This window comes from Kluyvera sp. NPDC087067 (assembly GCF_044745165.1).
Lineage (GTDB): Bacteria > Pseudomonadota > Gammaproteobacteria > Enterobacterales > Enterobacteriaceae > Kluyvera.
On record NZ_JBIUZS010000008.1, the window covers coordinates 1 to 57671 of the forward strand.

At 50.2% G+C, this 57671-nt stretch carries 50 protein-coding genes, 2 tRNA genes and 6 pseudogenes (1 of these 58 running past the window's edge); 26 read left to right on the plus strand and 32 right to left on the minus strand.

The genetic code is table 11. From position 1 onward, the window contains the following. Positions 1-892: DUF6531 domain-containing protein (locus ACIPDS_RS18235; RefSeq protein WP_400738811.1), on the minus strand; the 892-nt coding region annotated here is incomplete at its 3' end. A gap of 443 nt (positions 893-1335) precedes the next feature. Next, positions 1336-2667: a PTS sugar transporter subunit IIC gene (locus ACIPDS_RS18240; protein WP_400738814.1), complete on the minus strand. Its 1332-nt coding sequence runs from the start codon at positions 2665-2667 to the stop codon at positions 1336-1338. Between the two features lie 290 nt (positions 2668-2957). Between ACIPDS_RS18240 and ACIPDS_RS18245 the strand changes: the two genes are divergently transcribed. After that, entirely contained in the window at positions 2958-3659 is a 702-nt protein-coding gene (locus ACIPDS_RS18245; protein WP_400738817.1) for a GntR family transcriptional regulator, read from the plus strand. A 38-nt stretch (positions 3660-3697) separates the two neighbouring features. Here ACIPDS_RS18245 and ACIPDS_RS18250 read toward each other — a convergent pair whose 3' ends face one another. Both ACIPDS_RS18250 and fabB read right to left on the minus strand, forming a co-directional pair. After that, entirely contained in the window at positions 3698-4873 is a 1176-nt protein-coding gene (locus ACIPDS_RS18250) for an MFS transporter (RefSeq protein WP_400738820.1), read from the minus strand. Positions 4874-5080: 207 nt separating this feature from the next. Beyond that, positions 5081-6298, minus strand: coding sequence for a beta-ketoacyl-ACP synthase I (gene fabB / locus ACIPDS_RS18255; RefSeq protein ID WP_166516097.1), 1218 nt, complete (start codon positions 6296-6298; stop codon positions 5081-5083). A 160-nt stretch (positions 6299-6458) separates the two neighbouring features. On the opposite strand from fabB, the gene mnmC reads away from it, so the two are divergent. Next, positions 6459-8459: a bifunctional tRNA (5-methylaminomethyl-2-thiouridine)(34)-methyltransferase MnmD/FAD-dependent 5-carboxymethylaminomethyl-2-thiouridine(34) oxidoreductase MnmC gene (gene mnmC, locus ACIPDS_RS18260; RefSeq protein ID WP_400738824.1), complete on the plus strand. Its 2001-nt coding sequence runs from the start codon at positions 6459-6461 to the stop codon at positions 8457-8459. Between the two features lie 42 nt (positions 8460-8501). On the opposite strand, the gene ACIPDS_RS18265 is transcribed toward mnmC, so the two are convergent. Genes ACIPDS_RS18265 through prmB form a run of 6 tightly spaced genes read right to left on the minus strand, consistent with a single transcriptional unit; the run spans position 8502 to position 13041 of the window. Further along, positions 8502-8771, minus strand: coding sequence for a YfcL family protein (locus ACIPDS_RS18265; RefSeq protein WP_166516095.1), 270 nt, complete (start codon positions 8769-8771; stop codon positions 8502-8504). 27 nt (positions 8772-8798) lie between these two features. Next, positions 8799-9344, minus strand: a complete 546-nt coding sequence (locus ACIPDS_RS18270; protein WP_166516094.1) for an elongation factor P hydroxylase — start codon at positions 9342-9344, stop codon at positions 8799-8801. Then, a complete protein-coding gene (locus ACIPDS_RS18275) occupies positions 9344-10153 on the minus strand; it encodes a sulfite exporter TauE/SafE family protein (protein WP_400738828.1) in 810 nt (269 codons plus the stop codon). Before ACIPDS_RS18275 ends, ACIPDS_RS18270 begins: the two co-directional genes overlap by 1 nt. Further along, positions 10153-10977 (minus strand): penicillin-insensitive murein endopeptidase, encoded by an 825-nt coding sequence (gene mepA / locus ACIPDS_RS18280; protein ID WP_400738831.1) that lies wholly within the window; start codon positions 10975-10977, stop codon positions 10153-10155. The genes ACIPDS_RS18275 and mepA overlap by 1 nt, the downstream gene beginning before the upstream one ends. Positions 10978-10979: 2 nt before the next feature. Further along, complete coding sequence (aroC, locus tag ACIPDS_RS18285) at positions 10980-12065, minus strand: chorismate synthase (RefSeq protein ID WP_400738834.1); 1086 nt, start codon at positions 12063-12065, stop codon at positions 10980-10982. 43 nt (positions 12066-12108) lie between these two features. Beyond that, positions 12109-13041, minus strand: a complete 933-nt coding sequence (gene prmB, locus ACIPDS_RS18290; protein WP_400738837.1) for a 50S ribosomal protein L3 N(5)-glutamine methyltransferase — start codon at positions 13039-13041, stop codon at positions 12109-12111. 163 nt (positions 13042-13204) lie between these two features. Here prmB and smrB point away from each other — a divergent pair, with 163 nt between their 5' ends. Beyond that, positions 13205-13756 (plus strand): endonuclease SmrB, encoded by a 552-nt coding sequence (gene smrB, locus ACIPDS_RS18295; protein ID WP_400738840.1) that lies wholly within the window; start codon positions 13205-13207, stop codon positions 13754-13756. A gap of 199 nt (positions 13757-13955) precedes the next feature. On the opposite strand, the gene sixA is transcribed toward smrB, so the two are convergent. The 4 genes from sixA to ACIPDS_RS18315 form a co-directional block, all read right to left on the minus strand. Continuing rightward, a complete protein-coding gene (gene sixA, locus ACIPDS_RS18300; RefSeq protein ID WP_166516088.1) occupies positions 13956-14441 on the minus strand; it encodes a phosphohistidine phosphatase SixA in 486 nt (161 codons plus the stop codon). A 174-nt stretch (positions 14442-14615) separates the two neighbouring features. Continuing rightward, a complete protein-coding gene (fadJ, locus tag ACIPDS_RS18305; protein ID WP_400738845.1) occupies positions 14616-16778 on the minus strand; it encodes a fatty acid oxidation complex subunit alpha FadJ in 2163 nt (720 codons plus the stop codon). Continuing rightward, complete coding sequence (gene fadI / locus ACIPDS_RS18310; RefSeq protein WP_400738849.1) at positions 16778-18088, minus strand: acetyl-CoA C-acyltransferase FadI; 1311 nt, start codon at positions 18086-18088, stop codon at positions 16778-16780. The genes fadJ and fadI overlap by 1 nt, the downstream gene beginning before the upstream one ends. A 184-nt stretch (positions 18089-18272) precedes the next feature. Then, complete coding sequence (locus tag ACIPDS_RS18315) at positions 18273-18557, minus strand: YfcZ/YiiS family protein (RefSeq protein WP_166516085.1); 285 nt, start codon at positions 18555-18557, stop codon at positions 18273-18275. A 372-nt stretch (positions 18558-18929) separates the two neighbouring features. Between ACIPDS_RS18315 and fadL the strand changes: the two genes are divergently transcribed. Further along, the gene (gene fadL / locus ACIPDS_RS18320; protein WP_400738853.1) at positions 18930-20246 is read left to right on the plus strand and encodes a long-chain fatty acid transporter FadL; all 1317 of its coding nucleotides are present in this window, start codon (positions 18930-18932) and stop codon (positions 20244-20246) included. Between the two features lie 63 nt (positions 20247-20309). Here fadL and mlaA read toward each other — a convergent pair whose 3' ends face one another. Continuing rightward, positions 20310-21065 (minus strand): phospholipid-binding lipoprotein MlaA, encoded by a 756-nt coding sequence (gene mlaA / locus ACIPDS_RS18325; RefSeq protein WP_400738856.1) that lies wholly within the window; start codon positions 21063-21065, stop codon positions 20310-20312. A gap of 289 nt (positions 21066-21354) precedes the next feature. Between mlaA and ACIPDS_RS18330 the strand changes: the two genes are divergently transcribed. From ACIPDS_RS18330 to ACIPDS_RS18360, 7 genes and pseudogenes are all read left to right on the plus strand, one after another. Further along, positions 21355-22287 carry a formate/nitrite transporter family protein gene (locus ACIPDS_RS18330; protein ID WP_400738858.1) on the plus strand — a complete coding sequence of 311 codons (933 nt, stop codon included), beginning with the start codon at positions 21355-21357 and terminating at the stop codon, positions 22285-22287. 276 nt (positions 22288-22563) lie between these two features. After that, on the plus strand, positions 22564-23373 hold the full coding sequence (locus ACIPDS_RS18335; RefSeq protein WP_400738860.1) for a glycosyltransferase family 32 protein: 810 nt from the start codon (positions 22564-22566) through the stop codon (positions 23371-23373). A gap of 303 nt (positions 23374-23676) precedes the next feature. Beyond that, positions 23677-23751, plus strand: a tRNA-Arg gene (locus ACIPDS_RS18340). A 173-nt stretch (positions 23752-23924) separates the two neighbouring features. After that, a pseudogene (locus tag ACIPDS_RS18345) lies at positions 23925-24293 on the plus strand (tyrosine-type recombinase/integrase); the annotation flags it as partial. Between the two features lie 36 nt (positions 24294-24329). Then, positions 24330-24772 (plus strand): annotated as a pseudogene (locus ACIPDS_RS18350) (transposase); the annotation flags it as partial. Between the two features lie 236 nt (positions 24773-25008). Further along, the gene (locus ACIPDS_RS18355) at positions 25009-25347 is read left to right on the plus strand and encodes a hypothetical protein (RefSeq protein WP_400738863.1); all 339 of its coding nucleotides are present in this window, start codon (positions 25009-25011) and stop codon (positions 25345-25347) included. A 357-nt stretch (positions 25348-25704) separates the two neighbouring features. Continuing rightward, on the plus strand, positions 25705-26304 hold the full coding sequence (locus tag ACIPDS_RS18360; protein WP_400738866.1) for a hypothetical protein: 600 nt from the start codon (positions 25705-25707) through the stop codon (positions 26302-26304). 270 nt (positions 26305-26574) lie between these two features. Here ACIPDS_RS18360 and ACIPDS_RS18365 read toward each other — a convergent pair. From ACIPDS_RS18365 to ACIPDS_RS18375, 3 genes and pseudogenes are all read right to left on the minus strand, one after another. After that, a pseudogene (locus ACIPDS_RS18365) lies at positions 26575-26803 on the minus strand (type II toxin-antitoxin system RelE/ParE family toxin). Between the two features lie 40 nt (positions 26804-26843). Further along, the gene (locus ACIPDS_RS18370) at positions 26844-27056 is read right to left on the minus strand and encodes a type II toxin-antitoxin system RelB/DinJ family antitoxin (protein WP_400738869.1); all 213 of its coding nucleotides are present in this window, start codon (positions 27054-27056) and stop codon (positions 26844-26846) included. A gap of 199 nt (positions 27057-27255) precedes the next feature. Continuing rightward, positions 27256-27369, minus strand: a pseudogene (locus ACIPDS_RS18375) (Tn3 family transposase); the annotation flags it as partial. A gap of 95 nt (positions 27370-27464) precedes the next feature. Between ACIPDS_RS18375 and ACIPDS_RS18380 the strand changes: the two are divergent. From ACIPDS_RS18380 to ACIPDS_RS18390, 3 genes and pseudogenes are all read left to right on the plus strand, one after another. Then, positions 27465-27560: pseudogene (locus ACIPDS_RS18380) on the plus strand (ATP-binding protein); the annotation flags it as partial. Positions 27561-27730: 170 nt separating this feature from the next. Then, a complete protein-coding gene (locus ACIPDS_RS18385; RefSeq protein ID WP_400738872.1) occupies positions 27731-29182 on the plus strand; it encodes a sugar porter family MFS transporter in 1452 nt (483 codons plus the stop codon). 170 nt (positions 29183-29352) lie between these two features. Further along, positions 29353-29541 (plus strand): hypothetical protein, encoded by a 189-nt coding sequence (locus ACIPDS_RS18390; RefSeq protein ID WP_400739266.1) that lies wholly within the window; start codon positions 29353-29355, stop codon positions 29539-29541. On the opposite strand, the pseudogene ACIPDS_RS18395 reads toward ACIPDS_RS18390, so the two are convergent. The 4 genes and pseudogenes from ACIPDS_RS18395 to pgtC all read right to left on the minus strand — a co-directional run. Further along, positions 29452-30328, minus strand: a pseudogene (locus tag ACIPDS_RS18395) (IS3 family transposase); the annotation flags it as partial. The gene ACIPDS_RS18390 and the pseudogene ACIPDS_RS18395 sit on opposite strands and share 90 nt — an antisense overlap. 169 nt (positions 30329-30497) lie before the next feature. Beyond that, positions 30498-31745 (minus strand): sigma-54-dependent transcriptional regulator, encoded by a 1248-nt coding sequence (locus ACIPDS_RS18400; RefSeq protein WP_400738876.1) that lies wholly within the window; start codon positions 31743-31745, stop codon positions 30498-30500. Continuing rightward, the gene (gene pgtB / locus ACIPDS_RS18405) at positions 31732-33729 is read right to left on the minus strand and encodes a two-component system sensor histidine kinase PgtB (protein WP_400739269.1); all 1998 of its coding nucleotides are present in this window, start codon (positions 33727-33729) and stop codon (positions 31732-31734) included. The genes ACIPDS_RS18400 and pgtB overlap by 14 nt, the downstream gene beginning before the upstream one ends. Before the next feature lie 11 nt (positions 33730-33740). After that, positions 33741-34895: a phosphoglycerate transport regulator PgtC gene (pgtC, locus tag ACIPDS_RS18410; protein ID WP_400738879.1), complete on the minus strand. Its 1155-nt coding sequence runs from the start codon at positions 34893-34895 to the stop codon at positions 33741-33743. A gap of 456 nt (positions 34896-35351) precedes the next feature. Here pgtC and pgtP point away from each other — a divergent pair, with 456 nt between their 5' ends. Next, entirely contained in the window at positions 35352-36743 is a 1392-nt protein-coding gene (pgtP, locus tag ACIPDS_RS18415; protein ID WP_400738882.1) for a phosphoglycerate transporter PgtP, read from the plus strand. A gap of 208 nt (positions 36744-36951) precedes the next feature. Here the strand turns inward: pgtP and ACIPDS_RS18420 are convergent, their stop codons facing one another. After that, positions 36952-37548: a DUF4238 domain-containing protein gene (locus ACIPDS_RS18420; protein WP_400738885.1), complete on the minus strand. Its 597-nt coding sequence runs from the start codon at positions 37546-37548 to the stop codon at positions 36952-36954. A 150-nt stretch (positions 37549-37698) separates the two neighbouring features. On the opposite strand from ACIPDS_RS18420, the gene ACIPDS_RS18425 reads away from it, so the two are divergent. The 3 genes from ACIPDS_RS18425 to ACIPDS_RS18435 all read left to right on the plus strand — a co-directional run bounded on the left by ACIPDS_RS18425 (position 37699) and on the right by ACIPDS_RS18435 (position 38941). Further along, entirely contained in the window at positions 37699-37944 is a 246-nt protein-coding gene (locus ACIPDS_RS18425) for a type II toxin-antitoxin system Phd/YefM family antitoxin (RefSeq protein WP_400738888.1), read from the plus strand. Beyond that, entirely contained in the window at positions 37944-38204 is a 261-nt protein-coding gene (locus tag ACIPDS_RS18430) for a Txe/YoeB family addiction module toxin (RefSeq protein ID WP_400738891.1), read from the plus strand. Before ACIPDS_RS18425 ends, ACIPDS_RS18430 begins: the two co-directional genes overlap by 1 nt. A 197-nt stretch (positions 38205-38401) precedes the next feature. Further along, positions 38402-38941 (plus strand): DUF2058 domain-containing protein, encoded by a 540-nt coding sequence (locus tag ACIPDS_RS18435; RefSeq protein WP_166516081.1) that lies wholly within the window; start codon positions 38402-38404, stop codon positions 38939-38941. An 89-nt stretch (positions 38942-39030) separates the two neighbouring features. Here the strand turns inward: ACIPDS_RS18435 and ACIPDS_RS18440 are convergent, their stop codons facing one another. Both ACIPDS_RS18440 and ACIPDS_RS18445 read right to left on the minus strand, forming a co-directional pair. After that, complete coding sequence (locus tag ACIPDS_RS18440) at positions 39031-39363, minus strand: hypothetical protein (RefSeq protein ID WP_400738895.1); 333 nt, start codon at positions 39361-39363, stop codon at positions 39031-39033. Between the two features lie 130 nt (positions 39364-39493). Next, positions 39494-40123, minus strand: coding sequence for a helix-turn-helix transcriptional regulator (locus ACIPDS_RS18445; protein WP_400738898.1), 630 nt, complete (start codon positions 40121-40123; stop codon positions 39494-39496). Positions 40124-40931: 808 nt separating this feature from the next. On the opposite strand from ACIPDS_RS18445, the gene ypdK reads away from it, so the two are divergent. Then, a complete protein-coding gene (gene ypdK, locus ACIPDS_RS18450) occupies positions 40932-41003 on the plus strand; it encodes a membrane protein YpdK (RefSeq protein ID WP_100249902.1) in 72 nt (23 codons plus the stop codon). A gap of 64 nt (positions 41004-41067) precedes the next feature. Here the strand turns inward: ypdK and alaC are convergent, their stop codons facing one another. Further along, entirely contained in the window at positions 41068-42291 is a 1224-nt protein-coding gene (gene alaC / locus ACIPDS_RS18455) for an alanine transaminase (RefSeq protein WP_400738901.1), read from the minus strand. 389 nt (positions 42292-42680) lie between these two features. Between alaC and ACIPDS_RS18460 the strand changes: the two genes are divergently transcribed. Continuing rightward, positions 42681-44378: a LytS/YhcK type 5TM receptor domain-containing protein gene (locus ACIPDS_RS18460; RefSeq protein WP_400738904.1), complete on the plus strand. Its 1698-nt coding sequence runs from the start codon at positions 42681-42683 to the stop codon at positions 44376-44378. A 12-nt stretch (positions 44379-44390) separates the two neighbouring features. Next, positions 44391-45128, plus strand: coding sequence for a LytR/AlgR family response regulator transcription factor (locus tag ACIPDS_RS18465; RefSeq protein WP_400738907.1), 738 nt, complete (start codon positions 44391-44393; stop codon positions 45126-45128). A 68-nt stretch (positions 45129-45196) separates the two neighbouring features. Here the strand turns inward: ACIPDS_RS18465 and ACIPDS_RS18470 are convergent, their stop codons facing one another. Then, positions 45197-45679: a cold-shock protein gene (locus ACIPDS_RS18470; RefSeq protein ID WP_400738910.1), complete on the minus strand. Its 483-nt coding sequence runs from the start codon at positions 45677-45679 to the stop codon at positions 45197-45199. A gap of 200 nt (positions 45680-45879) precedes the next feature. On the opposite strand from ACIPDS_RS18470, the gene ACIPDS_RS18475 reads away from it, so the two are divergent. Then, positions 45880-46578, plus strand: a complete 699-nt coding sequence (locus ACIPDS_RS18475) for an RluA family pseudouridine synthase (RefSeq protein WP_400738913.1) — start codon at positions 45880-45882, stop codon at positions 46576-46578. Positions 46579-46625: 47 nt separating this feature from the next. Here ACIPDS_RS18475 and glk read toward each other — a convergent pair whose 3' ends face one another. Further along, positions 46626-47591, minus strand: a complete 966-nt coding sequence (gene glk, locus ACIPDS_RS18480; RefSeq protein WP_166516073.1) for a glucokinase — start codon at positions 47589-47591, stop codon at positions 46626-46628. A gap of 244 nt (positions 47592-47835) precedes the next feature. On the opposite strand from glk, the gene ACIPDS_RS18485 reads away from it, so the two are divergent. Next, complete coding sequence (locus ACIPDS_RS18485) at positions 47836-49074, plus strand: ion channel protein (protein WP_400738917.1); 1239 nt, start codon at positions 47836-47838, stop codon at positions 49072-49074. On the opposite strand, the gene ACIPDS_RS18490 is transcribed toward ACIPDS_RS18485, so the two are convergent. Beyond that, positions 49071-50729: an alpha-keto acid decarboxylase family protein gene (locus ACIPDS_RS18490; RefSeq protein ID WP_400739273.1), complete on the minus strand. Its 1659-nt coding sequence runs from the start codon at positions 50727-50729 to the stop codon at positions 49071-49073. The genes ACIPDS_RS18485 and ACIPDS_RS18490 overlap by 4 nt on opposite strands. A gap of 171 nt (positions 50730-50900) precedes the next feature. Here ACIPDS_RS18490 and mgrA point away from each other — a divergent pair, with 171 nt between their 5' ends. Together mgrA and ACIPDS_RS18500 are read left to right on the plus strand one after the other, a co-directional pair. Further along, complete coding sequence (gene mgrA, locus ACIPDS_RS18495) at positions 50901-51899, plus strand: L-glyceraldehyde 3-phosphate reductase (protein ID WP_400738920.1); 999 nt, start codon at positions 50901-50903, stop codon at positions 51897-51899. Between the two features lie 125 nt (positions 51900-52024). Continuing rightward, positions 52025-52348 carry a DUF2502 domain-containing protein gene (locus ACIPDS_RS18500; protein ID WP_400738923.1) on the plus strand — a complete coding sequence of 108 codons (324 nt, stop codon included), beginning with the start codon at positions 52025-52027 and terminating at the stop codon, positions 52346-52348. 95 nt (positions 52349-52443) lie between these two features. Here ACIPDS_RS18500 and ACIPDS_RS18505 read toward each other — a convergent pair whose 3' ends face one another. Next, positions 52444-53679: an Mn(2+) uptake NRAMP transporter MntH gene (locus tag ACIPDS_RS18505; protein WP_400738926.1), complete on the minus strand. Its 1236-nt coding sequence runs from the start codon at positions 53677-53679 to the stop codon at positions 52444-52446. Positions 53680-54016: 337 nt separating this feature from the next. Between ACIPDS_RS18505 and ACIPDS_RS18510 the strand changes: the two genes are divergently transcribed. Next, the gene (locus ACIPDS_RS18510) at positions 54017-55219 is read left to right on the plus strand and encodes a NupC/NupG family nucleoside CNT transporter (RefSeq protein WP_166516068.1); all 1203 of its coding nucleotides are present in this window, start codon (positions 54017-54019) and stop codon (positions 55217-55219) included. Between the two features lie 58 nt (positions 55220-55277). Here the strand turns inward: ACIPDS_RS18510 and ACIPDS_RS18515 are convergent, their stop codons facing one another. Further along, positions 55278-57464 carry an EAL domain-containing protein gene (locus ACIPDS_RS18515; RefSeq protein ID WP_400738929.1) on the minus strand — a complete coding sequence of 729 codons (2187 nt, stop codon included), beginning with the start codon at positions 57462-57464 and terminating at the stop codon, positions 55278-55280. Between the two features lie 185 nt (positions 57465-57649). After that, positions 57650-57671: transfer RNA gene (locus ACIPDS_RS18520), tRNA-Ala, on the minus strand; it runs 54 nt beyond the window's last position.

The window sequence follows — 57671 nt, forward strand, 5'->3', positions numbered from 1 at the left end:
CGGCGGGAAGGTCGTCAGGAAACAGCGGGTCATGCGTCAGCCACACCTGGGACAGGCGGACCCCGCAGTCCTGACCGTATCCGGCGGCGGGCAGGACTTCCGGGTAAGGCACTTCAGCCGCCTCCGCGCGCTGCGCCTGGGTGGTCAGCACCAGCTGAAACCGCCGCCCGTTGCCATCGGTGACGCCGGTGATGTTTCCGGTCAGCTCGCCCTCAGCGGCGCGATGATAGCGCAGGGTACGACCGAAGCGGTCCGCCAGCCCGGTCAGTACCCGGTACGGCGGCAGCGGCGCGGGAAGCACCTCATCCACGCCCGGCACCCGCTCTGCCCAGCCGAGTATCCACCACGGCCCCTGAAAGCTGTTCGTTGCCAGATAAATATTCGGGCTCAGGCGGATATCTTCCGGCAGCGTCTGCCAGAGTGCATGCAGCGGATGGCTGTCATGCAAAGCAGAAACCCCGCCGCGCGCCAGCCAGAAGGACTCGCTGCGGCTGTACGAACACTCGCCCGGAAAGAGCGGTTCAAAGTGAATACTCCGGCCGCCGTTGTCGTTCAGAACCAGCGCTGTATCGCGCAGCTGTAAGCGCATGTCGGCGGGCATTTTCCAGCCGGGGCCGAATAAACCTACCGGTGCCGGTGTTTTCGTCTGGTAGCTGTTGTACGAGCGGGTGAGGACAAACGGCTGCGGGCCGGGCAGTGCGATATCGGTCTCGCCAGGCTGTACCTTGGCCCCCAGCAGCGGGTTAACCGGGTTACCGGAAGTCACCCCGCCGGGACAGACCGAGCAGGCGACGCCGGAGGGGGCGCCAATCATCACGCCCAGCGAGCCCTGCACTATCGGGCCGCCGTATTTTGTCATGTCTCCCTGACGGGCCGCCGGTTTTCCACTCATCGCTCAAATCCTTTTGCTGTTAATCCGTGCACATCTTTAATAACCGAGCTAACACAGTAGTTAGTTACCCGATTGCAAAAGGAAGAATTAGAAACAATAATAGTTGGATAGATTGTGATGAAGGTTTTATTTCCGTATAAATAGGATAATTTTTTACATTTCCTAATGGAAATAATAACACCAACAAATACATACAAAGATAGAATACACCACAGAAATAAGTAGCCATCAGTTTTATATAATAGCCAATCATTCACCTAAATTATCATATTCAAGAAATCACGTATTTTTTAAGTAGTAAACATCAGGGAAGTCAAAACCAATTAAATATGCATCAGCCTCGTGTTGTAGATGGAGTATACTGTTGTGGCTGGTATTCTAGGGTAGAAAAACGCCCAGGGCCGCGTGTCACGGCCCTGGGACAATTATCAGCAAATAAATAATCAGCTATTTTGTTCAGCGGCAGCCGATAAATTCACTTTATTCGCTGCAATAACAAACGGCAGGTAAATAAGCGTTGAGACTATCAGGCATAATATGCCAACAAATAGTGCTAACCAATTCCCCCCGGTACCAAAGAAGGCGATTAAAGGTCCTGGCGTTGTCCACGGCACCGCATAGGCAATTGGCGGTATAATATCGAGCGTGATAAACGCATAGCCAATCAGGGAATTGACAAACGGCACGATAATAAAGGGAATAACCAAAATCGGGTTCAGTACAATTGGCAGACCAAACATCACCGGTTCGTTAATATTAAACAGGCCGGGAACAAAAGCCATTTTGGCAAGATCACGATAATCCTGGCGACGTGAAGCAATGAAAATCGCCAACAATAACCCAAGCGTCATACCGGAACCGCCATAGTTGGCGAAAGCATCATTAATTCCGGTCCAGGTTATTGGGTACGGCGCGCCCCAGGTTGAACCGTGGGATGCCGCGTAGGAGAGGTTTTCCAGATTCGCTTCAGAGAAAATAGTTTCACGGATTGCGGCAACGGTATTAGGCCCGTGAATTCCCAGGATCCACAGGAAGTTTGCCACCAGCCCCAGAATCAGTACGGTGACAATATTGGTCCCCATATCCTTTAAAGGTGCCTGAATTAACGTATAAATCAGGTCATTCAGCCCGTTGGGTGAGATTTTCGACAGCAGGTAGTTTAGCACCGAGAAGAAAATCATCACGAAGCAAATCGGTAGTAGTACCTTAAACGAACGTGCGACCGCAGGCGGAACCGCATCAGGCATACTGATGGTGACCTTTGGATTGCGTGAAAGTCGACAAAATATTTCGCTGGAAAGCAGCGCTACGATCACCGCCACAAATAGCCCCTGCGGCCCAAGATATTTGGTCGTTAAATAAGCCTGACCATCAATAATGACATACGGGGTGTAGACAACAAAGAATGCGCCGATAGCCGTCAGACCGCATAACAGGTCATCTTGCTGATAGCTTATCGCCATATTACGGGCAACCAGGAAAGTGATGAGCACCGCCATAATATTGACTGAGCCATTCATTACCGGGGTGAAAATTTGCTGTGCATCGGCCAGATTGGGGAATAGTGCGCCAAGGTGCAGGATGCTGGCAATAAAACCGTCAGGAGATAAAATCGCAAAATTGATCAGAACAATTAGCGAACTGGCCATGACAATCGGAAACGATAAAATAAAAGCATCGCGGATTGCCGAAACATGTATTTGAGAGTTTAATTTTATAGCTATTGGAACGAGGATCTTTTCCATCCCACGTTCAAATGAATTCATCAGTCCCATTACATTCCCTTATCTCAGAGTGATAAATTTAAAAACAACAAGGCTTCGGTAAAAATAACTTTATTACCAAAATATTTTTCCCATCTACAATCCACTATTTCTCTTCCCCGTCAACTTATTGTCATTTGACGAATACTTTAATAATTGTTAATTTTCATAACTCCTCTTCCGATCACAGTTAATCGCGCCTAAGTTGTTCAATAATGATGGTGTAATTGAACATGTCAGCCCTGAATTGCATCAACAGGATTAAAATTACTTATTTATAAAGGACTTAAAGGGGTTCAAAAGTGGTTTACCAAAATGTTATCAATCTGCTGAAAAATCGATTAAACAGTACTATCTACGATATTGGCGATCTTTTGCCGCCAGAGAAAGAGCTGGCAGAACTTTATAATGTTTCGCGTAACACATTGCGCAAAGCGCTAAAGGTGCTGGAAGATGAAGGCATGATTGAGCGTCGGCATGGGTCGGGAACCTATCTGCGGAACAAACATTTCCAGGCTTCCGTGACGCATCTTGATAGCTTTACCGAAATCGCTAAAAACGAAGGTAAGACACCGACCAGCCAGATCCTCAAATTTGAACTTCAGTCTGCATCCGATGAAATTGCCAATGGGCTTCAGATTAAACCTGGGGAGCAGGTCTATTATGCCAAGCGACTGCGTTTTATTGATGATATTGCGATGCAGGTCGAAGAAACGTGGATGTCGGCGGGACGCTTTCCCGACCTGACAATTGGTCATATGAAGAAATCGAAATTTGCCTACATTGAGAATGAATGCGGCGTCAAAATTCTCGGCTGTTATGAATCTATCCGGCCGATTCTGCCCTCAAAGGAAGTGGCAAAATTGCTGCACATCAGCGCGCTCGATCCGATTATCCGCATGCAAACCCAGGCCGTTGATGAGCAATCCATACCGATTGATTACTCCATTCTCTACACCAATATGTTTGAATTTCAGGTGAAGTATTTTCTGCCACGAAAATAGGCGCTCAGCCCTGCCCCTGGCAGAGCTGAGCACGACGGCTATTTACGAAATGACCATAGCGTCAATAATATCCCCAGTACGGCAGAAATAGCGCCGCCGAGGAAGACCGACGCATAGCCGAACGACGTCGCCAGCATTCCCGCCAGCGGCCCGGAGACGCCTAGCGCGATATCCTGGAAAGCCGCATAGCCGCCAAGCGCCGTGCCGCGCACCTGCTGCGGGACGCGTTTGACGACCTCAACGCCCAATGCCGGGAAAATCAGCGAGCAGCCCGCGCCGGTTAATGCCGCACCGGATAGCGCTACCCACTCACTCGGTGCCTGCCACAGTAGCAGCAGGCCAATGGTTTCCACTAACAGTGAAACGACCGCAACCTTTACACCGCCATAGCGATCGGGCATCCAGCCAAATAAAATACGCACCAGCACGAACGTTCCGCCGAATGCCGTCAGGGTGAAGCCCGCCATCGACCAGCCTTTGCTCATAAAATAGAGTGAGACAAAAGTGCCAATAACCGCAAAGCCTACCCCCTGGAGCGCCAGCCCCATGCCGGGTTTCCAGATAAGACCAATCACGCTAAACAGCGAAGGACGCTCGCCGGCTATTGCCGCCACTTTGCGTACCGATCCGTTAAAGGCCCACGCGACTAGCGGCAGCATCATAGTCACACCGGCTAGCACAGCGAAGCCATAGCGGTTATTGATAAACAATCCCAGTGGTGCTCCCACCGCCAGCGCGCCGAATATCGCCATCCCGTTCCACGACATCACCTTGCCAGAGCGTTTTGGCCCAACCAGCCCCATTCCCCAGGTCAGGGTTCCGGTAAGCAATTGGCTTTCACCAAAGCCCAGGATCAGACGCCCGACGATTAATAGCCCAAATTTAATCATCGTATCCACCGGCAGCAGCGCCGCGCCAAGCCAGGCGGCACCGGCAAACGCGCAGGCGAACATGCCCTGTAAGGCAGAGCGTTTACCGCCATATTGATCGGCAAGACGCCCTGCGTAACCGCGCGTTAATACGGTAGCAAAGAATTGGATCCCCACGGCAATGCCCACCATGGTGTTGCCATAGCCCAGTTCCTGGTGCACAAATAGCGGGATCACCGGCAGCGGAATACCAACGGTTAAATAGGTGAGAAACACCGCAAAGGCGATGCGAAATAATGAAAAACTTGATGAAGACGAACGTTCTGTTTGGGTTACTGCGGTCATGCTTTACTCCAGAATGCTGAGTAAGGCGAGGATCTGTAGCCACGCCCCCTCGAACCTGTAGGCCAGGATTAAGGTGCGTTGGTTGACGTTAAACGCTTACGCATTACCGAGACGGCAATGTTGTGCTGGATTTTGCCTGTTGTTTCGCGCCAATGTCAACGCATAAAAAAGGAGCCCTCAGGCTCCTTTTCACATTCGTCGTCAGTTTTACGCTTTCAGCTTACGCATTACCAGCGTGGCGTTAGTCCCGCCGAAGCCGAAGCTGTTTGACATCACGGTGGTCAGCTCACGGTCAGTCGCTTTGGTCACGATGTTCAGACCTGCCGCTTTCTCGTCCATTTCATCGATGTTGATGCTTGGCGCCACAAAACCGTGTTCCAGCATCAGCAGGGAATAGATGGCTTCCTGAACGCCGGCGGCACCCAGAGAGTGACCGGTCATTGCTTTGGTCGCAGAGATTGCCGGGCTGTTCTCGCCAAATACTTCCTGAATCGCGCCCAGTTCTTTCACGTCACCGACCGGCGTTGAAGTCCCGTGGGAGTTCAGGTAGTCGATTGGGGTATCCACACCGTGCATTGCCATCTGCATGCAGCGCACAGCGCCTTCGCCAGATGGAGCAACCATGTCAGCGCCGTCGGATGTTGCACCGTAACCAACGATTTCTGCATAGATATGCGCGCCACGTGCCAGAGCGTGTTCCAGCTCTTCAACCACGACCATACCGCCGCCGCCTGCGATAACGAAACCGTCGCGATGTGCGTCATAGGTACGAGAGGCTTTGTCTGGCGTTTCGTTGTACTTAGTAGACAGTGCGCCCATTGCGTCGAACTCACAGGCCATTTCCCAGCCCAGCTCTTCGCCGCCGCCAGCAAATACGATGTCCTGCTTGCCCAGTTGGATCTGCTCTACCGCATTACCGATACAGTGTGCGGAGGTCGCACAGGCAGAACTGATGGAGTAGTTTACGCCATGAATTTTGAACGGCGTTGCCAGGCACGCGGAAACCGCGGAACCCATGGCTTTGGTGACCACATAAGGGCCAACCGCTTTCAGGCCGCGCGGGCTACGCATAGCGTCAGCGCCGAATACCTGTGCTTTAGAAGAACCACCGGAACCGGCAATCAGGCCGACACGCGGGTTATTCTGATAATCTTCAGCTTTCAGGCCGGAGTCTTCAACCGCCTGCTGCATGGAGAGATAAGCATAGATTGAGGCATCGTTCATGAAACGAACCACTTTGCGGTCGATAAGACCGGTAGTGTCCAGTTTTACGTTACCCCATACGTGGCTACGCATTCCAGAATCTTTGAATTCTTGAGAGAAAGTGATCCCCGAGCGTCCTTCACGCAGGGATGCCAGGACTTCCTGCTGGTTGCTACCGATGCTGGAAACAATACCCAGGCCAGTAATCACTGCACGTTTCATTCAATACCTCTGTATGTCATCACTATTTTTAAGTTTCGAGTCGCAAGATAGCGTACACTTGTACGCCGAACAAGTCCGATCAGCAATTTTATGCAGAAATTTGCGCCAGCGGGCACGCATCGTTAAGATCGCCTGACTCCTTGCCGCACGAGTAACTTACGTGAAACAAAACGCCATACAATCAGCCAACCTCGAATTTAACAGTGAGGGTACACCTGTTTCCCGAGATTTTGACGACGTCTACTTCTCCAACGACAACGGTCTGGAAGAGACCCGCTATGTTTTTCTGGGCGGCAACCGGCTAGAAACCCGCTTCCCTCAACATCCGCGCCCTCTGTTTGTGGTCGCGGAGAGCGGTTTTGGTACCGGACTCAACTTTCTCACGCTGTGGCAGGCTTTTGACGCATTTCGCTGCCAGCATCCCGACGCTACGCTGCAAAGATTACATTTTGTCAGTTTTGAAAAATTTCCGCTGAAGGCCGACGATTTACGTCTGGCGCATCAGCACTGGCCGGAACTGGCCCCCTGGGCCGAAAAGCTCCAGGCGCAGTGGCCGCAGCCGGTCGCCGGGTGTCATCGACTGCTGCTGGATGGCGGACGCGTCACGCTGGATCTGTGGTATGGCGATATTAATCAATTAGTCGATAAACTTGATGATTCGTTTAATCAGCAGGTTGATGCCTGGTTCCTCGACGGTTTTGCCCCGTCAAAAAACCCGGACATGTGGACTCCCGGGCTGTTTTCCGCAATGGCACGAACGGTATGTCCCGGCGGCACGCTTGCGACTTTCACCTGCGCGGGATTTGTGCGCCGTGGCTTGCAGGAAGCCGGTTTCACCATGAGCAAGTACAAAGGCTTTGGCCGCAAACGTGAGATGCTGATTGGTGAAATGGCCCAACCGCAGCCCGATGCCACGCGCGCGCCGTGGTTTGCCCGCAGCGGCACCGAGGCGCGCGAGACGGCCATTATCGGCGGCGGTATCGCCAGCGCCCTGCTCTCTTTGGCCCTGCTGCGTCGTGGCTGGAAGGTCACGCTCTATTGCGCGGATGCGGCACCGGCGCAAGGCGCTTCCGGCAACCGCCAGGGGGCGCTCTATCCGCTGTTAACCGCTCACGACGAAGCGCTGGCGCAATTTTTCCCGGCGGCGTTCCTTTTTGCTCGCCGTCTGTATGATGCTCTACCCGTTGAGTTTGATCATGAGTGGTGTGGTGTCACCCAACTGGGCTGGGATGAAAAGAGTGCGCAGAAAATCGCGCAGATGCTGTCACTGGGCCTGCCCGAAGAAATTGCCTGCGCGATTTCTGATAGCCAAATGCGCAGCGCGATTGGTCTGGAGACCGGCTGTGGAGGGATTCAATATCCCCTTGGCGGCTGGCTATGTCCGGCAGAACTCACTGCCGCTGTTTTCGAGCAAGCACAGCAACAGGGGCTACAGGTACAGTGGGGTAAGACCCTCACCGCCCTTGAGCAACAAGAAACGGGCTGGCAGCTGCAATTTGAGGATGGCCTGACGACGCTCGCGCCGACGGTTGTCCTCGCTAATGGGCATAACATCAATCAGTTTACGCAGACGGAACATCTGCCGGTGTACGCCGTCGGCGGCCAGGTCAGCCATATTCCTGTTACAGAAAATCTGGCAAAGCTAAAGCAGGTGTTGTGTTACGACGGCTATCTGACGCCACAAAATCCGCGCCACCAGCAGCATTGTATCGGTGCCAGCTACCATCGTGGTGAGCGTGAAATGACGTTCAACGAAGCGGATCAGCAGGCGAATCGCCAGCGGTTGATTGACTGTTTCCCGGATAAAGCGTGGACGCAGGAAGTCGATATCAGCGCGAATGAGGCGCGCTGCGGCGTACGTTGCGCCACCCGTGACCATCTGCCGATGGTCGGTAATGTGCCGGATTATGCCGCAACGCTGCGTGATTACGCCTCTTTGCATGAAAATCCCCATGAGGCGCATTGCGCACCGATTTACCCTAATCTGTTTATGCTGGGAGGACTGGGTTCCCGTGGACTGTGCAGTGCTCCGTTAACGTCTGAAGTGCTGGCCGCACAGATGAGCAATGAACCGCTGCCGCTGGATGCGGTAACGCTGGCTGGCCTCAATCCGAATCGGCTATGGGTGAGAAAACTGCTGAAGGGAAAAGCGGTGAAGTAAGACGGGCGATATTGCCCGGCAGCGATACCGGGCAATAGGCTCTTAGTGGGAGGCCTTTTGGTACAGGGTATCCCACATCTCTTTCACTAAAGCCTGATCGCGCGGTGAGAGTTCGCCCGCGCTAATGGCCGTTTCCAGACTCTGCGTGACGTTACGATAGAGCGCATCGGCGCTATGGTCTTCGTCCAGATCGGCCACCGCCAGCGTCAGGTGGCCGCGCAGATAACCGCTGGCAAACAGCTCATCATCACTGGCGTGTTCCACCATATCGTCAATTAACGCCAGAATGCGTGCTTCAAACTCCGCGATCATCTTCTTTCCTCTTTGGGTAACACGGCCTTAGAGATCTTCCGGCCATGGAAACATTTCCGCCGTTAAGGTCGGCGTATGGTAATAATTCTGTAATGCCTTGATAAATTTGGCCGGACGCGGTGGGATTCCCTCTTTAAGGTAGGTCATCACCTGCGCGTGGACGCGGCGCTGAAAGATTATCCGGTCTGGCTCAAAGTCACCTTCAAGATTGTCGCAGCTCACGTTAAACGGGAAACCCGCCGCCACGCAGAACAGCCAATCAAAAGCCTGCGGTTTCACCTCAACGTCTTCAAACTGCCCTTGCGTTTTGGCATCACGCCCGTCCGGGCAGTACCAGTAGCCAAAATCGACCTGCTCGCGGCGAGCTTTACCGGCGATGCACCAATGGGATATTTCATGCAACCCGCTGGCATAAAAACCGTGCGCGAAAACGATGCGGTTATACGGCACTTCAGCATCTGCGGGAAGATAGATCGGTTCGTCGTCGCCTTTAATCAGACGAGTATTAAACTCTTCGGCAAAGCAGCTATCGAAAATCGAAATTAGCTGCTGATAATCATGTGTGGTTGTCATTAGTTCATCCCTAACCATTGAAGAATTTCCTGTCCATGGCTGTCGTACAGTAGCTTGGCGCTCATCACCGCTGACACCACTACAATCATCGGACGAATCAGCTGCTGCCCTTTACTCAACACCAGGCGCGAGCCCATTCGGGCACCGAAGAATTGCCCGACCATCATCACAAAGCCGGTCGCCCAAATCACCTTACCGCCGATGATAAACAGCAGCAGCCCCCCAAGATTGGAGGTCGCGTTCAGCACTTTGGCGTGCGCGGTGGATTTAGCGAGGTTAAAGCCCATCAGGCTGACAAAAGCTAGCGCGTAAAAAGAACCGGCGCCCGGCCCGAAGAAACCGTCGTAAAAGCCTACGCAGCCGCCGGCCACCAGCGCAAACGGCAGACCATAGAGGCGCTGCTGGCGGTCAGACTCGCCAAGTTTGGGCATCAGAAGGAAGTAGAGGCCAATCCCAATCACCAGGAGCGGTAAGATCTGACGCAGAATGTCTGATTTGACATACTGCACCAGCAGCGCGCCGCTCATCGAACCGATAAAAGTCATCAGGATATTCAGCTTCTGATCCGCCAGATTCACCACCTTGCGGCGAATGAAGTAGAGCGAAGCCGACAGTGAGCCGCCACAGGCCTGGAGTTTATTGGTCGCCAGCGCTTGTGCGGGCGGCATGCCTGCCGCCATCAGCGCCGGAACGGTCAGTAAACCACCGCCCCCCGCCAGTGAGTCAATAAAGCCCGCGAGGATAGCGATAAAGAAAAGCGCCACGAGCATCAGCGGCTCGACCATAAATAATGTGAAGAAAGTGTCCATCAAAGTACGTGCTCATCCAGTAGCGCCTGGCAGGAAGGCGGCAACGGAGGCGGCGTCTTCTTCACAGGTTTGGTGGTACCCGGTTTTGGCGGTTCGAACCAGCTTTGCAACTCGGCACCGCAGCCGTCTCCGGCAGGAGGTGCGGCCTGATCTTCACACTCAAGACTGTTTGCCGGGCATTTCAATCGCACATGCATATGCGCTCGGTGCTGGAACCATGGACGCACTTTACGCAGCCAGTCACGGTCATTTCCCGCTTCAAGGCACAGCTGTTGTTTAATCGCTGGATTGACGAAAATACGCGTAACGTCCTGGTCCTCGGCGGCAAGTTTAATCAACTGCCCAATTTCCGGTTTCCATAGCACCGTCGACACTCCTTTACCATCCGCACGGACTAAATCCAGCGCCTGCGGTTTAAGCAGCTGCGCAGAGCTCCAGCGGGTTTTCGGTAATTGCAGGAAAATATCGACATCCAGCCCGCTTTGGTGGCTGGCGTGTCCGCCGTTAAAGCGCCCTCCAGCGGGCATGCCCATATCCCCAATCAGCATGGTGCCCATACCATGTTGCTGAACCTGCTGGCCCAGACGTTGGATAAACTGCACCAAATCCGGGTGACCGAAGTAGCGGCGCTGGTCGGTGCGCATTATCTGATAGGTATCGGACTGCAGCGGAAGCGCCTGTGCGCCGACGATACAGCCGTTAGCAAAGGCACCAATCGACTGGGCGCTGCCGCTTATCGGCTGAGCGATCTTTTGCCATGGCGTTGCCGCCAGCGTCGTGCTGCTGGTCACCAGAGCCAGCAGCGCAATAACGGTTTTTTTCATGTTTACCAGCGTGGAATTGACGTCGTCACATCGGCGTTTTGCGCGCGTTGGCGCATAAAGTGATCCATCAGGACAATGGCCATCATCGCTTCGGCGATAGGCACCGCACGGATACCCACGCAAGGGTCGTGACGACCTTTGGTGATCATCTCAACTTCCTCGCCAAAGCGGTCGATGGTGCGTCCCGGTACCGTAATGCTTGAGGTAGGTTTCAGCGCGATATTGGCGACGATCTGCTGACCGCTGCTGATACCGCCCAGAATGCCGCCCGCATGGTTGCTCTGGAAACCGTCTTTGGTGATTTCATCGCGATTCTGGCTGCCGCGCAGTTTTACCACCTCAAAACCGTCGCCAATCTCGACGCCTTTGACGGCGTTAATGCTCATCAGCGCATGGGCAAGGTCGGCATCCAGACGGTCAAAGACCGGTTCACCGAGTCCGGCAGGAACGCCATCAGCCACCACGGTGACTTTAGCACCGATGGAATCGCCCTCTTTTTTGAGGCCGCGCATTAGCTCATCCAGCGCATCGATTTTGTCCGGGTCCGGGCAAAAGAAAGGGTTTTGTTCCACGTGATCCCAATCTTTAATCGCCAGCGGAATGTCGCCCATTTGCGTCAGGCAGCCACGAATCACGGTGCCAAACTTAGCGGCGAGGAATTTTTTAGCAATGGCTCCTGCGGCGACGCGCATCGCCGTTTCACGTGCAGAAGAACGGCCACCGCCGCGGTAGTCGCGCAGGCCGTATTTTTGCTCGTAAGTATAGTCGGCATGCCCTGGACGGAACACATCTTTGATTGTGCCGTAGTCCTGCGAGCGCTGATCGGTGTTTTCAATCAGCAGACCGATACTGGTTCCGGTGGTCACGCCTTCAAAGACGCCGGAGAGGATTTTTACCTGATCCGGCTCGCGGCGTTGAGTCGTGTAGCGCGAAGTCCCCGGACGACGACGGTCAAGGTCGTGCTGCAGGTCTGCCTCGGTTAACGCAATGCCCGGTGGCACGCCGTCAACGATGCAGCCTAGCGCCAGGCCGTGCGACTCGCCAAAGGTGGTTACGCGAAAGAGTTGTCCAATTGTATTTCCTGCCATCACGACTCCGTAATCGTTGTTCTGTTGTTGTGTGCTGGAGTAATTAGTCTTTGTACTGCCCAAAATGGTTCTGCGCCGCGACGAGCTGCGCTTTCGTCAGCATAAAGACGCCGTCACCGCCGTTATCAAACTCAAGCCAGGTGAACGGAACATCCGGGTATTGATCCATCAGATGTACCATGCTGTTCCCCACTTCACAAATCAGAATACCGTCGTCTGTCAGATAATCCGGCGCACAGCCAAGAATGCGGCGTGTCAGGTGTAGACCGTCTGAACCTGACGCCAGACCCAGCTCCGGTTCGTGGCGATATTCTGACGGCAGATCGTCCATGTCTTCTTCATCCACATACGGTGGATTGGTGACGATCAGATCATATTGCAGCTGTGGCGCGTCGCGGAACAGATCGGAACGGATCGGCGTGACGTTATGGATCATGCCGTGTTCTTCGATGTTGTATTCGGTTACGGCCAGCGCGTCAGGCGAAACGTCAATGGCATCGACTTCCGCTTCCGGGAAAGCGTAAGCGCAGGCAATTGCAATGCAGCCGCTGCCGGTGCACATGTCCAGAATATGTTGAGGTTGATGGTTGATTAAGCCCGCAAAACGGTTGTTAATCAGCTCACCAATCGGCGAACGTGGCACCAGAACGCGGTCATCAACGTAAAATTCGTGACCACAGAACCAGGCTTTGTTAGTGAGGTAAGCGACCGGAATGCGTTCGTTAACGCGGCGAATCACGCGCTCAACAATCAGCTGTTTTTCGCTGGTCGTCAGGCGGGCAATGCGCATATCTTCAGGGATATCCAGCGGCAGATACAGCGTCGGCAGAACCAGCTGTACGGCTTCATCCCATGGGTTATCGGTGCCATGGCCGTACCAGATATTGGCCGCGCTAAAGCGGCTCACCGCCCAGCGCAGCATGTCCTGAATGGTATGCAGCTCATTGACTGCTTCTTCAACAAATATCTTATCCACGTTGTTCTCCAGGGCATGCTTTGGGGTAAATTCGGCGGCTAGTTTGCCATGAAGACGGCGATAAATCAGCATTCTTGCGTAGGGCTTGTGGCAAAAAAGCGTTTTCGCTGCATGAAGTAGCGTGAAAAGGTAAACTGGTGGAAAAAATGAATGAGAAGAATCAATGAAAAAGAAAACCTCACTGAGCGAGGAGGATCAGGCGCTGTTTCAACAGTTGATGGCAGGCACGCGCAAAATCAAGCAGGATACGATTGTCCATCGCCCACAGCGTAAAAAAATGAGCGAAGTTCCCCCTAAGCGCCTGTTACAGGAGCAGGTGGACAACAGCCACTATTTTTCCGATGAATTTCAACCGCTGCTGAACACCCTCGGCCCGGTGCGATACGTGCGGGAAGGCGTCGACCATTTTGAACTTAAAAAACTGCGTCGTGGTGATTACTCCCCCGAGCTGTTTCTTGACCTGCACGGTTTAACACAGGCGCAGGCGAAGCAGGAGTTGGGCGCGCTTATCGCTGCCTGCCGTCGGGAACATGTGTTTTGTGCCTGCGTAATGCACGGCCACGGGAAGCATATTTTGAAGCAGCAAACGCCGCTATGGTTGGCGCAGCATCCACACGTGATGGCTTTTCATCAGGCGTCAAAGGAGTACGGCGGAGATGCCGCGCTGCTGGTGCTGATTGAAGTGGAAGAGTGGCTACCGCCAGAACTGCCGTGATGCGCTCCCCGCAGTCGCCGAGCGTTCATTGGTTGATGTAGATACTGTGGGAATTGAGAATATGTAGGCCTGATAAGCTACGCGCCATCAGGCATCATCGTGCAGATCGCCGGATGGCGGCTACGCCTTATCCGGCCTACAACAGTCAGTAGCGATCGAGCTCCCCGGGGTTGGCGTAAACGCCTCACCCGGGCTACCGTTAAATCGCTTTCGCCATTTTCAGGTTGCAAGGGCTCATTTGCCAGTTCAGCACCCCTTTCCCCTCGGTATCCAGCGTCACGCTGGCGATGGCGGAGGTGGTGAACATTGGCGGTACTTCGCCTGGGCAAAGTTCAGCGACCAGATAACCGACCAACGGCAGGTGAGAAATCACCAGCACCGAGGTAGTACCTTCGTTCGCTAACGCTTGCAGGTAAGCGCTCACAAGGCCGATATCGCCGCACGGCGTCAGCTCCTGCAAGACATCAACCTCTTTTGGCAGGTTCATACACTCCCCTACCACTTCCAGCGTTTGTTCCGCACGCAGATACGGACTGACCAGAATGCGGTCAATATCCACTTTTTGGCCTTTCAGCCAGGTTGCCATCTGACGAGATTCATCACAACCACACCCGGTGAGAGGACGAACCGAATCACTCGCTGCATCGAGTGCAGCGTCGCCGTGACGCATTATAAAAACTTGCATATTGCACCGCTTTTGTTAACCAGAAGCACCTGCGCCACCCTGACGGTGACGCGGAGCCGGGCATTGTGCCTTATCCATTCACTGAAAGAAACGCTGTTTTTTACCCTACTGGCGTAAGTATAGTCAACATTTGTTTACAAAATAGCCAGAATCCGTATATTTCATCGGGGTTATCTAGCTTTGACCACCATTCAGTGAATCTGTTTCATTGTCTGGCCAAAAGGTCAGTCCGCGCTCCGCCCGCTGAACAAGAGTTTCACAAGGCGTGAACCGCGAACCGTACTGGGTAGCCAATCGTTGCAACCGGGCAACCACTTCACCCGCGCCTAAGGAATCCATATAGCGCAGCGGGCCACCGAGGAACGGTGGGAAACCAATACCAAAGACCGCACCAATGTCGCCATCGCGTGCGCTGCGAACGATACCTTCGTCCATGCAGCGTGCCGCCTCATTTAGCATCAGCATTACGCAGCGTTCGGCAATTTGCTCGGCCGAATAGTGGCTGCGCCGCGCGGACATTCCCGCCAGGGAATAGACCGTGCTGTCGACCTGTTTCTTGCTTTTACGCCCTTTCGCAGCATAAAGATAGAAACCACGGCCATTTTTTCTGCCTTTGCGATCGTCATTCAAAATCGCTTGAATCAGGTTTGCAGGGGCACTGAATCGCTCGCCATAAGCCGCTTCGAGAATGGGTAGAATTTTGGTGCCTGTATCAATACCGACCTCATCAAGTAATTGAATAGGGCCTACCGGAAAACCAAATTTAACCAGAGCATGATCAATGGCTTCCACGCTTTCTCCCTCAACCAGTATGCGCATGGCTTCGGCAATATAAGGCGCCAGAATACGGTTAACGTAAAACCCGGCTTTGTCAGCGACCACAATGGGTGTTTTACCCTGTTTCTTGGCAAGCTTAACGGTGGTGGCAATAGTTTGTTCCGAGGTGCCAGCATGAGGGATAACTTCCACCAGCGGCATTTTTTCGACCGGACTGAAAAAGTGTAAGCCGATAACCCGCTCAGGGTGCTGGGCCTGGCCCGCAATATCGCTAATCGGTAAAGATGAGGTGTTTGAGGCAAAAATGGTGTGAGGCGCGCAATACTCCTCAACGTCACTGACCATCTTCTGCTTCAGCGCTAAATCTTCAAAAACCGCTTCAATGACCAAATCACGATGCGCAAAACCACGGTAATCGGTACCGCCTGAGATCAGCGCCAGTTGCGCATCACGCTCCGCGGCTTTCAAATGGCGTCGACGCACTTTTTGCTCCAGCTGATCCCAGCTGTATTTCAGCGCATGATTGATTCCATTGGCATTAATATCTTTTATACGGACCGGCAGCTTGCCTTTCACCGCCGTGACGTAAGCAATACCGCCGCCCATCAGACCGCCGCCCAGAATCCCCACCGAACGCAGCGGCCCGGCGTCGACACTCGCCCCCGGATCTTTTTTGATATCCGTACTGGCAAAGAAAATATTGCGCAGCGCCTGCGATTGCGGCGTCATCGCCAGCTCGCCAAAGGCACGCGCTTCAGCTTCATACCCGCTGCTGGCCCCTTGTGCCAGACCGGTTTCAATAACCGTGAGGATTTTATCCGTTGCCGGATAGTTGCCTTGGGTTTTCTGCTGGGTCTTTTTGCTGACCATGCTAAACAGCAAACGACGGCCCAGCGGCCCCGCAAGCACACGCTCACGCATCGGTAAACGGCGATTCTCATGCCGGGGTTTACGCGCCAGTTCCACGGCCGCCTCCAGCAAAATCGACTGCGGAACCACTTCATCGACCAGACCAGCTTTGAGCGCCTGTCGGGCGCGAAGCTGCTTGCCGGTGAGAATCATATCCAACGCCGTGCTGACCCCCACTAATCGAGGTAAGCGCTGCGTTCCCCCCGAGCCCGGGAGTAAACCGAGCTGCACTTCAGGCAAGCCCAGTACCGTCCGACCATCATCGGAGCAAATGCGCGCATGGCATGCCAAAGCCAGTTCAAGCCCCCCACCAAGACAGGCGCCGTGAATGGCGGCAATGACCGGGATCGACAAACTGTGAAGCTCCGCCATGACCTGCTGGCCCTGACGGGCCAGACCTTCCGCTTCCTGCGCCGTTTTGCAACGGCCAATCATGTTGATATCCGCCCCGGCGATAAAGTTATCGGGCTTGGCAGAAATGATTACCACACCTTGTAACGTTTTATTTTCGCGAATTTGTTTGAGAATTGTGCGCACCTGTCCGCCAAATTCGGCCTTCAGGGTATTCATCTTCTCGTCGGGTACATCAATGCTAACCACCGCGACATTATCCGGTCGCACGGTGAGGGTAAACGCAGATCGCATGTCCATTATTCAGCCTCCAGAACCATCGCCGCACCCAGCCCACCTGCCGCACAGGCCGTCACTAAGCCAAAGCCGCCACCACGACGGCGGAGCTCATTAAGCGTTTGCGTGATCATACGCGCACCGGTCGCCGCGAATGGATGACCATAGGCAATGGATCCGCCCAGCACGTTGAATTTGCTTTCATCCACGACGCCGGTGGCATGGCTACGTCCGAGCACCTCGCGGGCAAATTTCTCACTCGCCAGACATTGAATATTGGCGAGCGTTTGCGCGGCAAAGGCTTCATGCATATCGATTAGCGTCAGATCGGCAAAGCTCAATCCCGCGCGTTCCAGCGCCAGCGGCGTGGACCAGGCCGGGCCCAGCAGCATGTCCTGCCAGACGTCAATGGCGGTAAATGCGTAGCTGCGCAGATAGCCAAGCGGTATCAGCCCAAGCTCCTTAGCACGCGATTCGGTCATCAGGATAACCGCCGCGGCGCCATCGGTTAATGGCGTGCTGTTGGCCGCCGTCACCGTACCGTGCTGGCGGTCAAAAGCGGGACGCAGCTTAGCGTAATCAGCAAGCGTTGAGTTGCCGCGAATATTGTTATCTTGTTCAAGCGGGGTTTTATACGGCGGGGAATAGGCCGTCATCACTTCTTCATGTAATTTCCCCGCCGCCCATGCCTGCGCCGCTAATTGGTGTGAGCGATTGGCCAGTGCATCTTGTTGTTCGCGGGTAATTCCGTACGTTTTCGCCATCTGCTCCGCAGTGTCTCCCATCCGCAACCCAGTGGAGTATTCGGCAACCGCAGGAGGAACGGGCATCAGATCGCGTAAACGCAGGCGGGAAAATAGCTTGAGCTTTTGCCCTAAGGTTCGGGCTTTGTTGGCATCCACCAGCGTTCTTGCCAGTTTTTTACTGACGCCGATAGGTAAAACGGAAGAGGAGTCAGCGCCCCCGGCAATACCTGCGCGGATCGTCCCGGCCATCAAACTTTCAGCGACGTTCGCCACCGCCTGAAAGCTGGTTGCACAGGCGCGACTGACGCTATAGGCATCGGTATGCACGTTCATGCCGGTACCGAGAACAATTTCTCGGGCAATGTTAGGGGCAGCAGGCATTTGTACCACCTGGCCAAAAACCAGCTGCTCAATGACTTCCGGGGGAATTTCGCTGCGTGCCAGCATTTCGCCTACGACCATCTTGCCGAGATCCACAGCGGGTACACCATGGAAAGCGGTCGCCTGACGGGCAAACGGGGTGCGTAACCCACTCACAATTGCAATGCGATCGCCCTGGCGGGTGATTAGCGGTAGCGCCTGACTCATAACTCTCCCCTGTTATCAAAAATCGACCAAGTGGTCTGACCTGATAACATTCTTAACTAATTTTTTACACTTAGCCAATCGAAGAGAGGGAAAATTGAGAGCTAAAACACATAGAGAACAAAAGAAAACGCCCCTGCGGCGTCAGCAACAGGGGCGTTGATAAAAAGGGTTTATCGTTTGACGATTAACGCAGACCGAGCTGGAAAATCAGCGTTTCAGCTTCACAGGCAAAGACGAAGTCGATATCCAGCTGTACGCCGCCTTCAACCTCTTTAAAGGTGGAGGTGATTTTGCACGGTTCGGATTCAACAGCACGTGCTTTTTCGCTCAGCGCAGCGAGAGTCGCTTCAGCGTCTGCACGATTAGCAAATACGCGGCTGTAAGATGCGGTGGTATCGGTGTTATCCATAATGGTACCCACATCCATGCAGCAGCAAACTGGGGTTTCATCAGCACTACATTTACTCATTGCAGATTTCCTCTGTTTTATGCACCAAAGGTGCCAGATAAACTATGTGCCTATTTTACGCCCACCCGCCTGCCCTCTCCAGTCGTTAATGATGTGAAAACGGTTAAGTGACCGAAATCACAATTAAAAATGATCTAAAACAAATATGGGGGTCTCTCAGTGATGACCACACCCGCAATTTTGCCAACCAGATCTCGTTTCAAGCAACATCTTCGAAAATATTAATAAACAATATTGCAACATGGTATCTGGTCAGACCTATACTCTCGTCACTGGTCTGATTTCTAAGTTGTAGTCCAGCCCCTACACTTCGCGCTTCTGTTACTACATGTAACATTGTTTGTATAAAAATAACTCAATGAGGTTATGGTCATGAGCCAAAAAACCCGTTTCACGAAGTCTGCTCTTGCTGTTGCAGTGGCACTTGTTTCAACCCAAGCCTGGTCAGCAGGTTTCCAGCTTAATGAATTCTCATCCTCTGGCCTGGGCCGCGCCTATTCAGGTGAAGGTGCTATCGCAGATGATGCGGGTAATGCCAGCCGTAACCCGGCGCTGATTATGATGTTCGACCGCCCGACGTTTTCTGCCGGTGCGGTTTATATCGATCCCGATGTCAATATTTCGGGTAAGTCTCCGTTAACGGGTAAGAGCACTAACGCCGACAACATCGCGCCAACGGCCTGGGTCCCTAACGCACACTTTGTCGCACCTATTAACGATCAGTTTGGTTGGGGCGCATCCGTTACGTCTAACTATGGCCTGGCAACTGAATTTAACAACAGTTACGCGGCCGGGATGTACGGCGGCAAGACTGACCTGCAAACGCTCAACCTGAACCTGAGCGGTGCTTATCGTCTGAGCAGCAACTGGAGCTTCGGTCTGGGCTTTGATGCGGTTTATGCTAAAGCGAAAATCGAACGCTATGCGGGTGAAGCAAGCGCGCTCGTTCCACCAGGCTATGGCCCTGCGGTGGGTATTACTGGCCCGGACTCACAGATTGCCCACCTGAAGGGTGATGAATGGGGTTATGGCTGGAACGCTGGGATTTTGTATGAACTGGATAAAGATAACCGCTGGGGTCTGACCTATCGTTCAGAAGTCAAAGTTGACTTTGACGGCGATTATAAGAGCTCCATTACCAATCTGGGCAACCAACTGCTCGGCTCCGCAGGTATTACCGGTATGCCAGTTGGCACTGGCGGCGCCACCGTCCCAGGCTCTCTGACGCTGAACCTGCCTGAGATGTGGGAAATTTCCGGTTATAACAAGGTTGATCCACAGTGGGCGATTCACTATAGCATCGCGTACACCAGCTGGAGTCAGTTCCAGGAGCTGAAAGCGACCGGTTCAAACGGTCAGCAGCTGTTCTATAAGGAAGAAGGCTTCAAAGATGCTTACCGCATCGCCGTGGGTACGACCTACTACTACGATAAAAACTGGACCTTCCGTACCGGCGTTGCGTTTGATGATAGCCCGGTTCCAGCAGACAATCGCTCTATCTCCATCCCTGATCAGGACCGTTTCTGGTTAAGCGCCGGTACCACCTACGCGTTTAACGAAGATGCGTCCATCGACCTCGGTGCTTCCTATATGCACGGACAAAACGTCACCATTCAGGAAGGTAATTACACGTTTAAATCAACGGGTAAAGCCTGGCTGTTCGGGACTAACTTCAACTATCGCTTCTGATAGTCTGCCAAAACTAAAAAGGGTGAACATCGTGTTCACCCTTTTTTTATTGCTGTGGATTCGTTATTCCGAATCAATATCCTTCAGATCGCCTTCAATCGCCTGTGCGTTCGGGTTCTCTTCCGGTTTCAGCTTGCCGCCGTTGGCAATAAAGTCATGCTGCTGGAAGTAGGCTTCACGCACCATAATGTATGGGTCGGAAGACTGACGTAACAAGCCATCCGAATCCAGCAGTTGGGCGCGCGTTTCCACGCCTTCAACCATCCACTTACCAATCGACATCGGCCAGGTCAGCCAGGAGAGTACCGGATAGGTGGTGTCTGCCATATCGCCGCCGTCTTCACGCAGGGTGAAGCTGCCGTAGAACGGAAGTTGCAGGTACGGGCCATATCCAACGCCATAATGCCCAAGCGTACTGCCGAAGCGGTGCGGCTGGACGCGTTGCAATTTAGGGTTAGCCATACCGGCGACGTCAATAAAGCCGCCCATCCCCAGAATAGTGTTCAGGAAGAAACGGGTAAAGTGCACCATCCCCTGATACGGGTCGCCCTGCAGGAAGGAGTTCACCATGACGGCGGGTTCTTCAAGGTTACTGGTAAAGTTACCCAGGCCGTTACGCGCAGGCTGCGGAACATAATCACGCCATGCCACGGCGACAGGACGAACAACGTACGGATCCAACACATCAAAGTTGAAGCTGTACATTGTACGGTTAAATCCTTCAAATGGGTCTGAACGTCCCTGCTGTTCTTGGCCGGAACTTGCACAGCCCACCAGCAGTGTGGTACCCAGCGCAAGCGCCGACAGGCGAAGCTTCATACATGTCTCCCTGTTAATTATGGCTATCGCTGATTGCCATCCATGACGGTACGCGCGCGTATCCGTCCGTTTAGATGTGAGCGATTGTAACAGCCCATCGAACGATGTCTATATAGCCAATTTCGTTGTTTTTATCATAGCCTGGTAACGCCAGCACCGTGGCGCTTCTATTCTAACCAATGCGAGATAATCTACGTGGCGATTTTAGCTATTTAAGATTATCTCTACCTATAAGCCTGAAATTAGCCGCTACGCTTAAGCTATATGTGCTTATTTTAGGTAAAACTCGATGGACAATCTTGATAAAGAAAAAATAGATCAACACAGCGACGAAATAGAAGTGGAAAGCGAAGAGAAAAAACATGGCAAGGAAATTGAGGTTGATGAAGAGCATCTCCCCTCGCGCGCCATGGCTATCCACGAACACATACGCCAGGAAGGTGAAAAGGAGATGGAGCGTGATGCAATGGCGTTGCTGTGGTCCGCTATCGCCGCTGGCCTCTCCATGGGGGCTTCATTGCTGGCGAAAGGGATTTTTCACGTGCAGCTAGAAGGCGTGCCTGGCGGTTTTTTACTGGAGAATCTTGGCTACACCTTTGGTTTTATTATCGTCATCATGGCCCGTCAGCAGCTCTTTACCGAAAACACGGTCACCGCCGTATTACCCGTCATGCAAAAACCCACGCTTGTGAATGTGGGGCTGCTCATGAGGCTCTGGGGCGTGGTATTGCTGGGGAACCTTATCGGGACAGGTGTCGCGGCATGGGCGTTTGAATATATGCCGATTTTTGATGAACCCACGCGGGATGCTTTCACCAAAATTGGAATGGACGTGATGAAAAACAGCCCGACGGAGATGTTTTCGAACGCCATTATCTCAGGCTGGCTTATCGCCACCATGGTGTGGATGTTCCCCTCTGCTGGAGCGGCAAAAATTGTGGTCATTATCCTGATGACATGGCTTATCGCCCTAGGCGATACCACGCACATCGTGGTGGGCTCTGTTGAAATACTCTATCTCGTCTTTAGCGGCACCCTCCACTGGAGCGACTTTATCTGGCCATTCGCCCTGCCGACGCTTGCCGGAAACATTTGCGGAGGAACCTTTATCTTCGCACTAATGAGCCACGCGCAGATCCGCAATGATATGAGCACTGCCCGTAAAGAAAAGACGCGCTTACAGGCAGAAAAACAGCAGAAAGGTGAGAAGAATCAAGCTTAAGCGGTGACTTTTGAGCAACCGAGAGGCGGCGCACTTACTCAGGCGGGTAAAAAACCCTATAGTCGCGCCGCTTCATCATCTTCATCAATGGGTCGTTCCGCCCTCCTCACAGTATCCAGATTTATCAGATGAGGTTTCGGGGGCGGGCTATACCGCTTAATCCTGCTCCCTTCTATTGCGCATACCGATGCCCTGCCCCCCCCCCCAAGCAGACAGGAAAGTACCTGCACAAAAGTACGGTTAATGATAATATTTTCATCACTATGATTGATGGCAATGAAGAGGCTGAACTTGATTCCTAAAAAGATTCACTATATTTGGGTAGGTAATAAACCGAAACCCCCATTTGTTTTAGAGTGCATCGCTACATGGAAAAAATTCCTCCCCGATTATGAAATTATAGAATGGGGAAATGAATGTATGGGCCTCATTAATAACGATTATGCGATCGAAGCGTATAAAAATGAAAAATGGGCTTTTGTCTCCGACTATATAAGACTCTACGCCTTGTATCATCACGGCGGTATCTATCTGGATACAGATGTCGAGGTAACAAAAGAATTTGATAGCCTGCTATCGCTCGACTTTTTTAGCTGCCATGAAGTATTTAATGGCAAAACGCTTCCTATTACATCAGCGGTAATGGGTGCATCTAAAGAAAATAGTATTATCAAAGATTTACTGGATACCTACACAACTAAAAAATTCATTATTAACAATAAGTTCGACCTAACGCCAAACACCCAGCTAATCACCGAATACTTTGTTAAAAAATTCAATGTATCCGAGCCATTTTTATCAGACAACACCATTCACTTACGAGAAAAGGAAGTTATTTTCCCATCAAATTATTTTTGCGAGAAGGTTGATAATAAAGAAAATTATTCCATACATCACTTCTCCGGCTCCTGGTTGCTGTCTCACACCAGAAAAGATAAGTTAAAAATTTTTAACAGACTATTTATTAGTCGATTAAAGAAAAAATCAGATAAAGGAGAGCTTCCTATTCTGTCTAATGAAAAAACACTTTTTTCAGTTAAGATAACGAAAAAAACCTCATATTTACTCTTACTGAGAACCCCATAAGCGTTCTATTCGGCCTGTTGATAATTCCAGCGAGAACCGGTTCGATAGCATTCGAGGTATAAATGACTTTGCGGAAACTGCGGCCCCCAGTCCGCCTGGAACGCTTGCGGTGCTTTGGGGCCATGTATTTAATTGAGTTGCTTACGCCTGGTACATGTGCTTCATGGCAGGCGAAAGACTCAGATTTACAACTGAACAGACAGAGATAAAAGGGACACAAAAGAAATGATTTGCTTGCTGCAATAAGGGTTCTTGCGATAACATTACAAACAAGCAAAACGCTTAAGATTCAAGCTGTTCCACGTCCCCTTAGTTAAATGGATATAACGAGCCCCTCCTAAGGGCTAGTTGCAGGTTCGATTCCTGCAGGGGACACCATGCGCCCCTCCTCAGAAGTCTACTGAACTCAATAAAAACCCTTTACAATCAATAAACAACCTCACAATAGTGCATATTGATGTCAACTGACATCTACCAACCTCAATGCAAATCAACATGCAATTGGGGGCCTGAATGGGGCTTATTGTGTTCAATGAAAAGTGAGCCCCCCAATGCCATTAAATGCACGCCAAGTTGACTCCACTAAACCTAAAGAAAAGCCATACAAACTCGCTGATGGCGGCGGGCTTAACCTTCTGGGGAACACAAATGGTTCCAGGTACTGGCGAATGAAGTACCGCTTTGCTGGAAAGGAGAAAAAACGGTCGTTTGGAACCTATCTTGATGTATCACTGGCAGATGCACGAGCCAAACGTGATGAAGCAAGAAAAAACCTTGCTAAAGGGAGTGATCCCGGATAAGTCAAAAAGGCGGAGCAACTGGCTAAGAAGCAGGCTGTGGATAATACCTTTGAATCCATTGCCACTGAGTGGCTAAAAGCCGAAGCATCAGGCTGGTCTAAAGAGTATGCCGACTATGTCTGTAGTAGCACACTAAATTTGGCCACCTGATTAAAGGTGATATTCTCACCTCAAAGCAAAACAGGTGACTTAATGAACAAGAAAACCAAACATACTTTCACCCCTGAGTTCAGGCTGGAATGTGCACAGCTGATTGTTGATAAGGGCTACTCATATCGGCAAGCCAGTGAAGCGACGAATGTCGGTTCTAACACGCTAGAGAGCTGGGTACGCCAGCTCAGGCGAGAGCACCATGGGATTACGCCCTCTGCCACATCCATTACCCCAGACCAGCAACATATCCACGAGCTGGAAAAGCAGGTTCGCCGCCTTGAGGAACAAAATACGATATTAAAAAAGGCTACCGTGCTCTTGATGTCGGACTCGCTGAACGGTTCACGATAGTTGCCAGACTAAGTGACAGCCACACGGTTGTCAGCCTGTGTTCTGCTCTGGAAATACTCCGCAGCAGTTACCGGTACTGGCGAAAACAACGCGATACGTGTAGCGGCTCGCAATTGAAATCCCTCCGACTCGCTTTCGGCTCACATTAACTGCAAATGAAAAACGACACCGACTCACGTTAAGTGACAATGGGCGCGCATTTATCTTGCCCGGCTCACAATCCATTTCACTTGGCCCACAGTAACTGAAAATCAACTTTCATCGTTTTTTGAAAGTTCCTGACTCTAAAGACTGACAGGATAATATCCTATTTGGAATAAGGATTTATATTATGAACGTTAGTGGTAATAATTCAATCTCCGTAAGTAATGCATATCGTACGGAATCGGCGAATACAAACTCGTTGAAAAGCGAATCAACCGCTTTGACCAATGTTAAAAATGTAAAAAACGAACCTATTTTTTTCAGAAAAAGCATTATTTCAGCAGAAACGTTCAATCGGATTCAGCAAAAAGCAACCGATGCCAAAAATGCCCGGAAGCAAGCGATTCCCGTTTCTGATAAAAGCATTAATGCTCTAAAAAATATGAGAAAAGTACCTATAAACGCTGATCTGTTTGACCGAATACAGCAAAAAGCCATCGATGCTAAAAATGCAAGGAAGTCTTAATAAGAAAGATAAAAGACTGATTTTGTTAAAAGTTGTTGATGTGTATAGGATAGAGGGCTATACCGTGCATGGCATCCATATTTAGTTCTGGATATCCGTAAAAACGAATTTGTTTTATTAGAGTAGCCCCAAAACAAACAACCCAAATGAGACAGTTTTTCTGTCTCATTTGGGTTATTTTCGTATCTTCCAGGTCTTACGTTTTCATCATCTAATTGTACGGCAAGCCTGTTTAACAGAAAATGCTTAAGATGTAGATGTGGTGTATTTTTTCTATAGAACATTACGTTGGCGTTGCTACATTGAAGGATTGAAGCCCAATCTAAATTCAAAAACCTTAAGCTAGGAAATGTGTATATGAAAGCAATAAATGTATATAGTTTTTGCCGAGGAATTAATACTCTGGCTTCCTTGGCAAGGCGACAGCCTAAAGATACTGCATCCTTTTTTTCTAAGATTCTAGCTGTCAGAAATAGTCCAGATAATCTGAATAAATCTCAACATGTTCCTCAAGATATTAATGTACATACAGGGCTAATAGGGAAGCGGCAAGCTCCGCCGAGACCAGTTCAGCCTGAACTGGCATTAAAATTAAAAATGGCCACGGTAGACTTTAAGCAGGATCCGGAGATGGCACGGGAAAAATGGGGGTTATCGAAGGGAATTCCTGAACAGCATACAGGGAAGCGGGAAGCTCCGCCAAGACCAGCTCAGCCTGAACTGGCATTAAAATTAAAAATGGCCATGGCGGACTTTAAACAGAATCCGGAGATGGCACGGGAAAAATGGGGGTTATCGAAGGGAATTCCTGAACAGCATACAGGGAAGCGGGAAGCTCCGCCAAGACCAGCTCAGCCTGAACTGGCATTAAAATTAAAAATGGCCATGGCGGACTTTAAACAGGATCCGGAGATGGCAAGGGAAAAGTGGGGATTATCGAAGGAAATCCTTGAATAATATATCGTAGATTAAAAAGTTCTTCTTAAGGGAGACTACAGTTAAAATTGTGTTTGATATGTTCACTCCAGTAACGGATCAGGCCATTATGGATGAAAAGAAACTCAAAGTCCTTGCGGCTGAACTGGCTAAACTGGTCCGGTAAAGGCGCTTCTGAATACCAGAGATATTTCTGGCGAAACCCACCTTGAGGTGGGTTTTGTTATGTATGAGCGTGATAATTATTTTTTCTGATATCATAAATACAAATGAAATACGTTTGTATCTCTTTTATAAAAGACGCTTTCGGGCCATTTCATAGGTTTTTTCGTCTTCCCGTTTACCTACTGCGCCCCCCATATAACAATCTCGTCATCGATAACCTTGTAAATCAAACGAAAACCAGATGCTCTCAGCTTTATTTTAAACCAGCCAAATCACCATGCAGTCGAACTGATTCCACATAAGGGTTTTGCTGAAGCTTTTTTAGCGTCCTTTTGAATTGCTCACGGATCGTCATTTCGAGCTTATTCCATTCCTTAAAAGTCCTTTCGTCAAATTCAACATTGAAGGCCTTCAACGTTAACCCTGATCCGTTTTGCCGGATATTTTAGTCTTTTCCGAACGGCTGCCAGAATATCAGCGTCTTCATCACCTTCACTCATCATCACTGAGACTTCAGCAAAGAGGAGTTTTTCGTTCTCTGCAACATACCGCAGGAACAGACGAAGTGCATCTGAAGGCAACAGATTCAGTTTATCAAAGACCTTCAACAGTTCTCCTGCGACCAAACCGGATACCTTTAAGCGGGGTTATAGGCCGGAATCCCAGATTTTCCGTCATCCCAGGCCTGCGAAGTAGTGCATCTAAACTTTTGTAATTGCCCTTCTTTAACCTTCAGCTCGGAACGAATTTAAATGACAGAGTAAATACTGAGCTGACCCGCTAACCTTCATCTCTTGAATGTTGGCGGATAATATCGCTGGTACCCCCTGTGTCTGTCCTGATCTCTAAAGGACTCAGCCCAGTCTTCTGCTCCAGAAATCATTCCAGCACAAAAATGGAATCTCGCAATGTGCCGGGTACCCACGTAAATATACTTACATTGTAACCAGTATTCTTAAGGAGATGCTTTCTGAATTTTCAAATTTCTACGATGTAAAGTGGCATGATCTTTTGCTCTACATCACTCATACGTAGTCCAGATAAAAGGAGAGAGCTATCGACTGAAGCAGAAACAAAAGGCCGGGGTTATAGCGGAAGCTAATCCTGAGTAAACAAGGTGGATCAATATTAGACCGTTGGTGAGCACTGAGCAAAAAATCATCTATTTGCAATTATTATCACGATTTTCGTGATTAAAATCACACTTTAATAAAATAATTACTATGCTTACCTTCTCTTTACACAGTTCAAGCCTGTGTTTTTGGCAACCATGGATGCTCAAATGCAAAACAATTCTCAGTCCTCATCGGATGATAGCGGATCGCTAAATCTATCTGTGCAGCAACGTCTTTTCTTCGTAGTCTTAGTGGCAACCATGGGGGCACTGGCGTTCGGCTACGATACAGGGATCATTTCCGGCGCTCTGCCCTATATGACATTACCGATCTCGCAGGGCGGCCTCAATCTTAATCCCTTCACCGAGGGCTTGGTGACTTCGGCACTTACCTTTGGCTCAGCAATTGGCGCTTTTGTCAGCGGCTATGTCTCAGACCGCTTTGGCCGCAGGATCACGCTTCGTAGTCTTGCTGTGCTATTCATTGCCGGTGCATTAGGAACAACCATCGCACCTAATCTTGAAATCATGGTCGTGATGCGATTTATTTTGGGGTTTGCTGTTGGTGGAGGCTCCTCTACTGTTCCTGTATTCATTGCCGAGATCGCAGGGCCTAAACGTCGTGCTCCTCTGGTCAGCCGAAATGAACTTATGATCGTTTCCGGCCAGTTAATAGCTTATGTAGTTAGTGCGTCCATGAGCCTATTACTTAAAGATCCGGGCATGTGGCGCTATATGCTGTCGCTAGCAATGATCCCTGGCATACTTTTGTTTATCGGGACCTTTTTTGTTCCAGCCTCACCTCATTGGATGGTGGCTGAAGGGCGCTTTAACGAGGCGCTGCGTATTATGCGTAAACTGCGTGAGAATCCACGTGAAATTAAAAAAGAAATGGCGGAGATGCGCCAAAACTCACGTGAAGCCCGACAAGGACCTCCAGCACGTGAACTTTTAAAAGAAAAATGGATAGTACGATTGTTGCTTCTGGGCTGCGGAATGGGTGTTGTTGCGCAATTCACCGGGATCAACGCCTTCATGTATTACACGCCAATTATCCTCAAAAGCACTGGTCTTGGCACTAGCGCGGCGATCGCAGCAACCATAGGTAACGGCATAATATCCGTAGTTGCAACCTTTGCAGGTATCAAAGCTATTAGCCATTTCGGGCGCCGCCCGATGCTGATGGCTGGATTATCAGTTGTGATCGCCATGCAACTGGCACTGGGGGGAGTGCTTGTGCTGATGCCGCATAATTTATCGCAGAGCTTGCTGGCACTGGCTTGTATATTGGTGTTCCTTTTCTTTATGCAGATGTGTATTTCTCCAGTGTATTGGCTGCTCATGTCTGAACTTTTCCCGATGAAGGTTCGGGGCGTGTTAACCGGTGCCGCAGTGGCTTTTCAGTGGATTTGTAACGCCATTGTGGCATTGTTTTTCCCTCCATTACTGTCGCTCGTGGGTAATAATGCGTTCTTTATCTTTGCCGTAATCAATGTGCTATCGCTGGTGTTTGTCGCGATAAAGCTACCGGAGACACGTGGAAAGTCGCTGGAAGAGATTGAAATACACATGCGTGAACATTTCGGTGAGAGTAAAACTGAAACTGCAACAACAACCTAGCAGCTAAGACCGGTATTATTTGCATGATCAGGGGAGTTAATTATCGTTAGCATATCTCCTGATCATGAGCGTTGCTGTCGGAAATTTATTGGTATAAACGGGGGATTTGTTGAATAAATTTGATTCTGGATTTCATTAACAACCGGCGCGGAAGGGCAAACCGTCTAGCAGTGGCATTGCTGATTGGCAGCGTTAGATTTCCTGGCACATGGACTTGTGACATGTCAGCAATCCTGACCGATGTACGGTGGTTTGTTGCCCGACAGTTGGGAATATCCGGTACCCTGGTCACTGTGGAACATCACTCCCGCTGGTTTACCTCGGGTTTCCCACGCCATTTCCAGCGCTTTGATGATTAGCTTGCTGTCCGGTGAGAATGACATTGCCCAGCCTACCGGTTTCCTGGCGAACAAATCGAGAACGACGGCGAGGTAAGCCCAGCGCCTGCCTGTCCAGATATACGTCACATCACCACACCATACCTGATTAGGCTCTGTCACTGCGAGCTGTCGCTCAAGGTGATTTGCGATAGCGATGTGTTCATGACCACCACGTATATACCGGTGGGTGGGTTGCTGACAACTCACCAGTCCCAGTTCTTTCATGAGCCTACCGGCAAGCCAGCATCCCATTCTGAAGCCTCTCAGGGTTGCCATAATGGCGATACTTCTCGCGCCAGCAGAGCCATGGCTAATGTTATACAGCTCCAGAACCTCACTACGTAATACAGCCCGCTTGCCGTCTGGCTTTTCGGGGCTTTTCACCCAGTATTTGTAGCTGCTGCGAAGAACCCCGAACACGTGGCAGAATGTGACCACAGGATACTGCGCTCTGAGTTTCTCGATTAACGAGAACTGTTCAGGGAGTCTGACATCAAGAGCGCGGTAGCCTTTTTTAATATGCCATTTCCATTTCAATGCGTTGTAGCTTTTTCTTTAGCTCACGTATTTCAATCTGTTCCGGGGTTATAGGAGAGGCTTTAGGTATTTTGCCCTGTCGTTCATCCCGTAACTGCTTTACCCATCGCGTCATGGTAGAAAGCCCCACGTCCATAGCACTGGCCGCAGCTGCAACTGTGTAGTTCTGATCAAGGACCAGTTGAGCGGATTCGCGTTTAAACTCTGCGCTGAAATTTCTTTTTTTCATTGGGACACCTGTATTGTTCTGAGATGCGCATATCATCTCTGTTCAGGTGGCCAAATTCAGTAAACCACTACTACCCGCCACAATTAATATTCCTGGATGAAATAAATTATCCAGCCATACGTATATTCCAAACTCAGAGCACCTGCGTCAGGCTGTCATATCCGTAAAACTAAAGCTTATAGTGCTCTTTGCTAAGGCCATACTTCTTCATCCTTAGATAGAGCTTTTTACGGGGGATCTGCAGATATTCTGCAACATCATTAATCCGCCCCTGGTGGATGTTAAGGGCGGCGGTGATGATTTGCCGTTCTATATCTTCAACCCGTCTATCGAGCGGCGTTGGCTCATTCACATGCATCCGAGGATTTACTGTATCGGCAAGCGGTAAAACGCCCACGGCAAACAACTCGGCCGCATTCGCAAGCTCACGAATATTGTTAGACCAGACCCGGCGTGTCAGCCCTTTGAGTACGTCATTCCCAACTTCTGGTATAGCATGATTCAGGCGTTGGCAGGCCTTATTGAGATAATGATGAAACAATGGCTCGATATCATCGATACGCTGAGATAAAGGCTGGCAAAGGATCTGCGTCATCGCAAAACAATAGTAAAGCTCCACCACGATATTATTCGTAGCAGCAAGTTCAACGAGCGAAACATGCCCGATGCCAATTAGCCGAAAAGGACGCTGCTCCTGGCTCTGCATCTCTACCAGTTGATACTGCTGTTCGCGGGACAGATATTCCAGGTGACTGAGGACAAGCGTTCCCCCTTTAGCCTGCTCCATCAGTTCATTCATCATCCCTGCATTATCCGAGGTCAGCTCCTGGTAGATAAAAGGTCCGTTCGCATGACGTCCGAGCTGATGCAGGTACTTCGCGCCCATCATGCGGCCAGTGCCGGCTTCACCATAAAACCAGACGGCGATATCCGTTTCCGCCAGTTGCTCCAGTCGCTGACGATACTCGCATACCCATTCGCTACGCCCAATTAACTCAACGTTCAGCCGCTGTTGACTTTGCTGGCGACGCGCAATAGTGGCTTTTCTTTCCCTCAAAGCCGACTCGACCAGTGTGAGCAGCTTGCCAGGGTCCACAGGCTTTTGCAGAAAATCCCAGGCCCCTTTCTTCACAGCGTCAACCGCCATAGGTACATCGCCGTGCCCGGTAATCAATAAAATAGGAAGCTGCCGATCGTCTTGATGCAATAGAGTCATTAACTCAATGCCTGAACAACCGGGCATACAAACATCACTGAGTACAATACCTGGCCAGTCCCGATGTATCCACGGTCTGGCCTCTCCCGGACTATTACATGTCCGAACAACGTAACCGGCTTGCTCAAGCAGCCCGGTATAGGCATCAAGAACGTCAGCATCATCATCAATCAGCAGAATGGAGACTTCATCGCTCAACATTTTTTACTTCCGTTAATTTAAATTGCAGCACCACGCAGGCGTTTTTTGTCAGCGTGGACGCCAGCCGTAGTTCGCCCTCCATTTGCGCCATCAGCGAGACACAAATAGACAGGCCAATTCCTAAGCCGACATCCTTACTCGTGGTAAAAGGTTTCAGTAAGGAAGGAAGCAGAGCCTGGGGCCAGCCAGGACCATTATCGGCAACCAGCACGCAGAGCGTGCCTCCCTGAACCTGCCAATGCACATCAACACTCACGCCGTGTGGACAGGCATCAAGAGCATTCGCAAGCAAATTAACCAGCACCTGTTGGATCCGGATCTCATCTCCGCGGACCCAACATGTCGTCTCCGGCAGTGACAGAATCCCCTGTTGCGGTTTATGTCGCATTGCCAACAACTCCCATGCTGCAATGAATGTCTGGTATAAATCAACGGGGTGCAGCGGCATTTCCAGCTCAGCACGACGGGTGAACTGGCGCAGAGAGCGGATGATAGCGTCAATACGGCTAATCAGCCCCTCGCCTTTAATTAAGGTTGCCTTCGCCTGCTCCAGATGTCCCTGTTCAATTGCCCGACTAGCGGTAAACAGATACATCGATAAGGCATTCAACGGTTGATTGATTTCGTGCGCCAACGTAGTCATTGTCTGACCAACTACCGCAAGCTTAGCGGTCTGAATAAGCTCATCCTGCGTTGTACGTAAATCAGATTCAATCATCTTCCGTTCGGTTATCTCAAGCTCAAGCTGCCTTTTTTGCGCGCTCAGTAGCCCTAAGGTATGGCGTAATAAACCGGCTATTCGCCCCAGTTCATCACGACCATACACTGGGATAGTGGCATCAGTCGCCCCAAGACCAATCTGTACGACGGCATGATTCAATGCGGTAAAACGCTTCACTAACCGGGAGCGAATAAAGTAATGGTTTAATGCCCATGCCAGTAACAGTGCCAGCACTGTCGCCACCAGAATGAGGGTTCCACTGACACGAACAATCTGCGCCATTCGCTCATTCAACATCTGCATTTGCTGATGGCTATTACCAAGCTGCATTTCTAGCAGCGCCCGGAATCTCCCTAACGTGACTTCGCGCAAGCGGTTCGCATCATTCAATGCCTTCTGCGCGGCGACGTAGTCACGCATGGTATCGGGCATCTTATTTTTAACCATCCCGATTTCCAGCAGTTCATCAATTGTTTGTCGGAGGGTGATCGTGCTCGGCCAGTCGTCCAGTGCCCGAATATTTTCATCCGCCGTTGTCTTCAAATTTTCCAGGTAGCGAATATGAGTCTCAATTAACATACCGTCATCGTTACCGGATTTCAGTTCATTGAGCCGGTCGCGAAGGTCATCAACAATCTGGTTTTCAATACGTGCGAGCGTGTAGACCTGCTGCTGTTCGTTCTGCACTTCACGTGAACGTTTCAGATATTGTGCAGCATCGCCTTGTCGGGATTCGATTTGATCGAGTAACGTACCTTGCTGCCAGGTGAAATCCTGCACCAGTGAATTGAGCTCGGTTGTAAAGTCATCATGCAGCCAGTCAATGCGCGCCGAGAGCTCACTCACCTTTTCTCGTATCAGAAACATGTTGTAGAGGACATTGTCCAGTTTCGACAACAGTATCCGGCTATCCTGCAATATCATTGTCAACTGCTGGCGATCCGCTGACGATAATCCCTGACTTAGCCGCTCAATTTTATCCAGCTGTTGGATAATTTGATTGCGAAGCTGCAGACGAGATGTGGTATTGGGGGCCAACAAGAACTCATTAAGTTGATCAACAACCTGATTGAGACTCCCTTCTATCTGAAAAGCAGAATGAATACGCGGGAAGTATTCATCGAGGGAATAACGGATCTGAGAGCTTTGTTCATGCCAGGAATAGAGACCAACACCGCTGACAAACATCGTCAGCAACGCCCCCATCAAAAATGCCCCACGCAGGCTAGTACTGATACTCATGTGCCGCAGGCGTTGCCACATATACCCGCTCTTCATTTCAGTTCTTCCAGTTTTTTAATTGCCAGCTTCTGGTTATTGAGAAACCAGAGTTGCCACTCCAGCATTTTCTGCTCGGCAAAAGCTTTATTATCTAACCTTGCAAGCCAGACTTCATCTTCACTGTTGGCCGCATCAACCGGAATGGCAGTAAGCAGCGCACGTACCTCTGGTAAAGTATGCTTGAGACGTGATTCGGCACTATATAACGCTCGCCAGGCATCCTTTAACTGTGCCAGGCGAAAACTGATCGCGGTATCAAACATGCGCTGCACCAGTTGCTGTCGTTTCAGGATCAGTCGATAGTTCAACGGCTGCTGACTCATTAGCATCGCCTGCTGTACAGCACGCGCATTGTTTGCCGGGAGTGGCGTCACCGGATATTTTCCGGTATTCGCATCTGCGAGGATCCGCTGCCCTTCCGGGCTGAGCAGATAGTGAATAAAACGCTTTGCCTCCTCGGCATGAGGACTGTTTTTGAGCACAGCCACGTAGGTAGGTGATACTGCAGACTGCGGAAAATAGGTAAAAGAAAGGTGCGGGTCGTTCAGGAGCAGGTTAGCATAGTTATCGATCACCGGCCCCGCGACACCAAGACCACTTTTGATCTTATCCGCCACCCCAAAACTCCGCGAAGAAATGGTCACGAGGTTTCCAGCGCTGGCCAGCAATATTTCCCACCCTTGTATCCATCCCTTTTGCTGAAGCAAAGATTCGACCATCAGATGGTTAGTATCTGAACGGGATGGGCTGCTCATCAACAGTCCACCTTGATATTGTGGTCGCATCAAATCACTCCAATCCTCCGGAGCGGGGAGATGTCTTGCTGCCAATGCAGAGCGATTAATCAGTAGCCCAAAACCGGAAATGGCAACGGCGACCGAAGTGGCGCGAATAGACTCGGGTACCAGATGCTGACTACTCATCGGAGCCCCATCAAACGGCGCCAGTTTTTGGTGCTCCTGAAGATGCTGAAGCAGCATAGGTGAAGAAGTCAGGAGCAGGTCGACATTTTCGGCATTGGCAGTATCCAGCAGGTGTTCCAGCGATGAACTGGTACGATTAAGCGTACGAATCATCACGGATCCAGGTTCTGTCTGCCAGCGCTGGATAATCCATGAGGTTGCACTGGGAGAAAAAGTGGTCGCCATAACCAGCTCGCCACCTTTCGCCTGACTCCATCCTGGGAGCAAGATCAGTAGCAATACGAACAAATAACAACTCAGCTCAACCCGAGAAAAAAACCGGTTTGTGATCCTTCTCATAAATATCAACTTCCTGGCAAAATAAGGTTGAGACAAAACTTACCCTTTTATGATGCTGAGTGGGTGCAAGCGACTAACACGGATATATCCATACAAATGCACCGGAATAGTAAGAAAGCGTACCAGATAATGGTTGTAGAATATGTTACTACCCGCACATCGCAGTAATAAAAATAATTAACAGGCATAATAAAATTTACTTCGGGTCAAAAATAACTCATGGAATTATCAATTTGAGTCAATATTGACACATATAAGCCAATTGATTTTAGCTAACTATTCTTACACTCTTCATGCCGAATACTCCTGATGTTCACATCAATATAAAATACAGGTGACAACATGTTATCAATATTAAAAACGGGACAAGCGGCGGGAAAGATACCTGAAGATAAAGTGCAGGAAACTTATGGCCGTTACCGCATGCAGGCGCTACTCAGCGTATTTCTGGGTTATCTGGCGTACTATATTGTGCGTAATAACTTCACATTATCTACACCTTACTTAAAAGAACAACTGGATCTCAGTGCTACTCAAATCGGCTTACTCAGCAGCTGTATGCTTATCGCCTATGGCATCAGTAAAGGCGTGATGAGCAGCCTCGCGGATAAAGCGAGCCCAAAAGTATTTATGGCCTGCGGTCTGGTGCTTTGTGCCATCGTTAACGTCGGTCTGGGATTCAGTACCGCATTCTGGATTTTCGCCGCCCTTGTCATCCTCAATGGTCTATTTCAGGGTATGGGCGTTGGTCCCTCCTTTATCACTATAGCCAATTGGTTCCCACGCCGTGAACGCGGACGCGTAGGGGCATTCTGGAATATTTCGCATAATGTCGGCGGTGGCATCGTGGCTCCTATCGTTGGCGCAGGTTTCGCCATTCTTGGCAGTGAACACTGGCAAAGCGCCAGCTACATTGTTCCCGCCTGCGTTGCTGTCGTATTTGCTCTGATCGTACTCGCTTTGGGTAAAGGCTCTCCGCGCCATGAGGGTTTACCGGCGCTCGATGAGATGATGCCTGAAGAAAAAGTGGTGCTGAACGCAAAACAGACGGTAAAAGCACCAGAAAATATGACCGCATTCCAGATTTTTTGTACCTACGTATTACGTAATAAGAACGCCTGGTACATCTCTCTCGTCGACGTTTTCGTCTATATGGTTCGTTTTGGGATGATTAGCTGGTTGCCTATCTATCTGTTAACGGTGAAGCATTTTTCCAAAGAACAGATGAGTGTGGCCTTCCTGTTCTTTGAATGGGCGGCAATCCCTTCCACACTGCTCGCAGGCTGGCTCACCGATAAACTCTTTAAAGGACGTCGTATGCCGCTTGCCATGATCTGTATGGCGCTGATTTTCGTTTGCCTTATTGGTTACTGGAAAAGTGAATCATTACTGATGGTGACTATTTTCGCCGCTATCGTCGGCTGTCTTATCTACGTACCGCAGTTCCTTGCTTCCGTACAGACGATGGAAATTGTACCGAGCTTCGCTGTAGGCTCTGCTGTCGGTCTACGAGGATTTATGAGCTACATCTTTGGCGCGTCGCTGGGTACCAGTCTGTTTGGTGTGATGGTCGATAAGATGGGATGGCATGGTGGTTTTTATCTGCTGATGGGCGGTATCGTCTGCTGCATTATTTTTTGCTATCTGTCTCACCGCGGGGCACTTGAGCTTGAACAGCAGCGGAATAAAAGCGCCAACGATGATTCGTCACTACAACTCGCTGACGTGAAGTAACATTGCGCATATTAACGTGAGGATGGATACTTAACGTCCTCACGTTGCAAAGCAGGCATGAATAATACCAAAATTAACTCTTATATGAATGTCGCTATAACCCGCTGTGGAAATCAGTTGTAGTTGCATCCGTAAATATCAGAAAAAAAAACAGATGATAAGAAAAAGACCCATCTGGTGATGATGAACGATTAGGGCCCGTTAAACCTTAATAATTAAAAATCTTCTCGCCTGTATACACACTTCCCTCAGTGGTCCTGAATTTAAAATGAATATTCGCTGCAAAGATCCGCTCAAAAGCATGGCTGATAATCACCCCATTAAACATGGCAACGAACTCAGAAGGTGCTATCGTTCTGCCCTTTTTCCCGCCAAATTCGCCAACCAAAAGCAATTTTTGTGAAACCGGAAATGCCACTATTGTCCCCAACACACCAAATCCTGGGGCGACAGGACGCCCGTCTTTCCAGATAAGGTTCACCGGACGGTCAGCAGTGACAAAATAATCGCCTTCATCTGCTTCCGCTAACCACCAGTTTCTTGCATGCAGGGTTTTCTCAATTTCTTGAGCACACTCCATCTCCATTAAAATCATAAGCTCACGCTGCACAGGAGGTACTCCAACATCGTTCTCAATGTTGCTTTTCACTTGCTCATATACGCTTTCTGCATTTTCAAAATGAATTCCTTCTTCAATCTGCATTCTGAAAAGGATATCGCTGTATCGCTCAGGCGTTGCTACCATTACATTTGCCATTAATTTATTCAGCGATTTTATCAATGTTGATTCAATATAGTTCCTCATCCCTGGCGTTCTTTTTGCCAGTAATCCCCGCTAAAAAGTGTCCCTGATGAGTATCCCCATCAGGCTTGCGTAGCAACGCACGTCCATATGTACAATTACCTGTACATGTAGCATACTTATAGGGCAACAACTTGCCGGAAGAGGAACACTATGCAGCATGTTAACTATACCGATGCTCGACAGCATTTAGCTGACCTGATGCAGCAGGCTAATGATGATCGTGCGCCAATCCTGGTTACGCGTAAGGGTGCCAAAAGCGTGGTAATGATCGACGCGGAAGAGTTCGCATCGATTCAGGAAACGTTACACCTGTTCAGTAACCCGGCGAACGCCGCACACATTGAAGCCAGCCTTGCATCGCTCGAACGCGGCGAATATGAGGAACTGGACATTTAATGAACGTCAGGATATCCCCGCAGGCAAAAGGCGATCTTCAGTACTGGGCTGAGAATGACCCAAAGACACACGCGAAGGTAATGGAGCTAATCAAATCGGCTAAGGAAAGCCCCTTCACGGGGATTGGGAAGCCGGAGGCACTAAAGCATCGTAAGCCTCTCTGGTCACGTCGCATCACAAAAGAACATCGTCTGGTGTATTACGTTGAACAAGACAATCTCTATATTGTCGCTTGTCGTTATCATTACACCACAATCTAGCGACTTTCCCTGCTGGTAAGTTTATCTTTAAGTTTGCCAGCTAATCCTACGCTCCTCCTTTTAGTGTATGTGAATTGCAAAAAAGGGAATCTCATAAAATAGGATACCTAAGCACTTCCCCCCGCCCTGCCTAATCTGGCATAGCCCCGATGCTTAAGGTTATAATCCGCCCATTCATTTATTGGTTAGACACGATCATGACAAAACTCACATTACAAGAGCAGATGCTCAAAGCTGGACTCGTCAGCAGTAAAAAAATGGCAAAAGTCCAAAGAACCGCGAAAAAGTCACGCGTGCAGGCCCGTGAGGCCAGAGAAGCGGTGGAAGAAAACAAGAAAGCGCAGATTGAACGCGATAAGCTGTTAAGCGAGCAACAAAAACAAGCGATTTTGTCAAAAGAGTATAAAGCGCAGATCAAACAGCTTATTGAAATGAATAAAATCGTAATTTCAAAGGGCGATATCGGCTTTAACTTTACCGATGATAATCTCATCAAAAAAATCTATGTGGATAAAACGACGCAAACGCAGCTGATCAATGGTCGCCTGAACATTGCTCGCCTGCCTGCGGAAGGTAAGGCTGACAGCGAGTACGCGATTATCCCAGCAGTTGTTGCTGAAAAGATTGCCCAACGTGATGCAAGCTACATTGTTCTGAGCAATGAGATCAGCAAAGAAACGCTGGATGAAGAAGATCCGTACGCCGCTTTTGTCGTGCCAGACGATTTGATGTGGTAAGCCACATAAACTTGCCTGAACAAACAAAAAAGCCCCACGGTGTTGTGTGGGGCAAAAGGTTTCAGGGAAAATCAAAATATCGTTACGTTTTACCGCAGCCCAAAGACCTCTGTATTTTTTTGCCTGATATATTCCTCTATCGCCATCAAAGCATGCACACGCCCGAATGCCGTTAATAGGGAAAGAATCGCCGACCGCTGCTGATGCAGCTTTTCTGTCTTATCTACGCTAGCCTGCGCCGCCCCCCAGATATCAATAGCCTGGAGGCAATTTGTTTTCACTGACTCTGGAAAATAATGACCTGAGATTTCCTTGTGCAATGCATTAAAAGCCTCATCACACTGGCTCTCATCACCTGCAGAAAAAATAATATTCATAATGGTATCTGTCAGTAAGCACAAGTCATCTGTATATTTTTCCATGGTATTCTCCGCGCCTTACATATTATTATCATCACGGAAATCGGCGGCCTTTACTTTCAATATTTAAGCAATCAAGCTCCTCACGATAGGTCGGTGGTGCATGTTAACGACACTCGTCATTTAAAACCGGTCAGACCGGATGTGATAATCGAAAGAGCATATTCACATCCGCCCCCATCTTCTTCTCTGCTCGTTGCTTTGCGGCATACACTCTGCGGATATCGACATTCAGAGACTCCGCCAGATGATGGCAATCTTCACCGGCTATCAATGCCTTTAGGACATTGAATTCCAGCACCGACAACGCCTCACCTTTGTAGAAAGCATCCCGTTGATAAATAAACCGCTTTTTTAAATTCTCACAAGCGCTGGTGATTTTATCACCAGGGTATATCACCAGAAAAATATCTCTGTAATGCTTAAACCAATAATTTGCCAGTGGTTTCAGGTGCGTATCACAAACAAGAATGATTTTTAACTTTGTTTCCAACAGATAATCTATCCATCGTGCATCCGTAAAATGCCGAAGAAAACTAATAGAAAAATCAACGAATACACACCCAAGATAAATATTGTTATAGCTTTGTTTTAATATCCCTTCCATTATTCCTAATGAAAAAAACTCGCTGGCCCTGGGCCAGGTACAAAAACAATATTCCTGACAATAGGATATCCGTAATGATGCGTTAGGTTTAACCTCACAGTTCGAAGGGCAAGTCATGCAGTTGATTTTTCCGTAATCAATATTTAGTGACATCATTGTCCCCTCCTTATATATATTTCATAATTTCATTCACTGAAAATAATGTCAATATCATTTTAAAAAGCAAAATATCTTAAAGTGCCAATAAAACAATATTCTTACCCTTCAACTATCGAATGAAATTTAACCATGAGGAAATACTGATAACAGGAGGGGAAATAATTCTTCCGCCCGATAATTCCAGGAGTATTTCTAATGTAAATCAGATAATTGCAATAAAATAATCAATAATGCTTATTGATTTCCCTCAAAATCATTCCATTTAATATAATTCAGAACAGTTAATTGTCTGAAAAAATGGCGTGATGAGTAAAGAAAATTTAACCAAAATAAAAAACAATCATACGAATGAATGAGAGCTCATACATAAATAAAAAATGGAGCCTGCCACATGACTGTTATCGCCCTGAGTTCGTCTTGACGTAGCAATGCGCCCATCGGTCGCATTGTCGTGGTAAACCTCAATCGGAGGTGAGTACAGGGAAGCAGTTAATCAAAAAGAACTATGCTCTTTATCAATAATCAACGCCAGATTTAACGTCGCCGGGATGAAATTTATTACCGCCTGAAATTAATGTGTCGTCGAATCACGACACTCGTAAGTAACTAAAAATTAATAAAAAAATGCCTCTTGTCTACCTTGATTTTTAAGCGTACATTAGCGCCATCTGGAGCACAAAAGCACAGTCATTATGAGGTGATAGCCTGAGGTGAAAACGCGGATTTGTTGTTTTCCACCGGTTGCTATCAGCTCACAGTACCACCGTTCATGAGTGCGTAAAAAAGTTACGCGGAGAGATGAGTCGTGAAATATTTCTTTATGGGCATTTCCTTTATGGTCATCGTATTTGCCGGAACATTTGCCCTGATGATCTAGTCATACTAATGCATACAAAACAGGAGCCATTTGGCTCCTGTTTGCATTTTAAGAGGATGAAGAATTAGCCCGCGGTTTTATCTGATGGCAGCAAGCCATCGGCACGAAACATCGCTTTAATCCCGCGAATCGCCTGACGGATACGGTCACGATTCTCAATCAGCGCAAATCGGACATGCGTATCGCCATAGTCACCAAAGCCGATACCCGGTGAGACGCAAACCTTCGCCTCCTGCAGCATCTTCTTAGCAAACTCCAGCGACCCCATTGCGGCATACTGTTCGGGAATTTTTGCCCAGACGTACATGGATGCCTTCGGACATTCAACCATCCACCCCGCCTCGTGTAAGCCTTTCACCAGTACATCACGGCGACGCTTATACTGGTCGGCAATATCACGCACGCACTGCTGATCGCCTTCCAGCGCCGCAATCGCCGCAACCTGAAGCGGCGTAAAGGTGCCGTAATCGTGATAACTTTTAATGCGCGCTAACGCATTCACTAAGGTTTTATTCCCCACCATAAAGCCAATACGCCAACCCGCCATATTGTAGCTTTTTGACAAGGTAAAGAACTCCACCGCCACATCGCGAGCCCCAGGAACCTGCATTATCGATGGCGCTTTCCAGCCATCGTAGACAATATCGGCATACGCGAGGTCATGCACCACCAGCACGTCGTAACGCTTGGCCAGCGCCACCACTTTCTCAAAGAATTCCAGCTCAACGCACTGGGCGGTAGGGTTTGAGGGAAAACCTAAGATCATCATCTTCGGCTTTGGATAACTTTCGCGAATCGCCCGCTCCAGTTCGCCAAAAAAGTCGACGCCCTCCACCAGCGGCACAGAGCGTACCTGCGCCCCGGCGATGACGGCACCGTAAATATGAATCGGGTAGCTTGGGTTGGGAACCAGCACCGTATCGCCATGATCGAGCGTCGCTAACATCAGGTGTGCGAGCCCTTCCTTCGAGCCAATTGTCACAATCGCTTCGCTTTCAGGATCAATGTCGACGTCATAGCGTTCCTGATACCAGCGAGAAATTGCCCTGCGCAGTCGCGGGATGCCACGCGAAGTCGAGTAGCCGTGCGTGTCCGGGCGCTGGGCAACGGTACACAATTTTTCCACGATATGCGGCGGTGTCGCGCCGTCAGGATTCCCCATACTGAAATCGATGATATCTTCGCCGCGTCGACGCGCAGCCATCTTCAGTTCAGCGGTGATATTAAACACATAGGGAGGTAAGCGATCGATACGCGTAAAACGACGTTCAGGACTGGATTCAGCCATAAATTCCTCAGGATAACGTGAGCGCCCGAACCGTTCGAGCGACGCTGCCGCTGATGCGGCATGTCTAGAAAGTAACCTGAATAAATTGTCTGTGTCGAGAGGGAAAATAAAAAAAGAATGTCGTGGTAAAAAGAGGAAGAAAGACCAACAAGAATCGCTGACTGAGTGCAATTAACAGGATAAAAACAACATTAACTCAACAAATTACCCTCAATAATTTCTCATCATTCAGCGCTGAAATGACTAAAACGACGCCATTTCACCTCCCTGAAAACCTTTAGCCATCAATCCCCTTTTAAAAATAGGGTATTTCCCTATTCTGTGTACTGCTGGTCATCTGCCACTGGGTTACTTATCATAAGACTTTCCTGAATACACCCGGCGTCCCCATGCACGAAATACTCAATATGCTGCTGGCAGTTTATGACCGAGCCGCATTAATGTTAATTTGCCTCTTTTTCCTGATCCGTATTCGCCTCTTTCGCGAGCTGCTACACAAGTCGGCCCATACGCCAAAAGAGCTGCTGGCGGTGACCGTCATTTTCTCCATGTTCGCCATTTTCAGTACCTGGTCTGGGGTACCGGTGGAAGGTTCATTGGTCAACGTGCGCGTGATTGCGGTGATGTCCGGCGGGATCCTGTTTGGCCCGTGGGTCGGCGGTATTGTGGGGATCATTGCCGGAACCCACCGCTACCTGATTGATGCCGGTAGCGTGACCGCGGTTCCCTGCTTTATTACCAGCATCATCGCCGGGATTTTATCGGGCCTTATTAATCGAAAAGTGCCAAAAGAGATGCACTGGAAAATCGGGATCCTGGGCGGGATGCTGTGTGAAACGCTGACCATGATACTGGTTATCGTCTGGGCGCCGAGTATTGCCCTGGGGGTGGATATCGTCTCAAAAATCGGTATTCCAATGATTGCAGGTAGCGTCTGTATCGGTTTTATCGTGCTATTGGTCCAAAGCGTTGAGGGGGAAAAGGAGGCCAGCGCCGCGCGTCAGGCCAAGCTTGCGCTAGATATCGCCAACAAAACGCTTCCGCTGTTCCGTCAAATCAATAGCGATACGCTTCGGCAGATTTGCGACATCATTCGTCAGGATATTCATGCCGATGCGGTGGCCATCACCAATACCGAAAGGGTGCTGGCCTACGTAGGTGTGGGTGAGGACAATTATCAAAATAACGATGCCGACATCAGCCCAACCACCAAACAGGCGATAAACAATGGTGAAATCATCATTAAAAACAACGATGAAGCCTATCGCACGCCAGAAATTCACTCCATGCTGGTGATCCCATTGTCAGAAACGGGCGTGGTCACCGGGACGCTCAAAATCTATTACTGCCACGCTCACCAGATCACCTCCTCGCTTCAGGAGATGGCCATCGGTTTGTCGCAGATTATCTCCACCCAGCTTGAAGTTTCCCGCGCGGAACAATTGCGCGAAATGGCAAATAAGGCAGAGCTGCGCGCCTTACAAAGTAAAATAAATCCCCATTTCCTGTTTAACGCGCTCAACGCGATCTCGTCATCGATTCGTATGAATCCAGACACCGCGCGGCAGCTCATTTTCAATCTGTCGCGCTATCTGCGCTATAACATTGAATTAAAAGACGATGAGCAAATAGATATCCGCAAAGAGCTGTACCAGATTAAAGACTATATCGCGATTGAACAGGCGCGATTTGGCGATAAGTTAACCGTTATCTACGATATAGACGACGAGGTGAATTGTCTTATCCCTAGCCTGCTTATCCAACCGTTGGTGGAGAATGCCATCGTACATGGCATTCAGCGCAGTAAAGGGAAAGGCGTGGTGACGATAAGCGTGACCGAGTCCGGCAACCGCGTACGCATTGGCGTGCGCGATACCGGGCCGGGGATCGACCCATTAGTGGTTGAACGCGTCAAAAATAACGAGATGCCGGGCAATAAAATCGGTCTGCTGAACGTCCATCACCGCGTCAAATTGCTTTACGGCGAAGGGCTGCATATTCATCGCCTTGAGCCGGGTACAGAGATTGTGTTCTACATCCCGAACCAGCGCACGCCTGTCCCGACCGCCGCCACTTTATTGCCTTAAACCGGAGTACGCATGAAAGTCATCATTGTCGAAGATGAATTCCTGGCGCAACAGGAGCTAACCTGGCTTATCAAAGAGCACAGCCAGATGGAGATTGTTGGGACTTTTGACGACGGTCTGGATGTGCTGAAGTTTTTACAACACAACAAAGTGGATGCCATTTTCCTCGACATCAATATCCCGTCACTGGATGGGGTACTGCTGGCGCAGAATATCAGCCAGTTCGCCCATAAACCCTTTATCGTGTTTATTACCGCATGGAAGGAACATGCGGTTGAGGCCTTTGAACTGGAAGCATTCGACTACATTTTAAAGCCCTATCAGGAAGCGCGGATTGTGACCATGTTGCAAAAGCTGGAATCCAGTTGGCAACAGCTGCAATCAGGCAACGTCGGTGCCTCTGCAGGAACCACGCGTGAAAACGACACTATTAATCTTATCAAAGATGAGCGTATTATCGTGACGCCGATAAACGACATCTATTACGCGGAAGCGCATGAAAAGATGACGTTTGTTTATACCCGGCGGGAATCGTACGTGATGCCGATGAACATCACCGAATTTTGTAACAAGCTCCCCACCAGCCACTTTTTCCGCTGCCACCGATCGTATTGCGTCAATCTGAATAAAATTCGTGAAATTGAGCCGTGGTTTAATAACACCTATATTTTACGCCTGCGCGATCTGGAATTTCAGGTGCCGGTAAGTCGCAGTAAGGTGAAAGAGTTCAGGCAGATAATGCATCTGTAGGCAGGAAATAGTGCCGAAATCCTGTGGCTCATTGAGACAGGATTTCGGCGACGCCACGGTTAAGCGTTTTAGACTTTAAGCATTTTGACCGTGGTCTCAATGTCTATTTCATCTTCAGAGAAGATTAACGTCGTCCCCTGGAATGTGGTGATCGCCAGTTTTTTCAGCGAGCGCATTTCACCGGGCTTGGCTTCAGACTTTGGTCTGATGCTGTTCATTAACGCGCCAACAGAAAGTACCGCATTCTCTTTATCAATGCGCGCATCGGCAGGCACTTCTTCGCTATAAACCACATAAGATTTGATTGCCGTAAGCTTAATGCGCTCACCCGCAATGTAGATATATTTGCTTTCCGGCACGACTTTCACCGCGTAAGCCGATAACCCTTTATTGTTCGTGGTGGGTTCGAAAGTGACCGCCGCATCTTTCTTAATCAGTTCAGGGTTGGCAACCTTAATCACATGAAAATAGCGGTTATCACCGTTTTCATCTTTGATAAAGCCAAAACCTTTATCTTCAAACCAGGTTGTGATCGTTCCGTTCATCGCCATTACCACCTACTTAATCGTTTATTAACTCAAATTTTTGCAGCGCGCAGTGTAAAACACAACGCCCGCGTAAACTACGTCTTTGCTTTCAGTCTGGCCGATAAATTTCAGCTGTGCGAGGAACATCTTCCAGACAAGCGTCGATTCGCCAGCCGATGGAAAATTGGTTATGATCCTCCTCCACTCTTCCGCCAGGCCGCCTGATGTCTACGATCAACGATACGTTTATAGCCCCACCGTGCCACGATGAAATCGAAATTGTGTATCAGGACGAGCATCTGGTGGTTATCAATAAGCCCTCGGGGCTGCTGAGCTTGTCGGGTAAAAATCCGCAAAACCTGGATTCGGTGCATCATCGACTGGTGACGATTTTCCCCGGCTGCACGCTGGTTCACCGTCTGGATTTCGGCACTTCCGGGCTGATGGTGGTGGCGCGTAATAAGGCCATTAACGCCGCGCTGTGCCAGCAGTTTAGCCAACGTCGCGTGGAGAAGGTCTATCACGCGCTGCTCTGTGGGCACCTGGAAAGTGATGAAGGGATTATTGATGCGCCCATTGCCAAAGACCCGGCGCTGTTTCCGCTGATGGCGATTTGCCCCATTAAGGGAAAACCGGCCCGTTCTCATTACGAGGTTATCGAGCGTTTTTATCGTCAGCCTGTGGACGGCATATCGCTGCCGTTGACGCGGGTGAAGCTCACGCCGCAAACGGGCCGTACTCATCAGCTGCGCATTCACTGCCAGCAGTTGGGCCATCCTATTTTAGGGTGCGATTTGTATGGCGGGCTATTAGCACCTGGCGCCGCGTTGACGCCAAGGCTGATGCTTCATGCCAGCGAACTGCACTTCACGCATCCCATTAGCAACGAACCCTTCATCGCCCAGCATGACAGCCCCTTTTAACAAAAAAGCCGCGTGATTAACGCGGCTCAGAAGGGAGCATGCTGAAATTACAGGATTTGTCCCAGCGTCTGACGCAGGTGCGCACCCGAGCCCAGCAGGCCCGGATTGTCGTGGACAATCAAATAGACGGGGATTGGGTGGACGTAGTCTTTAAAGCGGCCTTTATCCTCAAAGCCACCGCGGAAACCGGAGGCTTTAAAGAACTCCAGGAAACGTGGAACAATGCCGCCGGCGATATAGACGCCGCCGAATGTCCCCAGCGTTAAGGCCAGGTCGCCGCCAAAGCGTCCCAGAATCACACAAAATAGCGACAGCGCACGGCGGCAGTCGGTGCAGGAGTCTGCCAGCGCACGTTCGGTAATGTCTTTTGGTTTGTAGTTTTCCGGCAGGCGGTTATCGGCTTTCACGATAGCGCGATACAAATTGACCAGCCCCGGCCCCGAAAGAACGCGCTCGGCAGAAACGTGACCAATCTCTTCGCGCAGCACTTCGAGGATAATGCCCTCTTCTTCGCTATTGGGCGCAAAGTCAACGTGACCGCCTTCACCCGGCAAGCTCACCCAACGCTTATCAACGTGAACGAGATGCGCCACACCAAGCCCTGTGCCCGCGCCATACACGGCAATCGGTTTGCCTTCGACTGGTTCTGTGCCGCCAAACTGGATCAGATGCTCTTTCTTTAGCATCGGGATAGCCATCGATACCGCGGTGAAATCGTTAATGATTTCCAGATGCGCAAACCCAAGGTTTTTCTTCATTTCCGCAATTGAAAAAGCCCAGGTGTGGTTTGTCATCGCCACCCAGTCGCCGGTAATCGGACAGGCAATAGCGATACAGCCGTCTTTTACCGTGACGTTATGCTCGTCAAGATAGACGCGAACGACAGCTTCCAGGCTCGGGTAGTCAAGACCAGAATAGGTTTTAGCCTGCGAGATTTCTCCACTGGCAATATCGCACAATGCCAGACGCGCATTGGTGCCCCCAACATCCCCTACTAAAGCAAACTTTGTCATTCCGTTACGGCTCCGCTAAAGTCAGAATAAATCTTTGCCACACTGTAAATTCAAGGCGCATTAACAACAATGACGTTTGCGTGAGCACCCCAGGATTATCGATCCAGATCACATTTTTTGCGCATTTTTTAACACATGCGAAGTGAGTCATCTCGCTGGTCGTATCGTTTCAGCACCATTTGCGCTGAACCGGAATTCAGGAAAATGCAAAGTAGCCAAGGTATTTAGCCAAAAGGATATAAAAATGCTCCATCCGCGAGCCAGAACCATGTTGCTGCTATCTATCCCCGCGGTGTTGATAGGCGTGGCATCCAGCCTGATTTTGATTGTGGTGATGAAAATTGCCGCCGTGTTGCAGCATCTGCTGTGGCATAGCCTGCCTGCCACGTTTGGTATTGATTTTACCTCGCCCTTCTGGATTGTCCTGATGCTGACGCTCACCGGCATCGCAGTGGGCCTGGTTATCCGCTTTAGCCCAGGCCACGCCGGGCCCGATCCGGCAAGCGAACCGTTAATTGGCGCGGCGGTGCCGCCATCGCATCTGCCCGGGCTAACTCTGGCTTTGATCCTTGGTCTGGCGGGCGGCGTCAGTCTCGGGCCCGAACACCCTATTATGTCGGTGAATATCGCGCTGGCAGTGGCGTTAGGCGCGCGCTTTTTCCCGCGCGTTAGCTCCCTTGACTGGACGATTCTCGCGGCCGCCGGGACTATCGGCGCGCTGTTTGGCACGCCGGTCGCCGCAGCGCTCATTTTTTCCCAGACGCTCACCGGGAATAACGACTCACCGCTGTGGGACCGCCTTTTTGCACCGCTGCTGGCCGCAGCCGCCGGTGCGTTAACCACCGGCCTCTTTTTCCATCCGCAGTTCTCACTACCGATTGAGCACTACGCGGGGCTGCGCATCATCGATATCTTCAGCGGCGCCGTGGTGGCCATCTTTGCGATTGCAATCGGCATGATTGCCGTCTGGTGCTTACCGCACCTGCATGCGCTGGTGCATCGTTTAAAGCACCCGGTACTGATTCTCGGTATCGGTGGCTTTGTGCTGGGACTCATTGGCATTGTCGGTGGCCCGATTACGCTATTTAAAGGGCTTGATGAAATGCAACGGCTGACTGCCGGGCAGCACTTTGGCGCCAACGACTATCTGCTGTTTGCTATCAGCAAGCTGGCGGCGTTGGTTGTCGCCGCTGCCTGCGGTTTTCGCGGTGGGCGTATTTTCCCGGCGGTGTTTGTCGCCGTTGCGCTGGGCTTAATGTTACATGCGCACGTCGACGCGGTTCCGGCAGCGATTACCGTCTCCTGCGCGATTCTGGGATTAGTGCTGGTCGTCACGCGTGATGCCTGGCTTAGCCTGTTTATGGCCGCCGTGGTGGTTCCAGATACAACGTTGCTGCCGCTGCTGTGTATCGTCATGCTCCCCGCCTGGCTGCTGCTGGCGGGGAAACCAACCATGATGGTGCCGCGTAAACGTAAGGGTTAGCGTCCGCTATTACGCGCTTCCAGTGAATCGGTCACCGCTTTCAGAAGCGGCGGAATATCCATCTTCGGCAGCATGACTTCCAGTAACGTCAGCTTTTCTCCATGCTGGGCACGCGCCAGCGCCTCGTGAAGTTGCGATGCGCTGGTGACTTTGCAGCACTCAAATTCACCGTCCAGACTCAGCGCCTGCGGCAGTTGCGTCCAGTTCCATCGGCCAATATCGTTGTAACGCTGTTCCGGCCCGTGGATCGCCCGCTCAACGGTGTAACCCTCGTTATTGAGCAACAAAATCAACGGACGCTGTCCGTCACGTAGCATTGAACCGAGCTCCTGGATGGTGAGCTGCGCGGCGCCATCACCAATCACTAACACCACGCGTCTGTCCGGTCGGGCAGTCTGCGCGCCGAATGCCGCTGGCAGTGTAAAACCAATCGATCCCCATAAAGGCTGCACGATCAAGCTTGCCCAAGAAGGTAAGGAGAGCGCGGCAATACCAAACGCCGCCGTTCCCTGGTCTGCCAGCACAATATCATTCGGCTGGAGCGATTTTTCCAGCGTCTGCCAGAAATGGTGCTGCGTCAGTTGTCCCTCATCCACTTCAGGAGAAACCGCGTTCGATTGATGGTAGGTCTGCCACTGGGAAGCGAAATCGTGACTTAGCGTAATGAGCGCTTTTACCGCTTCCTGCATCGCAATGCCACTGAACCAGCGCCCCGCCACTCTTGCGGCGAATGGTTGGATCTCAATGGAGTGCTCAAGGGGGATTTGTTGGGTAAAGCCCGCCGTCGTGGTATCGGTGAAACAGGTGCCGATGCAGACGATGGCGTCAGCGTCCTCAATGGCCTCACGCGTCTGAGGCTGGCTTGCCTTGCCGCTGTAGGTTCCGGCAAAACCGGCGCGTTGTTCGTCGAACAGGCCTTTACCCATTAATAAAGTGGCATGCGGGATCGGCACATCATTCATCCACTGATTCAATATCGACTGGAGACCGAACCGTAAGGCGAGCACGTCCGCCAGCAGTGAAACCCGGCGACAGGGCTGCAAGAACCTTCGCGCGTCCTCAATGAAAGCGGCAAGCTGGGCAGGATCATGCAGATGCGTGTGCGTGAGAGCGTTTACAGGCCGCGAGACGGGTAGCGCGGAAACGTCGGCGGGTAGCAGGAGATAACCGGGTTTGTGCGTACGCTTGATTTCACGCAGTACCCGGTCAATTTCGTCGCAAGCATTGCGCGCGTCTAAGACTCCCTGCGCCACGGAGATGGGCGCGCTCATCTGGCGGAAGTGGTCAAAATTGCCGTCGCCCAACGTGTGATGCAGGCACTCCTGCCGCTGTTGGGAACCGGTACACGGTGCGCCAACGATATGCAGCACCGGCACCTGTTCAGCGAAGCTTCCGGCAACGCCATTGAGTGCGCTTAACTCGCCCACGCCGTAGGTGGTCAACAGTGCGCCAAAGCCCTGAATCCTGGCATAGCCATCCGCGGCGTACGCGGCATTAAGCTCGTTTGCACAGCCGACCCAACGTATCGTTTGGTGGTCAATGACATGGTCGAGAAACTGGAGATTGTAATCTCCCGGCACGCCAAACAGATGGTCAGCGCCGCAGTCAGCCAGGCGGTCAAGGAGATAATCTGCAACGGTATAGGACGCGGTCATCATGTACTTCCCCAGTGGTTGGTTTCTTTGAGTATTGAAGAAGTGTTAAGCCTGTCCAGAAATGACAAAAAAGTCTGCTGGAAAGCAAAATTTACAGATTAGAGGAGTGTACGAGTGTGTGGACATTGGTTAGTGTAAGCGTATACACCCCTGAATATCCTGGAGGATACAATGGTTTACCAGGCAAATCCGTCGCGTTATGAAAGCATGACGTTTCAGCGCTGCGGTAACAGCGGCCTCAAGCTCCCTGCCGTTTCGCTAGGGCTGTGGCATAATTTTGGCGATGCTACGCTTATTGAAAACAGTCGTCAGTTGTTGCGTCATGCGTTCGACCTTGGGATAACGCATTTTGATTTAGCCAACAACTATGGGCCGCCTCCCGGTTCGGCGGAGAGCAACTTTGGCCGCATTTTGCGTGAAGATTTTCTTGCCTATCGCGACGAGCTGATTATCTCCAGTAAAGCGGGCTACACCATGTGGGATGGCCCATACGGTGACTGGGGGTCGCGCAAATATCTCATCTCAAGTCTTGATCAAAGCCTGAAGCGGATGGGCCTCGAGTACGTCGATATTTTCTATCATCATCGCCCCGATCCCGAAACGCCGCTGCTGGAAACCATGCGCGCGCTGGATCATATCGTGCGTCAAGGTAAAGCGCTGTACGTTGGGCTTTCCAACTATCCGGCGGAACTTGCGCGTCAGGCGATTGATATTCTGAACGATCTCGGTACGCCCTGCCTTATCCACCAGCCAAAGTATTCAATGCTGGAGCGCGGCGCAGAGAATGGGCTTCTGGATGTGCTAGCGCAAAAAGGCGTGGGCTGTATTGCTTTCTCACCGTTAGCCGGTGGGCAGCTTACCGACCGTTACCTGCACGGCATCCCGGCAGACTCACGTGCCGCCAGCGGCAGCGTGTTCCTGAAGCCAGAGCAGCTGACTGACGCCAAAATTGACGCCGTTCGCAAGCTCAATACACTGGCAGAAAATCGCGGTCAGAAGCTGTCGCAAATGGCGCTGGCGTGGGTATTGCGTCAGCAGGCAGTCACTTCCGTGCTGATTGGCGCGAGTAAGATGGCACAGTTGGATGATGCGATAGGAATGCTGGCTAACAGGCAGTTTAGCGCGCAAGAATGTGCAAAAATAGATGCCATCCTCCATAGCATGAAATAACAGCTATTTTAGCAAAAAATGCTCTCTCCTGGCGGTTTAAGAGTTAACCCAATAATTCCGATGTTTAACAAATTGTAATATTGAGTTAACAGGCCTGATGGGCCACGATCGGATAGGAGAGAAGTATGTTCAGGTCACTGATACTGGCAGCAGTGTTGATGGCATCGGCCCCGATGTTCGCCAATGCGGGCGAAATCACCCTGTTGCCATCCATTAAATTACAAATTGGCGATCGTGATAATTACGGTAACTACTGGGACGGCGGTCGCTGGCGGGATCGGGACTACTGGCATAAACACTGGAGACGTCACGACAACGGCTGGCATCGCGGCTGGGATAAGCATAATGCTTATGAACGAGGCTACCGTGATGGCTGGGGCGATCGCGACGATCATCGCGGTCGTGGACGCGACCACGGGCGCGGCCATGGTCATGGGCACCGCCATTAATCTCTTTTATGGGCGAACACAGTAGCGCCGAGTCTCCCCGGAGTCGGCGTGAACGTCTCGTCCGGGCTACATGGCCCGGACTGTAGGGTTTGCCACTATCCAAACAGTGTTCCTACCAGCAGCCATCCATTCAGCATTACGACTATCGCCACAATCGCCCATCCGATGTATTTGACCCAGCGCTTATTAACCAATTCCCCCATCAGCTTGCTATCGCTAGTGAAAATCAGCAGCGGCACCAGCGCCAGGGCAATACCAAAGCTCAACAGCACCTGACTCATCACCAGAATACGCGTCGGATCCAGACCCATCAGAATCACCACAAACGACGGCAACATGGTGATGGCACGACGGAACCATAATGGGATATGGAAGCGAATAAAGCCCTGCATCACCACCTGCCCGGCCAGCGTACCGACAACCGTAGAAGAGAGTCCGGCGGCAATCAGGCTAAGGCCGAAGATCGTCGCCGCCGCATGGCTCAGCAGAGGTTCCAGCGTCAGATACGCCTGATCTAAATCAGCAATCCCGGTGTGCCCGTGGGCGTGGAACGCCGCCGCAGCGGTAGCCATCATCGCCAGATTGACAAAACCGGCAATCGTCATGGCAATAGCCACATCCCAGCGTGTCGCGTGATACCGCTCTTTAGCACTTCCGCCGTGCAGATTCTGCGTCAGCGAGGAGTGTAAATAGATAACATGCGGCATGATGGTTGCCCCAAGCACCCCAGCCGCGAGGAAAACGGCTTCAGAATTGGGCAGCGACGGTAAAATCATCCCTTTGGCCAGCGGTGCTAACGCGGGCTGGGAGAAAATCAGTTCGACGATATAGGCCGCCGCCACAAACAGCAGCAAACCGCCAATCACTTTCTCTAACGGTTTTTGTCCACGACGCTGCAGCATCAGGATCAAGAAGGTGGCTATCCCTGTGAGCACTGCCCCTTGCAGCAACGAGATACCAAAAATCAGCTTAAAGCCTATCGCCGCGCCAATAAACTCGGCAAGGTCGGTGGCCATCGCGATGATTTCCGCCTGCACCCAGTAGAACCATACCAGCGGGCGCGGATAGTGGTCGCGAATTTGCTCGGCGAGGTTTTTCCCCGTCGCAATCCCAAGCTTGGCGGACAGTACCTGAATCAGCATCGCCATCAGGTTAGCCCAGACCACAACCCATAGGAGCTGATAACCGAAGCTCGCCCCCGCCTGAATATTGGTGGCAAAGTTACCCGGGTCGATATAGCCAATTGCGGCAATAAATGCCGGCCCCATCAGCGCCAACCGCATACGGCGCGCTGTCCGATTACTACTATTTTCAACGCGACTGTTGGTCATTCTCTGCCTCAAAAAAACATAGCCTTTGCTATGTTTCATGCTAACAAAATGAGAATGATTATCAAGTTCATTTGTGAGTGATGATAATGATTGCTCTGATAGCCGGAAACGATAGCGAGACTGGAGGTTGGGGAGGTTTGGTATACGCTTAAGGACAGAGTAGTACAACTTGGAAACTTTTCATACATTTACTTAACATCACAAAAATGTATCTTTGATCACTAATTTAGAGTTTGCTCACAGGTTCTGAATATAGTGAGAGACAGATCTCGTTTTATTTAACCATGTTACATAGAATGTGCACGAAAACTTAACCCGCCTCATGTTTGGAGCAAATATGGATCGCGTATTCCATTTTATTCTCGCGCTCGTTGTGGTTGGTATTCTGGCCTTGCTGGTCAGCACCAACCGTAAAGAGATTCGCATTCGTTATGTTATTCAATTGCTTGTCATTGAAGTACTGCTGGCATGGTTCTTCCTGAACTCCGATGTTGGTCTGGGTTTCGTAAGAGGCTTCTCCGAGATGTTCGAAAAACTTCTCGGCTTTGCCAATGAAGGGACCAACTTCGTCTTTGGCAGCATGAACGATAAAGGTCTGGCCTTCTTCTTCCTGAAAGTCCTGTGCCCTATCGTCTTCATCTCTGCATTGATCGGTATTCTTCAGCATATTCGTATTCTGCCGATTGTCATCCGCGCGATTGGTACCGTGCTGTCAAAAATTAACGGCATGGGCAAACTGGAGTCTTTCAACGCCGTAAGCTCCCTGATCCTGGGCCAGTCTGAAAACTTCATCGCCTATAAAGATATTCTCGGCAAAATGTCCCGTAACCGCATGTACACCATGGCGGCCACGGCGATGTCTACCGTTTCCATGTCTATTGTCGGCGCATACATGACCATGCTGGAGCCGAAATATGTCGTTGCGGCGCTGGTTCTGAACATGTTCAGCACCTTTATCGTGCTGTCGCTGATTAACCCATACCGCGTTGATGCCAGCGAAGAAAACATCCAGATGTCTAACCTGCACGAAGGCCAGAGCTTCTTCGAAATGCTGGGCGAGTACATTCTGGCAGGTTTCAAAGTGGCGATTATCGTTGCTGCAATGCTTATCGGTTTTATCGCATTGATCGCTGCACTGAACGCCCTGTTCGCGACCGTAACCGGTTGGTTTGGTTACAGCATCTCCTTCCAGGGCATTCTGGGCTACATCTTCTATCCAGTCGCCTGGATTATGGGTGTACCTGCTGGCGAAGCGTTGCAGGTTGGTAGCATCATGGCAACGAAACTGGTTTCTAACGAATTCGTCGCAATGATGGATCTGCAGAAAGTGGCCGCCGAGCTCTCTCCTCGCGCAGTGGGTATCATCTCCGTATTCCTGGTCTCCTTCGCGAACTTCTCTTCAATCGGTATCATCGCGGGCGCGATTAAAGGCCTGAACGAAGAGCAAGGTAACGTGGTTTCTCGCTTCGGCCTGAAGCTGGTTTACGGTTCAACGCTGGTCAGCGTACTGTCTGCGTCTATCGCCGCACTGGTTCTGTAATTCCTCTCCATTTAAAAGGGCCTGTAACGTCGGTTACAGGCCCTTTTTCTTTAGGTATCTATCGGTCGCTTATCTCGCTAAGCGGTCGAGGTTTATCAATCAGATAGCCCTGCATATAGTGCACGCCAAGCTCGGTGAGCAACGTCTGCTGTTCGGGCGTTTCCACATATTCTGCGACAACTTCCAGGTTCTGCATTTTTGCCAGTTCGCAGATTGAGCGGATTATCATCGCGTCCATCGGCTCGGTCAGAACATCACGCACGAAGCTACCATCAATCTTAATGATGTCCGCTTCGAGACGTTTTAAACGTTCATAATTGGCGTATCCAGTGCCAAAGTCGTCAATCGCTATCTGGCAGCCAAACTCACGGAGCTGATGTAAGTTATTAATGCTGATGTCAGAATTTGAGAAGGCCTGCTCTTCGGTAATTTCGATGATAATGCGCTTCACATTGATTCGATACCGACGGAACAGGGCAATAATCTCGGTCGCACTTTCCGCTTGCATCAACGTGTAGGGCATAAGATTGACGGAGAATCGCAGAGTCGGGAACGCTTTTAGCGATCTAAAGACGTTTTCCAGCACCTGCATGTCAAAACGTTTGCTCAGATTGAACTGGGTTAACAGCGGGATAAATTTATCCGGCATCACCATGCCGTTGCCATCGACCAGCCGACTGAGAATTTCATAATACCCTTCCCCCGTCGGTTTGCGGATGGGCTGCGCATACAGAACAAAACCGCCGCATTCGAGGGCGTTTTTAATACGATTAAGCAATACGACCTGTTCACTGGTCTCATCAAAGGCTTCAACCTGCCCGTTGTCATCAAGCTTGAGGATTTGACCGCCCTCTCCGGCCTGCTCCGCAAGCCAGCTCAATTGCCCAAGCGTATGATAGAGATTGTCGTCCTGCGCGCGGACAGGCCCCCAGGAGATACCGTATTCCAGATTCAACACCGTATTGTTCCAGCGAATAGCCTGCTGGCGCAAAAACGCGATTAAAAACGTAAGTCTGGCCTCGGTGTCCGGCCCATTTAAGACCAGCAGCAGTTCATTGCCAGGTAACTGGAAGATCTTTTCTTCTCGGCCCAGCACGGGCTGCAGAGCAAGCGTAATACTGCGCTTACACTGGATACGCATCATCATGCCGTAGTGGCGGCTGAGAAAATCCAGATTTTCAATGTGCAGACAGCAGATGCTGGCGCTGCGCACACTGCCCAGATACTCCTCCAGCGCGCGCAGGTTGGGCAACCCCGTCAACGGATCTAACATCGCCTGTTCTTGCCACTTTTGCTTCAAACGACGGCTGCGATGATAAATTTGCAGCATATAAAGCAAACATACGGTGAATGAAATCAGCGCAGATAAGATAAAGGAGAGCGAGTATTGGGTCTGAACGCCATGGAGGAAATTTTTGTTATACATCACCAGCACAAAAGCGCTTATCGTCCAGGAAAGAATGATAATTGGATAGGCTAATTGGCTGATGCCTAAAGAGAAAAATATAAAGACAATCGGGACAAGATACCCGGCAAAGTATTCATCACCAAAAGGCGCACACAGGAAAAAGAGCATGCCAAACAAACCTGCAAACCAGCCAATAATGAAAATCTTATTTTTCATTTCCGTGTAGCAGGTAATATTTTTACGCCAGAATGCCTTCGCATAATTTTTATTCAGGCACATCCGCAGCGGATAATAAAATAGTTTGGTGAAAATAAGCGATGAACAAATCAGCCCCTGGATATCAACAATCGCATAAATAACCGAGGTTACATTAAAATAACTGAACATTGAGGCAGGAACGATCGTGAGCTCGCCCGCAAAATACATCATAATCTTGGCTAAAATTGGCGTAGCAAAACCAAACCAAAATATACGCAACCCCATGTTATATATAGCTAATCCATGTCGCCATCGGCGTCCAAGGAGAGATCGTAATACCAGGCTTGAGAGACATACCGCCGACAACTGACAAAACAGCAGTAATAATGAGTTGGCCGGAGAAAGATGCAGTTGCCAATAGTTTGTGACGGTAAAACTAATGATCAATGGCACAATAGCATGACGCCCAAATAGCATCACAAGTGCAATCATCACTCCGAGCGGGAGCCAGGCCAGATACACAGAATGGCCATCATAAAAAGCGGTTGGAGAGAGATATCGGGAGAATGGAATAGCAACCAGTCCCATTAATAGCACTAGCAGGAATTTCTTAATCGGGTTACTCCGTCTCACAGTCATGCGTATCAGCCGATATCCTTTATCGTACTTAAATTGACTGTTCAAATATTATTGCCACTAGTTATATGAAGCAAGTCTGGTCGAACAATTCCTGATCTCTGACCGCCTTTTATAATAAAACTGCTGTATTTTTATACGATTAACAGATACAAAAAACCCCCGCCATTGGCGAGGGTTTCGAATTTTGGTGGAGCTAAGCGGGATCGA

Bases quoted from the DNA above. Each gene is read 5' to 3' on its own strand.
- ACIPDS_RS18270 (WP_166516094.1), bottom strand. From the start codon at position 9,344: ATGACAACCACACATGATTATCAGCAGCTAATTTCGATTTTCGATAGC.
- ACIPDS_RS18510 (WP_166516068.1), top strand. From the start codon at position 54,017: ATGGATCGCGTATTCCATTTTATTCTCGCGCTCGTTGTGGTTGGTATT.
- mepA (WP_400738831.1), bottom strand. From the start codon at position 10,977: ATGAAAAAAACCGTTATTGCGCTGCTGGCTCTGGTGACCAGCAGCACG.
- ACIPDS_RS18465 (WP_400738907.1), top strand. From the start codon at position 44,391: ATGAAAGTCATCATTGTCGAAGATGAATTCCTGGCGCAACAGGAGCTA.
- fadL (WP_400738853.1), top strand. From the start codon at position 18,930: ATGAGCCAAAAAACCCGTTTCACGAAGTCTGCTCTTGCTGTTGCAGTG.
- ACIPDS_RS18440 (WP_400738895.1), bottom strand. From the start codon at position 39,363: ATGGAAAAATATACAGATGACTTGTGCTTACTGACAGATACCATTATG.
- ACIPDS_RS18425 (WP_400738888.1), top strand. From the start codon at position 37,699: ATGCAGCATGTTAACTATACCGATGCTCGACAGCATTTAGCTGACCTG.
- ACIPDS_RS18250 (WP_400738820.1), bottom strand. From the start codon at position 4,873: ATGACCGCAGTAACCCAAACAGAACGTTCGTCTTCATCAAGTTTTTCA.
- ACIPDS_RS18240 (WP_400738814.1), bottom strand. From the start codon at position 2,667: ATGGGACTGATGAATTCATTTGAACGTGGGATGGAAAAGATCCTCGTT.
- ACIPDS_RS18485 (WP_400738917.1), top strand. From the start codon at position 47,836: ATGCTCCATCCGCGAGCCAGAACCATGTTGCTGCTATCTATCCCCGCG.
- ACIPDS_RS18265 (WP_166516095.1), bottom strand. From the start codon at position 8,771: ATGATCGCGGAGTTTGAAGCACGCATTCTGGCGTTAATTGACGATATG.
- ACIPDS_RS18490 (WP_400739273.1), bottom strand. From the start codon at position 50,729: ATGACCGCGTCCTATACCGTTGCAGATTATCTCCTTGACCGCCTGGCT.
- smrB (WP_400738840.1), top strand. From the start codon at position 13,205: ATGAAAAAGAAAACCTCACTGAGCGAGGAGGATCAGGCGCTGTTTCAA.
- pgtB (WP_400739269.1), bottom strand. From the start codon at position 33,729: ATGTGGCAACGCCTGCGGCACATGAGTATCAGTACTAGCCTGCGTGGG.
- fadI (WP_400738849.1), bottom strand. From the start codon at position 18,088: ATGAGTCAGGCGCTACCGCTAATCACCCGCCAGGGCGATCGCATTGCA.
- ACIPDS_RS18355 (WP_400738863.1), top strand. From the start codon at position 25,009: ATGAACGTTAGTGGTAATAATTCAATCTCCGTAAGTAATGCATATCGT.
- ACIPDS_RS18445 (WP_400738898.1), bottom strand. From the start codon at position 40,123: ATGATGTCACTAAATATTGATTACGGAAAAATCAACTGCATGACTTGC.
- ACIPDS_RS18385 (WP_400738872.1), top strand. From the start codon at position 27,731: ATGCAAAACAATTCTCAGTCCTCATCGGATGATAGCGGATCGCTAAAT.
- glk (WP_166516073.1), bottom strand. From the start codon at position 47,591: ATGACAAAGTTTGCTTTAGTAGGGGATGTTGGGGGCACCAATGCGCGT.
- ACIPDS_RS18330 (WP_400738858.1), top strand. From the start codon at position 21,355: ATGGACAATCTTGATAAAGAAAAAATAGATCAACACAGCGACGAAATA.
- ACIPDS_RS18400 (WP_400738876.1), bottom strand. From the start codon at position 31,745: ATGTTGAGCGATGAAGTCTCCATTCTGCTGATTGATGATGATGCTGAC.
- fabB (WP_166516097.1), bottom strand. From the start codon at position 6,298: ATGAAACGTGCAGTGATTACTGGCCTGGGTATTGTTTCCAGCATCGGT.
- ACIPDS_RS18515 (WP_400738929.1), bottom strand. From the start codon at position 57,464: ATGACTGTGAGACGGAGTAACCCGATTAAGAAATTCCTGCTAGTGCTA.
- ACIPDS_RS18470 (WP_400738910.1), bottom strand. From the start codon at position 45,679: ATGGCGATGAACGGAACGATCACAACCTGGTTTGAAGATAAAGGTTTT.
- ACIPDS_RS18500 (WP_400738923.1), top strand. From the start codon at position 52,025: ATGTTCAGGTCACTGATACTGGCAGCAGTGTTGATGGCATCGGCCCCG.
- mgrA (WP_400738920.1), top strand. From the start codon at position 50,901: ATGGTTTACCAGGCAAATCCGTCGCGTTATGAAAGCATGACGTTTCAG.
- ACIPDS_RS18360 (WP_400738866.1), top strand. From the start codon at position 25,705: ATGAAAGCAATAAATGTATATAGTTTTTGCCGAGGAATTAATACTCTG.
- aroC (WP_400738834.1), bottom strand. From the start codon at position 12,065: ATGGCAGGAAATACAATTGGACAACTCTTTCGCGTAACCACCTTTGGC.
- mlaA (WP_400738856.1), bottom strand. From the start codon at position 21,065: ATGAAGCTTCGCCTGTCGGCGCTTGCGCTGGGTACCACACTGCTGGTG.
- ACIPDS_RS18420 (WP_400738885.1), bottom strand. From the start codon at position 37,548: ATGAGGAACTATATTGAATCAACATTGATAAAATCGCTGAATAAATTA.
- pgtP (WP_400738882.1), top strand. From the start codon at position 35,352: ATGTTATCAATATTAAAAACGGGACAAGCGGCGGGAAAGATACCTGAA.
- ACIPDS_RS18505 (WP_400738926.1), bottom strand. From the start codon at position 53,679: ATGACCAACAGTCGCGTTGAAAATAGTAGTAATCGGACAGCGCGCCGT.
- ACIPDS_RS18460 (WP_400738904.1), top strand. From the start codon at position 42,681: ATGCACGAAATACTCAATATGCTGCTGGCAGTTTATGACCGAGCCGCA.
- ACIPDS_RS18335 (WP_400738860.1), top strand. From the start codon at position 22,564: ATGAAGAGGCTGAACTTGATTCCTAAAAAGATTCACTATATTTGGGTA.
- fadJ (WP_400738845.1), bottom strand. From the start codon at position 16,778: ATGGACATGCGATCTGCGTTTACCCTCACCGTGCGACCGGATAATGTC.
- ACIPDS_RS18275 (WP_400738828.1), bottom strand. From the start codon at position 10,153: ATGGACACTTTCTTCACATTATTTATGGTCGAGCCGCTGATGCTCGTG.
- ACIPDS_RS18435 (WP_166516081.1), top strand. From the start codon at position 38,402: ATGACAAAACTCACATTACAAGAGCAGATGCTCAAAGCTGGACTCGTC.
- pgtC (WP_400738879.1), bottom strand. From the start codon at position 34,895: ATGGCGACCACTTTTTCTCCCAGTGCAACCTCATGGATTATCCAGCGC.
- sixA (WP_166516088.1), bottom strand. From the start codon at position 14,441: ATGCAAGTTTTTATAATGCGTCACGGCGACGCTGCACTCGATGCAGCG.
- alaC (WP_400738901.1), bottom strand. From the start codon at position 42,291: ATGGCTGAATCCAGTCCTGAACGTCGTTTTACGCGTATCGATCGCTTA.
- ACIPDS_RS18315 (WP_166516085.1), bottom strand. From the start codon at position 18,557: ATGAGTAAATGTAGTGCTGATGAAACCCCAGTTTGCTGCTGCATGGAT.
- ACIPDS_RS18430 (WP_400738891.1), top strand. From the start codon at position 37,944: ATGAACGTCAGGATATCCCCGCAGGCAAAAGGCGATCTTCAGTACTGG.
- ACIPDS_RS18475 (WP_400738913.1), top strand. From the start codon at position 45,880: ATGTCTACGATCAACGATACGTTTATAGCCCCACCGTGCCACGATGAA.